The organism is Janthinobacterium sp. 67, from assembly GCF_002797895.1.
Classification (GTDB): Bacteria; Pseudomonadota; Gammaproteobacteria; order Burkholderiales; family Burkholderiaceae_D; genus Janthinobacterium.
Window position 1 is genome coordinate 1764413 of sequence record NZ_PGES01000001.1, and the last position, 56951, is coordinate 1821363.

The 56951-nt window shown below is 62.0% G+C and carries 55 protein-coding genes and 2 tRNA genes (2 of these 57 running past the window's edge); 21 read left to right on the forward strand and 36 right to left on the reverse strand.

Going from position 1 to position 56951, the window contains the following annotated elements:
* Nucleotides 1–1502, reverse strand: the 5' portion of a protein-coding gene (locus CLU90_RS07870; protein WP_100427630.1) for a hypothetical protein. The gene continues 823 nt to the left of window position 1, outside the view; only the first 1502 of its 2325 coding nucleotides appear in the window; the start codon lies at nt 1500–1502; the stop codon falls past the left edge of the window.
* A gap of 332 nt (nt 1503–1834) precedes the next feature.
* Between CLU90_RS07870 and CLU90_RS07875 the strand changes: the two genes are divergently transcribed.
* The 3 genes from CLU90_RS07875 to CLU90_RS07885 all read left to right on the forward strand — a co-directional run bounded on the left by CLU90_RS07875 (nt 1835) and on the right by CLU90_RS07885 (nt 4095).
* Nucleotides 1835–2071 carry a hypothetical protein gene (locus tag CLU90_RS07875; protein ID WP_100427631.1) on the forward strand — a complete coding sequence of 79 codons (237 nt, stop codon included), beginning with the start codon at nt 1835–1837 and terminating at the stop codon, nt 2069–2071.
* A gap of 189 nt (nt 2072–2260) precedes the next feature.
* Nucleotides 2261–2956 (forward strand): YXWGXW repeat-containing protein, encoded by a 696-nt coding sequence (locus CLU90_RS30175; protein ID WP_332870859.1) that lies wholly within the window; start codon nt 2261–2263, stop codon nt 2954–2956.
* Between the two features lie 107 nt (nt 2957–3063).
* Nucleotides 3064–4095, forward strand: coding sequence for a transporter (locus CLU90_RS07885; protein ID WP_198511170.1), 1032 nt, complete (start codon nt 3064–3066; stop codon nt 4093–4095).
* A 51-nt stretch (nt 4096–4146) separates the two neighbouring features.
* Here CLU90_RS07885 and rnk read toward each other — a convergent pair whose 3' ends face one another.
* Together rnk and CLU90_RS30110 are read right to left on the reverse strand one after the other, a co-directional pair.
* A complete protein-coding gene (gene rnk / locus CLU90_RS07890) occupies nt 4147–4554 on the reverse strand; it encodes a nucleoside diphosphate kinase regulator (RefSeq protein ID WP_198511171.1) in 408 nt (135 codons plus the stop codon).
* Nucleotides 4555–4564: 10 nt separating this feature from the next.
* A complete protein-coding gene (locus tag CLU90_RS30110) occupies nt 4565–4690 on the reverse strand; it encodes a hypothetical protein (protein ID WP_269799991.1) in 126 nt (41 codons plus the stop codon).
* Between the two features lie 453 nt (nt 4691–5143).
* Here CLU90_RS30110 and CLU90_RS07895 point away from each other — a divergent pair, with 453 nt between their 5' ends.
* On the forward strand, nt 5144–7036 hold the full coding sequence (locus CLU90_RS07895; protein ID WP_100427633.1) for a putative bifunctional diguanylate cyclase/phosphodiesterase: 1893 nt from the start codon (nt 5144–5146) through the stop codon (nt 7034–7036).
* A 66-nt stretch (nt 7037–7102) separates the two neighbouring features.
* Here the strand turns inward: CLU90_RS07895 and CLU90_RS07900 are convergent, their stop codons facing one another.
* The gene (locus CLU90_RS07900; RefSeq protein ID WP_092714743.1) at nt 7103–8779 is read right to left on the reverse strand and encodes a peptide chain release factor 3; all 1677 of its coding nucleotides are present in this window, start codon (nt 8777–8779) and stop codon (nt 7103–7105) included.
* A 174-nt stretch (nt 8780–8953) separates the two neighbouring features.
* On the opposite strand from CLU90_RS07900, the gene CLU90_RS07905 reads away from it, so the two are divergent.
* Together CLU90_RS07905 and CLU90_RS07910 are read left to right on the forward strand one after the other, a co-directional pair.
* On the forward strand, nt 8954–11011 hold the full coding sequence (locus CLU90_RS07905) for a methyl-accepting chemotaxis protein (RefSeq protein WP_100427634.1): 2058 nt from the start codon (nt 8954–8956) through the stop codon (nt 11009–11011).
* 225 nt (nt 11012–11236) lie between these two features.
* Nucleotides 11237–12046, forward strand: a complete 810-nt coding sequence (locus CLU90_RS07910) for a Crp/Fnr family transcriptional regulator (protein ID WP_076571666.1) — start codon at nt 11237–11239, stop codon at nt 12044–12046.
* Between the two features lie 64 nt (nt 12047–12110).
* Here CLU90_RS07910 and CLU90_RS07915 read toward each other — a convergent pair whose 3' ends face one another.
* The 12 genes from CLU90_RS07915 to CLU90_RS07970 form a co-directional block, all read right to left on the reverse strand.
* Entirely contained in the window at nt 12111–13526 is a 1416-nt protein-coding gene (locus CLU90_RS07915) for a sensor histidine kinase (protein WP_092714531.1), read from the reverse strand.
* 144 nt (nt 13527–13670) lie between these two features.
* The gene (locus CLU90_RS07920) at nt 13671–14303 is read right to left on the reverse strand and encodes a response regulator (protein ID WP_034783185.1); all 633 of its coding nucleotides are present in this window, start codon (nt 14301–14303) and stop codon (nt 13671–13673) included.
* Nucleotides 14304–14504: 201 nt separating this feature from the next.
* Nucleotides 14505–14909, reverse strand: a complete 405-nt coding sequence (locus tag CLU90_RS07925) for a MerR family transcriptional regulator (RefSeq protein ID WP_092714529.1) — start codon at nt 14907–14909, stop codon at nt 14505–14507.
* 10 nt (nt 14910–14919) lie between these two features.
* Entirely contained in the window at nt 14920–15267 is a 348-nt protein-coding gene (locus CLU90_RS07930) for an integration host factor subunit alpha (RefSeq protein ID WP_010399205.1), read from the reverse strand.
* A gap of 170 nt (nt 15268–15437) precedes the next feature.
* The gene (pheT, locus tag CLU90_RS07935) at nt 15438–17864 is read right to left on the reverse strand and encodes a phenylalanine--tRNA ligase subunit beta (RefSeq protein ID WP_100427635.1); all 2427 of its coding nucleotides are present in this window, start codon (nt 17862–17864) and stop codon (nt 15438–15440) included.
* Nucleotides 17865–17942: 78 nt separating this feature from the next.
* Nucleotides 17943–18959 (reverse strand): phenylalanine--tRNA ligase subunit alpha, encoded by a 1017-nt coding sequence (gene pheS / locus CLU90_RS07940; protein WP_034751917.1) that lies wholly within the window; start codon nt 18957–18959, stop codon nt 17943–17945.
* A gap of 147 nt (nt 18960–19106) precedes the next feature.
* A complete protein-coding gene (gene rplT, locus CLU90_RS07945; protein ID WP_010399214.1) occupies nt 19107–19466 on the reverse strand; it encodes a 50S ribosomal protein L20 in 360 nt (119 codons plus the stop codon).
* A gap of 26 nt (nt 19467–19492) precedes the next feature.
* Nucleotides 19493–19690 (reverse strand): 50S ribosomal protein L35, encoded by a 198-nt coding sequence (gene rpmI, locus CLU90_RS07950; protein WP_038493025.1) that lies wholly within the window; start codon nt 19688–19690, stop codon nt 19493–19495.
* A 227-nt stretch (nt 19691–19917) separates the two neighbouring features.
* Entirely contained in the window at nt 19918–20478 is a 561-nt protein-coding gene (gene infC, locus CLU90_RS07955) for a translation initiation factor IF-3 (RefSeq protein ID WP_205711303.1), read from the reverse strand.
* Nucleotides 20479–20490: 12 nt separating this feature from the next.
* Nucleotides 20491–22398, reverse strand: a complete 1908-nt coding sequence (gene thrS, locus CLU90_RS07960; protein WP_070280420.1) for a threonine--tRNA ligase — start codon at nt 22396–22398, stop codon at nt 20491–20493.
* A gap of 213 nt (nt 22399–22611) precedes the next feature.
* Nucleotides 22612–22688, reverse strand: a tRNA-Val gene (locus CLU90_RS07965).
* A 63-nt stretch (nt 22689–22751) separates the two neighbouring features.
* Nucleotides 22752–22828, reverse strand: a tRNA-Val gene (locus CLU90_RS07970).
* Nucleotides 22829–22964: 136 nt separating this feature from the next.
* Here CLU90_RS07970 and CLU90_RS07975 point away from each other — a divergent pair.
* Nucleotides 22965–23429, forward strand: coding sequence for a hypothetical protein (locus tag CLU90_RS07975; protein ID WP_100427636.1), 465 nt, complete (start codon nt 22965–22967; stop codon nt 23427–23429).
* 3 nt (nt 23430–23432) lie between these two features.
* Here CLU90_RS07975 and CLU90_RS07980 read toward each other — a convergent pair whose 3' ends face one another.
* Nucleotides 23433–24545 (reverse strand): acyltransferase family protein, encoded by a 1113-nt coding sequence (locus CLU90_RS07980; RefSeq protein ID WP_198511172.1) that lies wholly within the window; start codon nt 24543–24545, stop codon nt 23433–23435.
* A 139-nt stretch (nt 24546–24684) separates the two neighbouring features.
* Between CLU90_RS07980 and CLU90_RS07985 the strand changes: the two genes are divergently transcribed.
* Nucleotides 24685–25647, forward strand: a complete 963-nt coding sequence (locus tag CLU90_RS07985) for a succinylglutamate desuccinylase/aspartoacylase domain-containing protein (protein ID WP_100427637.1) — start codon at nt 24685–24687, stop codon at nt 25645–25647.
* Here the strand turns inward: CLU90_RS07985 and CLU90_RS07990 are convergent, their stop codons facing one another.
* Together CLU90_RS07990 and sugE are read right to left on the reverse strand one after the other, a co-directional pair.
* On the reverse strand, nt 25648–25977 hold the full coding sequence (locus tag CLU90_RS07990; protein WP_070217979.1) for an SMR family transporter: 330 nt from the start codon (nt 25975–25977) through the stop codon (nt 25648–25650).
* A gap of 23 nt (nt 25978–26000) precedes the next feature.
* Nucleotides 26001–26321 carry a quaternary ammonium compound efflux SMR transporter SugE gene (gene sugE, locus CLU90_RS07995; protein WP_046684095.1) on the reverse strand — a complete coding sequence of 107 codons (321 nt, stop codon included), beginning with the start codon at nt 26319–26321 and terminating at the stop codon, nt 26001–26003.
* Between the two features lie 212 nt (nt 26322–26533).
* On the opposite strand from sugE, the gene CLU90_RS08000 reads away from it, so the two are divergent.
* The 5 genes from CLU90_RS08000 to CLU90_RS08020 all read left to right on the forward strand — a co-directional run bounded on the left by CLU90_RS08000 (nt 26534) and on the right by CLU90_RS08020 (nt 30440).
* On the forward strand, nt 26534–26893 hold the full coding sequence (locus CLU90_RS08000) for a DUF1304 domain-containing protein (protein WP_100427638.1): 360 nt from the start codon (nt 26534–26536) through the stop codon (nt 26891–26893).
* A gap of 163 nt (nt 26894–27056) precedes the next feature.
* Nucleotides 27057–27638, forward strand: a complete 582-nt coding sequence (locus tag CLU90_RS29185) for a hypothetical protein (RefSeq protein ID WP_139178305.1) — start codon at nt 27057–27059, stop codon at nt 27636–27638.
* 72 nt (nt 27639–27710) lie between these two features.
* Complete coding sequence (locus CLU90_RS08010) at nt 27711–28883, forward strand: helix-turn-helix transcriptional regulator (RefSeq protein WP_100427640.1); 1173 nt, start codon at nt 27711–27713, stop codon at nt 28881–28883.
* A gap of 139 nt (nt 28884–29022) precedes the next feature.
* Nucleotides 29023–29319: an ArsR/SmtB family transcription factor gene (locus tag CLU90_RS08015; RefSeq protein ID WP_092714515.1), complete on the forward strand. Its 297-nt coding sequence runs from the start codon at nt 29023–29025 to the stop codon at nt 29317–29319.
* A 56-nt stretch (nt 29320–29375) separates the two neighbouring features.
* Nucleotides 29376–30440, forward strand: coding sequence for an alkene reductase (locus tag CLU90_RS08020; RefSeq protein WP_100427641.1), 1065 nt, complete (start codon nt 29376–29378; stop codon nt 30438–30440).
* A 107-nt stretch (nt 30441–30547) separates the two neighbouring features.
* Here CLU90_RS08020 and CLU90_RS08025 read toward each other — a convergent pair whose 3' ends face one another.
* A complete protein-coding gene (locus CLU90_RS08025) occupies nt 30548–30769 on the reverse strand; it encodes a hypothetical protein (protein ID WP_092714511.1) in 222 nt (73 codons plus the stop codon).
* 249 nt (nt 30770–31018) lie between these two features.
* On the opposite strand from CLU90_RS08025, the gene CLU90_RS08030 reads away from it, so the two are divergent.
* Complete coding sequence (locus CLU90_RS08030) at nt 31019–31630, forward strand: 1-acyl-sn-glycerol-3-phosphate acyltransferase (protein ID WP_092714509.1); 612 nt, start codon at nt 31019–31021, stop codon at nt 31628–31630.
* Here the strand turns inward: CLU90_RS08030 and CLU90_RS08035 are convergent.
* The 12 genes from CLU90_RS08035 to tssK form a co-directional block, all read right to left on the reverse strand.
* Nucleotides 31627–32187, reverse strand: a complete 561-nt coding sequence (locus tag CLU90_RS08035) for a HupE/UreJ family protein (protein ID WP_232731122.1) — start codon at nt 32185–32187, stop codon at nt 31627–31629. The genes CLU90_RS08030 and CLU90_RS08035 overlap by 4 nt on opposite strands.
* Nucleotides 32184–32822 (reverse strand): urease accessory protein UreG, encoded by a 639-nt coding sequence (gene ureG, locus CLU90_RS08040; protein ID WP_092714505.1) that lies wholly within the window; start codon nt 32820–32822, stop codon nt 32184–32186. The genes CLU90_RS08035 and ureG overlap by 4 nt, the downstream gene beginning before the upstream one ends.
* Nucleotides 32823–32845: 23 nt before the next feature.
* On the reverse strand, nt 32846–33526 hold the full coding sequence (locus CLU90_RS08045) for an urease accessory protein UreF (RefSeq protein WP_092714734.1): 681 nt from the start codon (nt 33524–33526) through the stop codon (nt 32846–32848).
* A complete protein-coding gene (gene ureE / locus CLU90_RS08050) occupies nt 33526–34050 on the reverse strand; it encodes an urease accessory protein UreE (RefSeq protein WP_092714503.1) in 525 nt (174 codons plus the stop codon). Before ureE ends, CLU90_RS08045 begins: the two co-directional genes overlap by 1 nt.
* A 13-nt stretch (nt 34051–34063) precedes the next feature.
* Entirely contained in the window at nt 34064–35764 is a 1701-nt protein-coding gene (ureC, locus tag CLU90_RS08055) for an urease subunit alpha (RefSeq protein WP_092714501.1), read from the reverse strand.
* Nucleotide 35765: 1 nt separating this feature from the next.
* Nucleotides 35766–36095: an urease subunit beta gene (locus CLU90_RS08060; RefSeq protein ID WP_034751935.1), complete on the reverse strand. Its 330-nt coding sequence runs from the start codon at nt 36093–36095 to the stop codon at nt 35766–35768.
* Nucleotides 36096–36116: 21 nt separating this feature from the next.
* Nucleotides 36117–36419, reverse strand: coding sequence for an urease subunit gamma (locus CLU90_RS08065; RefSeq protein ID WP_034751936.1), 303 nt, complete (start codon nt 36417–36419; stop codon nt 36117–36119).
* Nucleotides 36420–36445: 26 nt separating this feature from the next.
* Nucleotides 36446–37312, reverse strand: a complete 867-nt coding sequence (locus CLU90_RS08070; protein ID WP_092714499.1) for an urease accessory protein UreD — start codon at nt 37310–37312, stop codon at nt 36446–36448.
* Between the two features lie 130 nt (nt 37313–37442).
* Complete coding sequence (locus tag CLU90_RS08075; RefSeq protein WP_092714497.1) at nt 37443–39647, reverse strand: two-component system response regulator; 2205 nt, start codon at nt 39645–39647, stop codon at nt 37443–37445.
* A 175-nt stretch (nt 39648–39822) separates the two neighbouring features.
* Nucleotides 39823–41988, reverse strand: a complete 2166-nt coding sequence (locus CLU90_RS08080; protein WP_100427642.1) for a sensor histidine kinase — start codon at nt 41986–41988, stop codon at nt 39823–39825.
* Entirely contained in the window at nt 41985–45041 is a 3057-nt protein-coding gene (locus CLU90_RS08085; RefSeq protein ID WP_100427643.1) for a sensor histidine kinase, read from the reverse strand. The genes CLU90_RS08080 and CLU90_RS08085 overlap by 4 nt, the downstream gene beginning before the upstream one ends.
* 162 nt (nt 45042–45203) lie before the next feature.
* A complete protein-coding gene (tssK, locus tag CLU90_RS08090) occupies nt 45204–46580 on the reverse strand; it encodes a type VI secretion system baseplate subunit TssK (RefSeq protein WP_332870860.1) in 1377 nt (458 codons plus the stop codon).
* 143 nt (nt 46581–46723) lie between these two features.
* On the opposite strand from tssK, the gene tssF reads away from it, so the two are divergent.
* From tssF to CLU90_RS08125, 7 genes are all read left to right on the forward strand, one after another.
* Complete coding sequence (gene tssF, locus CLU90_RS08095) at nt 46724–48529, forward strand: type VI secretion system baseplate subunit TssF (RefSeq protein WP_092714490.1); 1806 nt, start codon at nt 46724–46726, stop codon at nt 48527–48529.
* Entirely contained in the window at nt 48493–49518 is a 1026-nt protein-coding gene (gene tssG / locus CLU90_RS08100) for a type VI secretion system baseplate subunit TssG (protein ID WP_100427644.1), read from the forward strand. The genes tssF and tssG overlap by 37 nt, the downstream gene beginning before the upstream one ends.
* Before the next feature lie 29 nt (nt 49519–49547).
* On the forward strand, nt 49548–49802 hold the full coding sequence (locus tag CLU90_RS08105; RefSeq protein WP_100427645.1) for a PAAR domain-containing protein: 255 nt from the start codon (nt 49548–49550) through the stop codon (nt 49800–49802).
* A gap of 12 nt (nt 49803–49814) precedes the next feature.
* Nucleotides 49815–52409 (forward strand): type VI secretion system Vgr family protein, encoded by a 2595-nt coding sequence (locus CLU90_RS08110; RefSeq protein WP_100427646.1) that lies wholly within the window; start codon nt 49815–49817, stop codon nt 52407–52409.
* Nucleotides 52406–54259 (forward strand): esterase/lipase family protein, encoded by a 1854-nt coding sequence (locus CLU90_RS08115; protein WP_100427647.1) that lies wholly within the window; start codon nt 52406–52408, stop codon nt 54257–54259. The genes CLU90_RS08110 and CLU90_RS08115 overlap by 4 nt, the downstream gene beginning before the upstream one ends.
* A gap of 3 nt (nt 54260–54262) precedes the next feature.
* Nucleotides 54263–55390, forward strand: a complete 1128-nt coding sequence (locus CLU90_RS29670) for a T6SS immunity protein Tli4 family protein (protein ID WP_232731123.1) — start codon at nt 54263–54265, stop codon at nt 55388–55390.
* A 72-nt stretch (nt 55391–55462) separates the two neighbouring features.
* On the forward strand, nt 55463–55942 hold the full coding sequence (locus CLU90_RS08125; protein WP_100427648.1) for a GNAT family N-acetyltransferase: 480 nt from the start codon (nt 55463–55465) through the stop codon (nt 55940–55942).
* A gap of 4 nt (nt 55943–55946) precedes the next feature.
* Here the strand turns inward: CLU90_RS08125 and CLU90_RS29190 are convergent, their stop codons facing one another.
* The 4 genes in view from CLU90_RS29190 to CLU90_RS08140 are tightly spaced (each overlapping or abutting the next) and all read right to left on the reverse strand, a layout consistent with a single transcriptional unit that may run on beyond the window.
* Entirely contained in the window at nt 55947–56120 is a 174-nt protein-coding gene (locus CLU90_RS29190; RefSeq protein WP_157808776.1) for a hypothetical protein, read from the reverse strand.
* Nucleotides 56113–56490: a DUF2750 domain-containing protein gene (locus tag CLU90_RS08130; RefSeq protein ID WP_100427649.1), complete on the reverse strand. Its 378-nt coding sequence runs from the start codon at nt 56488–56490 to the stop codon at nt 56113–56115. Before CLU90_RS08130 ends, CLU90_RS29190 begins: the two co-directional genes overlap by 8 nt.
* Nucleotides 56480–56752, reverse strand: coding sequence for a hypothetical protein (locus tag CLU90_RS08135; protein WP_092714475.1), 273 nt, complete (start codon nt 56750–56752; stop codon nt 56480–56482). Before CLU90_RS08135 ends, CLU90_RS08130 begins: the two co-directional genes overlap by 11 nt.
* Nucleotides 56752–56951, reverse strand: partial view of an Imm1 family immunity protein gene (locus tag CLU90_RS08140; protein ID WP_092714473.1) — the 3' portion only. Its footprint extends 190 nt past the window's final position; only the last 200 of its 390 coding nucleotides appear in the window; the start codon falls outside the window, past its right edge — the gene reads right to left on this strand; the stop codon is at nt 56752–56754. The genes CLU90_RS08135 and CLU90_RS08140 overlap by 1 nt, the downstream gene beginning before the upstream one ends.

The following is a 56951-nucleotide window of genomic DNA, read 5'->3' on the forward strand; positions in this document are numbered from 1 at the left end:
TCCTTGTGCGCTTCGGCGCGCAGCAGTTCGCGCTGGCGCGCCAGCTGCATCTGGTCTTCCCACTCCTGCACCCGCTCCGCTTCGCGCTTGCGCGCCGCATTCGCCAGCATCAGGCCCTGCCACGCGGCCTGGTGCTGCTCCGCCTCCAGCTGCGCCTCGCGCCGGGCCGCCTCCGCTTCCGCCTGGCGCAGGCGCGCCAGCTGGGTGCGGCGGCCCGTCTCGTCGTCGATCAGCAGCGCGCTTTCCACCTGCTGCGCAATCGACTGCAAGTGCACCTGGTGCGTAAAGCGCTGCTGCGCCAGCTGGATCTGTTCGCGCCCGTGCAGCTGCGACAGTTCCAGCTCGCTGCGCATCTTGATGGCGGCCAGCGCCCGCACGTGTTCCCAGTTGGCCGCTTCGTCGGCCCGCTGCGCCCCTTTTTGCGCCAGTTCCTGTTCCAGCTCGCCCAGCGCCAGCGCGGCGCCATGGTCGAGCGCCTGGCGCCGCGATTTCGCTTCCAGGATGCGGCCATACAGGTCGATCTGGCGCCCGCGCAGCGCTTGCAGGCGCTCCGCTTCCTGGTGGTTCAGTTCCGCCTTTTCCAGCGTCGCATCCTGTTGCAATTCCGCGCGGCGGTGCGCGTGGCGCGCCGCCAGTTCCTCGCGGCGGATGCGCTGCCACTCTTCCTCGTTATACAGCTGGTCGAGCTGTTTCATGCGCTCCAGGCTGTGCTGCTCGAGTTCCTGCGCCGGCAAGCCGCCCAGCCACAGGGTGCCGATGGCCGCATCGCCGTCGCCCGCGCGCTTGTCGTGCCGCAGGCTCAGCGTTTCCACGCGCGCCACGGCCAGGCCGCTGGGCGCCAGGCGCTGCGTCAGGGCCGATTGCAGGCGTTCGTTCAATTCGGGCCGCAAGTCGGCATTCGCGTCCATCTCGCGCAGCGCGCGGCTGCCGATGAATTCCAGCGCGATCTGGCGGACGGACGGCAGCAGCAAGGCGTGCAGGTGGGCGCGCGTGACGGCGCCCGGCGCGCGCATGAACTGGCGCGCGAACGCATCGGGCTGGCCCAGCGCGATGTCCACGCGCAGCGACGCGGCCACGTCCAGCAGCTCCGTGCTGGCCAGGCCGGGCAAGTCGAAGTCCAGGCTGACGGCGTCGGCGCGCGCGATCAGCACTTCGGCCGGGCGCGCCGGCAGTAGCGCGGGCAGTCGCGCGAAGAAGGCGGCGCTGTCGTAGTCGCCAGCCGGTATCAAGGTGAAAGCGTCCGATTGCACGATCCAGGCGCGCGACGCGGCCGGCACCTGCAGGCGCCGCGCGGCGCTGCCGAACAGCGAGGACAGTTCGCGCACGCCAAAGAACAGGGCCAGTTGCCCATCAGCAAGATGCCATTGATTGGCATGCAGCACCGCGTCGCTGTCGGGTGCTCCCAGCGACAAGCCGCATTGCGCGCAATAGCCGGCGGCGGCGCCGTTCTTGTGCTCGCAGCGCGGGCAGCGGGCGCCGCCAAAACCAAACAATTGGAACATGTGTGACTCCTGATGAGAATAATGGTGTGCGCAACACGGCTGCCATGCCGATTCTAGCAGGATAGCCGGGCCTCACTTGCCGCGCACGGCATGGGCATGGCAGTGCGCAGCGTCAGATAATGCCATAGAGCAATTGCATTCATATGCGCGGATACAGGGCTAATTAGGCCTCAATTCAAGCGGTCGCCCGCCAGCGTCGCGCGCAGGCATTTCAGCGCCGTTTTTTTGCAGGCCATCCCGCCAAAACCACGGCTGGTCGCATGCGCATGGCGCGCCGGCCCGCGCATGGCTACAGTGCATGCATACCCACCCGCCACCCGAAAGGAACCATCATGAAAGCCTTGAAAAACATGGAAGCCATCTTCACCATCGCCGTCGCCATCGCCTGCGGCGCCAGCTATGCCAGCTTCATGCAGCCATCGGCGGTCAGGACGGCCGACGTGGTGCAAGCGAACGCCATCCCCGTCGTGGTGGTCAGTGCCAAGCGCCTGACGGAACAGGAAAAGAAAATCTCGCTGATCGAGGAACGGCAAGCCTTGCTGGGCAACGCCACCGCCAGCACCTTGTGAGCCTGCGATGCTGATCCCACGCCGCCTGGCGCGCGTTTGAATCCCGCCGCGCCAGGCCGCCATTTGTATCGGCCACGGATACACGGCCACACAGCATTGTGTCAATTGTAATAAGTTGAATCAAAGGCGATCTGCCCGCCTGCAAGCGCCTATAGTCCATTTCAAGCAATCACCGAAATGGAGCACATCATGAAACCCATCACACTCTACGCAGCAGCCATGCTTGCCATCAGCACCGCGGCTTTCCTGCCTGCGCAAGCGATGGCCCAAGGCCAGGTCGGCGTCAGCATTGTCATCGGCAACGCCCCGCCTCCGCCACGGTTTGAAAGCGTGCCCGCGCCGCGCGCCGGCTATGTCTGGGCGCCAGGCTACTGGAACTGGGATGGCCAGCGCCACGTCTGGACCGACGGCGAATGGCTGCGCGAACGGGGCGGCAACCAGTACCGCCGCGCCGCATGGATACAGGAGAACAACCGCTGGCGCCTGGACCGTGGCGGCTGGGTCGAGGCACAGGTGCTGCCCGTGCGCTATGACGACATCCGCATCGCCCCGCCGCCGCCGCGCCGGGAAGCCATCCCGCGCGCGCGCCACGGCTACGTCTGGGCGCCCGGCCACTGGGAATGGCGCAGCCAGCGCTACGCGTGGACGCCAGGCGTATGGATCGCCGAACGCCCGGGCTACGTGTATGCGCCGCCCGCCTGGAACCAGCGCGACGGCCGCTGGCAGATGGAGCAAGGCCGCTGGTCGCGCGGTCCGAACGGCGACCGTGACCACGACGGCATCCCCAACCGCTATGACCGCGACAATGGCAACCGCCACGACCGCGACGGCGACGGAGTTCCGAACCGCGACGACCGCAGGCCCGACAACCCTCGCCGCTACTAAGTAGCGAACAGCAAGGCTACCCTTCGCGGTGGCCTTGTCATTTTCCCGACACATCCGTGTATTAAAATCGCGCGACGATCAATTACACTGCGCGAGAAAGATTCACGATGGCGATGGAAACTGCCGGTTTTACCTACGGTTCGGATACTTCGGGCCTGGTCTGGGGCTTCCTGTTTGGCCGCGAGGCGCAGCCGCTGGCCCTCGACTCGACGGCCGCGCTGGCCTGGCTGGCCGATGGCGCGGCCAGGCCGGCGCAGGAATTCGTCTGGCTGCATTTCAATCTGTCGCATGCGGCCAGCGAAAAATGGCTGATGGCGCACACGCAGCTGGCCGACGAATTCTATGAAACCCTGCACCAGGGTTCCCGTTCCACGCGCATCGAACAGGCGGAAAACACCCTGATCGCCGTGGTCAACGATGTGGTGCACAATTTCTCGTTCGAGGCGTCCGACATTTCCACCATGTGGGCCAGCGTGGCGCAAGACCTCGTCATCACGGCGCGCCGCGCGCCGCTGCAGTCGATCGAGCGCCTGCGCCAGGCCGTCATCAAGAACCACGAGCCGATCCGCTCATCGGTGGAGCTGCTGATTCATCTGCTGCGCGACCAGGCCGACGTGCTGGTCAACATCGTGCGCGACGCCGTGGCGCGGGTCGACGATATCGAAGACCACTTGCTGGCCGGGCGCCTGGTGCCGAAACGCGAAGACCTGGGCGCCATGCGGCGCGTGCTGGTGCGGCTGCAGCGCCTGCTGGCGCCGGAACCGGCCGCCCTGTTCCGACTGCTGCAACGCCCGCCCGCGTGGGTATCGGAGCTCGACAGCCTGGAATTGCGCCAGTCGACGGAAGAGTTTTCCGTCGTGCTCAGCGACATGTCCTCGCTACAGGAACGCATCAAATTGCTGCAGGAGGAGATCGCCGCCAGCGTCAACGAGGAAAACAGCCGCAGCCTGTTCGTGCTGACCATCGTCACCGTGCTGGCCTTGCCGATCAATATCATCGCCGGCATGCTGGGCATGAACGTGGGGGGGATTCCGCTGGCCCAGCATCCGCAGGGCTTCTGGATCATCGTCGCCATCATCGTCACGTTTACGGTCGTGGCGGGATGGCTGGTGGTGCGCGTGCAACGCAATAGTTCTTAAGCGAAAGCACGGCCTGGCAGGCGAACGGCGGGCGCCGTCCGCCGTGACTGCTTATCGGTGGTATTCGCCAGCCCGTTCAGGCTGGTAAACGATTTCCTCGATCTTGACCTTGACCACGCCGCCGGGCATGGGCCAGGCCATGCTGTCGCCCACGGACAGGCCCAGCAGCGCGCTGCCGACGGGCGCCAGCACGGAAATGCGGTCGGCCGGGCCTTCCACGTCCTTCGGATACACGAGCGTCAGGCAGAATTCCTCCTTGTTTTCCACCGTGAAGCGCACGGTGGAATTCATCGTCACGACGGTCGGCGGGATCTCTTGCGGCTCGAGCACCTCGGCGCGGCCCAGCTCGTCGAGCAAGGCGGCCTTGTCCGGCGACAAGTTGTTACCCAAGGCATACAACAACGCTTCCAGTCGTTCCAGGTCTTGTGACGACAAAATAATTTTTGGTTTTTTTTCCAAGATATCCTCACTATTGATCATCAGGGCGACGTCCGGTTTTGCCGGCGGCTGCTGACTTGGCCGCGGCAGACAAAACAAACAGCATCAGGACGTCCATCATCAGCGGATTATGGACGAACTCGCGGAGCAAGGCCATAGCGTTCTCGCATTCTTCCTTAAAATTTATTAAAATCAATGACTTGCAATGGTCGATATAGACAAAAAGTTAATCTGCACCGCGATAGCCAGCGGCATTGAAGTTATTCTTGCTGGATTTTGTTTACTGTCAGCATTGTTTTAAGAGAAAAAAAACGGCGAGCAAAAAAAGGATTAAAATTCAGCATGAATTATTATTAGAAAGACACGCCCGCCTTTTTCATCTGTCTCGTCGCCCTGCCAGCTGCCACCGGTGCGCGGCATGGGCACTAAATTGCCGCGCGCCCTGTACTTTCACGCTGCAAAATGACAATATGTCGGCCTTAGCAACACTTGGCAACACGTTGAGAGTTCCGGCTCACTTCGGTTTTCATCAGACTGGAACGTAAAGTATGGCAGGGCGAGGCGGCATCACACGGGGCGGCGGCAAGCGGGGCCGGCAGGAGAATGCGTCATGATGGCGCCATTGATGCTGCCCTCGGCGCAATTGCGCGGCGACCGGATAGCCCGGCTGAATTTGCTGGCCGCGGCGGCCATGCTGGCCATGGCCAGCCTGCTGCTGATCCTCTTCCAATTATTTTCCCTCCAGTCATCCTTCCAGCGCAACCTGCACATCCAGGCCGACATGCTGGCGCCCGCCGCCGCCGAGGCCCTGCGCCAGGGCAACCATCTTGCAGCACAACAACTTCTTGCTTCCCTCGCCGCCGCCCCGCACGTCCGACAAGCGCTGCTCTACAACCCGTACGGCGCGCCCTTTGCCCGCTACGCGCGCAGCAGCACCGACGCCGCGCCCGCCGCGCCGCGCAACGGCCTGCACCTTGATTACCTGGACGGCGGCGCCACGATATTGAAAGCCTTGCCCGGCGGCGGTGCGCTGTACCTGCACGCCAGCCTGGCGCCGCTGTACGCCAGCCTGGCCCAATTTGCCGCCTTCACCCTGCTCGTCTGCCTGTGCGCGTTCGGCCTGACGTTCCTGATGGTGCGCCGCACGCGCACCGCCGCCCAGCAGGCGGAAAACCATTTGCATTACCTGGCCCACGTCGACTCCGTCACGCAGCTGCCGAACCGACATGAATTCAACGACGCCCTGGCCTACGCGCTGGCGCGCGCCGACCGCCAGGACAGCAGCGTGGGCCTGCTGCTGCTGGACCTGGACAACTTCAAGGTGGTCAACGATACCCTGGGCCACCACTGCGGCGACCAGCTGCTCAAGCTCGTGTCCGAGCGCCTGGTGGCCATCCTGCGCGGCACCGACATCATCTGCCGCATCGGCGGCGACGAATTCGTCGTCATCGTCGAACCGGCCGACGACAGCTCGGAAATGGCCAGCGTGGCGCGCAAGATCCTCGCCGTGCTGGCCGAACCGTTCGACCTCGAAGGCCACCAGCTGTACGTCAGCGCCAGCATCGGCGTGAGCCTGTATCCGTTCGACGCCCATGACGTGGCCACCCTGACGCGCAATGCCGATACGGCCATGTACCATGCCAAGCACCAGGGCAAGAACCGCTACGCCGTGTTCAAGGCCGAAATGGAATTGCGCGCCCAGCGCCGCCTGCGCATGGAAGCGAACCTGCGCCGCGCGCTGCAAAACGAGGAACTGTATCTGCACTACCAGCCGCAGATCGATTTGCGCAGCGGGCGCATCGTCGGCGTGGAAGCGCTGATACGCTGGAACTGCCGCGAAATGGGCCAGCTGAGCCCAGCCGAATTCATTCCCGTGGCCGAGGAAAGCGGCATCATCGTCGACCTGGGACGCTGGGTGCTGCAAAGCGCCTGCCGCCAGGCGGCCGCCTGGTACAAGGCGGGCCTGCTCGATTCGCTGGAACACGTGGCCGTCAACCTGTCGGCCTGCCAGGCGCGCGACCCGGGCCTGATGGACGATATCCACGCCATCCTGCACGAAACGCAGCTGCCGCATGGCTTGCTGGAGCTGGAAATCACGGAAGGGGTCCTGATGGACAATATCCACGCCAATGTGGAACTGATGCGGCGCCTGCAGGAAGCGGGCATCCACCTGTCGGTCGACGACTTCGGCACCGGCTATTCCTCGATGTCCTACCTGAAGCGCCTGCCGATCGATCAATTGAAGATAGACCGCAGCTTCGTGCGCGACCTGCCCGGCGAGGGCGAAGCCATCGTCACGGCCATCATCGCCATGGCGCACAGCCTGCATCTGAAAGTGGTGGCCGAAGGGGTGGAAACCTTGCGGCAGGTGGAGTTTTTGAGAACGGCGGGCTGCGACAACGTGCAGGGCTTCTTCTTCGCGCGTCCGATGACGGCGGCGCAGCTGACGGCCTTGCTGCTGGAGCGGCGCGACTGGAGTACGCGCACGATTTTGCCGGTGTAGGTCAACTACGCCCCAAGCAAAGGCTGGGGTCAGACCCGGCGGGTCTGACCCCGGTACTTCACCACATCAAGCCAGCTTGGCCGAATGCTCGCGCGTCGCGTGGAACTTCAGCTTCGGCCAGCGCTCTTCCGTCAGGCGCAGGTTCACGCCCGACGTGGCCAGGTAGGCCATGTTGCCGGCCGCATCGTAGGCCACGTTGTGGCCGAGCGCGTTTTCGAAATCCTGCAGGATGCGCTTGTCGTCGCAGCTGACCCAGCGGGCGCTGCTGATGCTCGTGCCTTCGAACACGGCGTCGACGCCATACTCGTTGAGCAGGCGGCTGGCCACCACTTCGAACTGCAGCACGCCGACGGCGCCCAGTACCAGTTCGCCGCCCTGCACCGGCTTGAACACTTGCACCGCGCCCTCTTCGCCCAGCTGCTGCAAGCCCTTGTGCAACTGCTTGATCTTCAGCGGATTACGGATGCGCACGGAGCGGAAGAAGTCCGGCGCGAAGTACGGGATGCCCGTAAACGTCAGCATCTCGCCTTCAGAAAAACTGTCGCCGATCTGCATGTTGCCGTGGTTCGGCAAGCCGATGATGTCGCCCGCGTACGCCTCTTCCACCTGTTCGCGCGACGATGCCATGAACGTCACCACGTTCGACACCTTGATCTCGCGGCCCAGGCGCAAGTGCTTGACCTTCATGCCGCGCTCGAAACGTCCCGAGCACACGCGCAAAAACGCGATGCGGTCGCGGTGGGCCGGGTCCATGTTCGCCTGGATCTTGAAGACGAAACCGGTAAATGGCTGCTCGGTCGGATCGACGGAACGCACAGTGGCGTCGCGCGGGCGCGGCGCCGGGGCCCAGTCGACCAGCGCGGACAGAATCTCGCGCACGCCGAAGTTGTTGATGGCCGAACCGAAGAACACGGGCGTCTGCACGCCGGAGAGGAATTCTTCCAGGTTGAACGGGTTCGATGCGCCATGCACCAGTTCCACTTCCATGCGCAGCTGGTCCATCTCGAGCGGGAACATCTCCTGCAGGCGCGGGTTGTCGATGCCCTTGATGATTTCAAAGGCGCCGTCGGCCTTCTCTTCACCGGCCTTGAACAGCATGATCTCATCGTTCAGCAGGTGGTACACGCCGCGGAAGTTCTTGCCCATGCCGATAGGCCAGGTGACGGGCGCGCACTGGATCTTCAGCACCGATTCAAGTTCGTCGAGCAGGTCCAGCGGATCGCGCGTCTCGCGGTCCATCTTGTTCATGAAGGTGACGATCGGCGTATTGCGCATGCGGCACACGGCCAGCAGCTTGATCGTCTGCGCTTCCACGCCCTTGGCCGCATCGATCACCATCAGCGCCGAGTCGACCGCCGTCAGCACGCGGTAGGTATCTTCCGAGAAGTCCTGGTGGCCCGGGGTGTCGAGCAGGTTGACGACGTGGTCGCGGAATTCGAACTGCATCACCGAGGAAGCGACGGAAATGCCGCGCTGCTTCTCGATCTCCATCCAGTCCGACGTCGCGTGGCGGCCCGATTTGCGCGCCTTGACGGTACCGGCCATCTGGATCGCGCCCGAGAACAGCAGCAGTTTTTCCGTCAGGGTGGTCTTGCCCGCATCCGGGTGGGAAATGATGCCGAAGGTGCGGCGGCGCTGCACTTCGCGCGCGATCACGGCCGGCGCCTTGCTGCTCGCCGGCGCTGCTGCGCTGTCCGCGCTGTCGCTGGAATCGGGGGTGTTGATGTCGTTCTCGTTGGCCATATTGGTGACCATAATATGGCCCTCGCAAAAAACCCTCGATTTTACAGAAGGATCGGCCTTCCGTGTGAACTGCTTCACTCTGGCGAACGGCAAAATTGGCCACTTCATCAAGGGGTCACAATCCACAGGCAACATTGCACTGCAGAAATGTTGCCACTCTTCCCTGGAAACCCGATGAAAATCCTCCTCACTCCCGCCATCCGACTCATGCAGCGTTTGCGCCTGCTGCCCAAATTCATGCTTGTCAGCCTGGTCTTCCTGCTGCCTTTGGCGCTGGCGACCACCCTGCTGATCTCGGAGCTGGGCAAATCGCTGGCCCAGGCGCAGGACGCGCAGCGTGGCGTGGCCTATGTGCGCCAGTTGCAGCAAGGCACGCGCCTGCTGCAGCAGCGGCGCGGCCTCGAACATTTGCGCCTGAGCGGCAAGGCGGGCATGGACAATACGGCCCTGAACGCGCGCATCACGGCCGCGCTGGCGGCCCTGGCGCGCCTGCCGGCGGGCGCCGGCCTGCCGCAGGCGGTGGCGCTGAACAAGCAGTGGCAAGCCCTGCTGGGCCGCCAGGCCGGCGTCGCGGCGCGCGACAGTTACGCGGCGCACACGGCGCTGCTGCGCCAGGCGGCCAAACTGGGCCAGCTGGTGGCCGACCGCTCGCACCTGAGCCTGGACCCGGACGCGGGCGCCAACCACCTGAGCGCCGCCTTCACGGCCACCCTGCCCGACCTGGCCGAAAGCCTGTCGGACATCGCCGGGCGCGGCGCCGCCTACATCGACACGGGCCTGTTCGAAGCGAATGAAGATCAACTGGTCAACGCCAACGCCCTGATCGCGCGCCACGAACTGGAACGCCTGCCGGCCCGCTTCGACGAAATCCTCGCCGCCAGGCCGGAGCTGCGCGCCAGCGTGCAGCCGGCCCTGAAAGCCGTGCCGGTCGCGCTGGCCTTTCTCGAACGCACGAAAAACGAAGTGACGAATTCCTACGACCAGACGTCGGGTGCGCAATTCCACGCGGCCGGCATGCAGGCGATCGACGCCCTGCACGCGCTCTCCGGCGCTTCCGCCAGCGCCCTGGACGATTTGCTGGCGCAACGCATCGCCCGCGACGAGGCGCGCCGCGGCCTGATCCTGGCGGCCATGCTGCTGGTGCTGCTGGCCGCCGCCTACCTGTGCGCGGGCTTCTATGCCGCATTCGCGCGCGACGTGACGCAATTGCGCGTGGCAGTCGGCGCGGCGGCGGCGGGCGACCTGTCGCAGCGCATCACCTCGCAGGCGCACGACGAGATCGGCGACCTGGTGCGCGACTTCGGCGCCATGACGCACGGCCTGGCCACCCTGGTACAGGAAATCCGCGGCGGCGCGGCCGTCATCGCGGCGGCCGGCGCCGATATCGCCCAGGGCAACGCCGCCCTGTCCGGCCACACGGCCACGCAGGCCGATGCGCTGGGCGCCACCGTGGACTCGATGCGCGAGCTGACGGCCACCGTCGGCCGCAACGAAGCCCACGTAGGACAGGGACGCACGCTGGTGGCGACAGCGGCCGACGTAGCCCTGCGCGGCGGCCAGACCGTGGGCGCCGTCGTCGACACCATGGCCTCGATCAAGGCCAGCTCGCACAAGATCGTCGACATCATCGGCGTCATCAACGGCATCGCCTTCCAGACGAATATCCTGGCCCTGAACGCGGCCGTCGAAGCGGCCAGGGCCGGCGAGCAAGGGCGCGGCTTTGCCGTCGTCGCATCGGAAGTGCGCAGCCTGGCGCAGCGCTCGAACGAGGCGGCGCTGGAAATCAAGCGCCTGATCGGCGATTCCGTCGCCACCGTGGATGCGGGCGGCGACCTCGTCAATGCCGCCGGCAGCACCATGCGCCAGGTCGTCGACGCCGTGCAGCAGGTGGCCGTGGTGATCGGACGCATCAGCAGCGCCGGCGCCGAGCAGAATGGCGAGATCGCCCGCATCAACCAGGCGCTGGCGCAAATCGACGACATGACGCGCCAGAACGCGGGCCTCGTCGATGAAGCGCGCGCCGGTTCGCAGCGCCTGCACCAGGAAGGCGAGGCGCTGACGCAGGCCGTCAGCCGCTTCCGCCTGGGGGAACACGAGGCGCCTGCCACGCGCCCGGCATCGGCCGCGACCGTGCGCGACGGCTTGCCCAGCGTGCGGCCGGCAGGCCTGTGGAGCGCCAATAAACCGCGCGTCATATCACAAAATCGCGCGGAACGGCGCAAGGCTAGCTAGTCAAAAGTGTGAACGTAGGACAAGGACTACAAATCCGCCTCAAAATAGACTACAAAGTGGCGACTGCTAATCTTATGTTCGCCACTTACATAAGCTTTTAAAGTAGCTACATCGCGATCTGCACCGCGCGGTCGAAAAAAAGCCGTGACCACATGGATATGGCAACTTTTTTTGACCAGCAACGCGGCAGTCGCACTCCGATGTAAAAAGCCTGTGAGGAATACTATGAACCATACTCAACTTAGCACCCCGGTCCAGAAGAATCAGTTGCTGCCGCGCGCCATGCCGGCGGCCGGACGGGAAATCAAGCTTGCGTCGCGGGTTAGCCTCAGCAGTGCCCAACAAAATGAATTGCTGGCCGCCCTGCCGCGCGCCGCGCTCGAATCGCTGTTCGAAGACCTGGAACTGGTGGAACTGCCTTTCGGCAAGGAACTGTACGCCTACGGCAACAACCTCGAATACAGCTACTTCCCTACCACCGCCATCATTTCGCTGCTGTACGTGATGGAAGATGGCGCCACGACGGAAATCGCCGTCGTCGGCCATGAAGGCGTGGCCGGTGCCTCGCTGCTGGCAGGCGAGCGCGCCATGTGCACGGCTGTCGTGCAAAGCGCCGGCTACGGTTACCGCCTGAAAACGCAAAGCTTGCGCGACGCCTTCAATCAGGGCGGCGCCCTGCCCCAGCTGCTGATGCGCTACACCAACGCCCTGTTTGCGCAAATGGCGCAGAACGCCGTCGGCGGCCGCCACAGCTCGATCGAGCAAAAGCTGTGCCGCTGGCTGCTGGATCGCCTGGACCGTTCGCCATCGAACGAATTGAAAGTCACGCAAGAGCTGATCTCGATCATGCTGGGCGTGCGCCGCGAAAGCATCACGGCCGCCGCTGGCAAGCTGCAGGAAGAAGGCTTGATCCACTATCGCCGCGGCAATATCACGGTGCTGGACCGCGCCGGCCTGGAATGCTATGCGGGCGAATGCTACAAGGTCGCCAAGACGGAATATGACCGCTTGCTGCGCGACGTCTCACGCTGCTGATCCGCAAGATACATAAAAAAATGGCCAGGCTGCATGCCTGGCCATTTTTTTGCGTCAACTTACCTTACGCCTCGGCATCCGCATCGATGTCTTCCGGTTCCGGCGTCAGCGGCAAAGGAATCACGGCTTCCACGCATGTCCCCTTGCCTTCCGGTCCCGCGCGCACGGTAAGGGTGCCGCCCAGCAGCAAGGCCCGCTCGCGCATGCCCAGCAAGCCGTGCGACATCGGTTTTTGCAGCGCAGCTTCCGTGATGCCGATGCCGTCGTCGATCACGCGCAGCACCAGGCCTTGTTCATTGCGTTTCAAGGTCACGCTGACCATGCCGGCGCGCGCATATTTCATGATATTCGTCAGCGATTCCTGCACGATACGGAACAGGGCAATCGTCAGGGTTGCTTCGCGGTTATCGATATTGATGGCCACGTCCGTTTCGCAGCGAACCGAGCTCATGCGCGCAAAATCCTCGCAATAGCTTTCGATGGCGGCGCACAGGCCCAGGTTGTCCAGCAGGCTGGGGCGCAAATCCTCGACGATGCGGCGCTTGAGTTCCACCGTTTCCAGCAAGGTGGCCTTGGCGCGGCGCAATTGCGCGGCCAGTTCCGGCTGCGTGTGCGCCAGTTGCTGCGTGACGGCGCCCAGGTCCATGCTGATCGACGTCAGGTTGGCGCCCAGCTCATCGTGCAACTCGCGCGCCAGGCGCGCTTTTTCCACTTCGTTGACGCTGATCAAATGGCGCGACAGCACGGATAGCTGCTCGGTACGCTTGCTGACCGTCGATTCCAGGGTGTCATTGGCATTTTGCAAGGCATACTCGACGGCCGCGCGGTTCTGGAAGCTGCGCCGCACCAGCTGGTAAAACATGATCAGCACAAGGATGGCCAGGGCATTGATGCCGATGCCGAGCAGCACGGCTTTCTGGTACTCGTGGTAAAAGGCGGCGCTGCCGGTCGACAGCGCTTCATTCTGTTCGCGCGTCATGATTACCACCTGCAGGCGGATCTCGTCCATGGTGGCGCGGTCATCGGTGACGCGGGAAATGTTGACGATCTCGGCCAACCCGCCCTGCTTGTAGACGTCGATCGATTGTTGCAACATCGACATCTTGCGACGGATCAGGCTTTTCAGCTGGCCCAGGTTTTTCAGCTGGGTGGGACTGCCCGCAAGCAAGGTTTGCAGCTCGTTGAATTCGTTCTCGATTTCCGTGGTGGCCGTCTTCGAGGGTCCCAGGTAGGTTTCGGAGCCGGAAATGAAATAGCCGCGCAAGCTGCTTTCCGCATCGAGCACGAGCACGTTCAAGTACTGCAGGCGGTCGGCCACGCGGGCGCTCTGGCTGAGCAAGGCATTCGTGCCCTTCAGCGACTGCAGGTTATGATAAAGACTGAAACCATTGAGTACAAGCAGCAAGGCGCACGTCACGCACAGGATCGTCTTGTAGAGGGGCAGGCGGTGATTCGGGGCCGGTTCAGCGGTGAAATACATCCTGGTGTGCATCCTTAGCAAGGTTCGGCGCGGGAGAGAGCGCCGGCGCCGGCCAATTATAGTCCTCGCCACAAACTGCTGCACTGCACAAGTCGTGCTGGCTAGCGGGCTGAGCGATCATGGTTCCATGATCGCACCGCAGCGCTAGTCAAGCAAATTGTTTTTCATTGCGTAATAGGTCAAGTCGCTGTTGGATTGCAAGCCCATTTTTTCCATGATGCGCGTACGGTAAGTACTGACCGTCTTGATGCTCAGCGACAGAGCCACGCCGATATCGGACACGGTAGCGCCGCGCGCCAGGCGCAGGAAGACCTGGAACTCGCGGTCCGACAATTCCGTATGCAGGGCGGCATTCGTGTCGCGGTCGAAGGACTGCGCCAGCAACTCGCCCACGGTGGAGCTGACATAGCGACGCCCCTGGAACACGGTGCGCACGGCCGTCATCAGCTCGTCCGCTTCGCATTCCTTGTTCAGATAGCCGTTCGCGCCCATCTTGAACAAATTCAGCGCATATTGCTGCGCGGGATAGCCGCTGAGGATCAGCACGGGCAATTCCGGCTGTCCCTGGCGGATCGTGCGCAAGGTATCGATGCCGCTCTGATCGGGCATGGCGATATCGAGCAAGAGCACATCGCAAATTTCGCGGCGGGCGATATCGAGCGCTTCACGCCCCGTACCGGCTTCCGCCACCACACTGAAATCGCTTGACGACGAAAAAATCTGTTTGAATCCAGCTCGTACTATTTGGTGATCATCACAAATGGCAACGCGTATCATTGTTTCCCCTTAAATTTTCCTGGCCTGGGAAAGACTACCGGAACCTGAACGCTGTTCCGGTTCAGCGTCACTAACAAAAACGCAACATTAACATTATATTCAAAATATGGCGCGCCGTACGGTAGCGTCGGCGCCAACGTGGAGCGCCCATGCAGTATAGTCAACCGGTACCGGACAACTCCACCTATATTGGTACAAATCTTATTTTAGCAAGTTTAAAATTGCGATTAATTCATTGCGTATCCATACGCGGTCCAGCGGTGCTTCCTGCGGCACGACAGGCATGGCCGGCAGTACTGGCAGCTCGTCGGCATTGGCATGCGATGCGCCACGGCTGTCGAGCTTGTTGCGCGCGCCGCTGATGGTAAAACCCTGCTCGTACAGCAATTCGCGGATGCGGCGTATCAGCAGCACTTCATGGTGCTGATAATAACGGCGGTTACCACGTCGTTTGACCGGCTTGAGCTGGGAAAACTCCTGCTCCCAGTAGCGCAATACATGCGGTTTGACGCCGCACAACTCGCTCACCTCGCCGATCGTGAAATAGCGTTTCGCCGGAATGGGCGGCAAGGCGATCAACTCGGTTTTACTGATGCGCTCGTTCATCGCCACTCACTCAGGCAGCACGTGCCAGCGGACTGGTCTCTTCGACCATGCTTTTCAGCTTCTGGCTCGCATGGAAGGTCACGACACGGCGCGCCGTGATCGGTATCTCTTCGCCCGTCTTCGGATTGCGGCCCGGCCGTTGCGGCTTGTCGCGCAACTGGAAATTGCCGAAACCGGACAGCTTGACGGCTTCGCCACGCTCGAGCGCGTTGCGGATCTCGTCAAAGAAGGTCTCGACCATATCCTTCGCTTCGCGCTTGTTCAGGCCCACTTGCTCGAACAACAGTTCGGCCAGTTCCGCCTTGGTCAAGGTGGGTAAATCTTTTTCCGCTTCCTGGCGCACTTTGGCAACCAGCATGGCCCGATGCAAATCGGCGGCCAGTGCGGATTGCAGTACGGCGGAATCAACGTCGCTGTTATTAATTTTCCTGCCCTGCCTTTTCTGTGCGCCCGAGCCCGCCACATGGCAAGCTCGTCTACGATTAACGACGGAAAGGCCGTCACGCAAGGCGACGGCCGGTCCGGTAATTACGAACGCAGTTTCGCGTCGTGGCCCTGCTTGGCGGCATCGATCAGAACAGCCATCAGGCCATCGACGACATCGTCTTGCAGGGTGTTTTGAGTATCTTGCAAGCTAATCCGGAAAGCAAGGCTTTTTTCATCCGTTTCCAGCCCTTTTCCACGATATTCATCAAATAAAACAATGGCTTGCACGATACGTGCCGCCGGGCTCGCCTTGGCGGCGGCATGGAAGCTGTCGAGCAGATCCTGCACGGCCACCGATTGCTTGACGACCACGGCCAGGTCGCGGCTGGCGCCAGGGAATTTCGAGATTTCCTGGTACACGGGCACGACTCTTTGCGTCAAGGCAGCGGCGTCGACTTCGAACAGCACGGGCGCCAGCGGCAAGTCGTACTTTTGCATCCAGCGCGGGTGCAATTCACCGATGAAACCGATGACCTTGCCATCGAGCTCCACGTTGGCCGAACGGCCAGGATGCAGGGCCGGATGTTCCGCCTTGGTGAAACGCAAGACCAGCGGCGCGAACAGCGCTTCCAGGTCCGCCTTCACGTCGAAGAAGTCGACCGTGCGCGAGGCCTGGCCCCACTGCTCGTCGGCCACCGCGCCGTAGGCCATGGCGGCCACGCGCTTCGGCTGGGCGTAGCCAGCCACCGACAACGGGCCGTTTTCCACGCTGTCGTCGCGCTGGTAGATGGCGCCCACTTCGAAGATGCGCACGCGGTTCGTCTTGCGGTTCAGGTTGTAGCGTACGTTCGCGATCAGGCTGCCGATCAGCGAGGAACGCATCACGCTCATCTGGCTGGCGATCGGGTTCTGCAATTTGATCGGATTCGTGTTGCCCGAGAAATCGCGCTCCCATGCCGTATCGACAAAGCTCATGTTAACCACTTCCTGGAAGCCCAGGTCGGCCAGCTCATGACGTACCGCAAACAAGGAGCGGGTATTTTCCGGTGCAATCTGCATCACGTTCGCGGCCACGGGCGGCAAGGTCGGGATGTTTTCAAAGCCGTACACGCGCGCCACTTCCTCGATCAGGTCTTCCTCGATCTCGATGTCGAAACGGTAGCTGGGCGAGGTCACGGAAAACACGCCGTCGGCCAGAGTAAATGGCAGGGCCAGGCGCGTGAAGATGTCGGCGATCAGCTCGTCATTGAGCGGCACGCCGATGACTTTTTGCGCGCGCGCCGTGCGCATCGTCACAGGCTGGCGTTGCGGCAAGTTCACCACGTGGTCGTCGACGGGACCGACGGTGGTCGCTGGCGTGCCGCAGATTTCCACGATCAGCGCGGTAATGCGCTCGATGTGCTCGACGGTGGTGGCGAAATCAACGCCGCGCTCGAAGCGGTGCGCCGCATCGGTCGAGAAATTCAGACGGCGTGCGCGGCCTTGAATGGCGTTCGGCCACCAGAATCCCGCTTCCAGGTAAATGCTGTCCGTATCGTCCGACACGGAGCTGGCGTCGCCGCCCATGATGCCGGCCAGCGATTCGATTTCCTGATCGTCGGCAATAACACCGACCCACTCGTCGACGGCAATGGTAGTGCCATTCAACAGCTTGACGGATTCGCCCGCCTTGCCCCAACGCACGTCGAGGCTGCCGTGGATCTTCGCCAGGTCGAATACATGGCTGGGACGGCCCAGTTCCAGCATGACATAGTTGGAAATGTCGACCAGGGCCGACAGCGGACGCTGGCCGCTGCGCTCGAGGCGCTGCTTCATCCAGTCCGGCGTGACTGCCTTGGCGTTCAAGCCGCGGATGACACGGCCCGTGAAACGGCCGCACAGGTCCGGCGCGCTCACTTTCACGGGCAGGATTTCATCGCTGGAAACAGGCACGGTGCGGAACTGCGGCGCATGCAGGGGCACGCCCGTCAAGGCCGACACTTCGCGCGCCACGCCCAGCACGGACAGACAGTCCGCCTTGTTTGGCGTCAACTTGATGGTGAATTTCAAGTCGTTGAGCGCAAAGTAATCGCGGAAATTCTGGCCGATCGGCGCGTCGTCCGGCAATTCCATCAAGCCGGCGTTTTCTTCCGACAATTTCAATTCGCGCGCGGAACACAGCATGCCTTGCGACTCGACGCCGCGCAGCTGGCCCACCTTGATTTCAAACGGCTTGCCATCGGCGCCAGGCGGCAGCACGGCGCCGGCCATCGCGCAGACGACTTTCAAGCCCGGGCGCACGTTCGGCGCGCCGCAGACGATGTTGAGCATGGTGCCCGTGCCGACATCGACCTGGCATACATTCAGGCGGTCCGCATTCGGATGTTTTTCCATCTCCAGGACCAGGCCCACCACCACGTTCGAGAACGGCGGGGCGACAGGATCGACGTCCTCGACTTCGAGACCGGACATGGTCAGCAGATGGGCCAGTTCGTCCGAAGTCATCTTCGGATCGACCATGGTACGGAGCCAGTTTTCGGAAAATTGCATAATCAAGCCTTCAAAGGGTCAAAGCTCACAGCGCGAGCGCACAGGCGCTCAAGCGCCATGAATCAAACGGAACAACGTTTAGTTGAATTGCTTCAAGAAACGCAAGTCGCCTTCGTAGAACAGGCGCAGGTCGTTGATGCCGTAACGCAGCATCGTCAAGCGTTCCAGGCCGGAACCGAAAGCGAAACCGATGAATTTCTCGGGATCGAGGCCGAAGTTCTTCACGACGGTCGGATGCACCTGGCCGGCGCCCGACACTTCCAGCCAGCGGCCCTTCAATGGACCGGAGCCAAAGGCGATGTCGATCTCGGCCGACGGTTCCGTGAACGGGAAGTACGACGGGCGGAAGCGCACCTGCAGGTCGTCCGTCTCGAAGAAGGCCTTGACGAAGTTCAGGTACACGCCCTTCAAGTCGGCAAAGCTGATGTCTTCGGCGATCCACAGGCCTTCGACCTGGTGGAACATGGGCGAATGGGTGGCGTCGCTGTCGACGCGGTAGGTGCGGCCCGGCGCGATGACCTTGATCGGTGGCGTATGCGTGCGCGCATAGCGCACCTGCATCGGGCTCGTGTGCGTGCGCAGCAGCAAGGGCTTGCCATCGGTGTCGTTGCCATCGATGTAGAACGTATCTTGCATGGAACGGGCTGGATGGTTTTCCGGGCTGTTGAGCGCCGTGAAGTTGGTCCAGTCGTTTTCGATTTCAGGGCCGTCGGCCACGTCGAAACCGATGGAGCGGAAGATTTCCTCGACCCGCTCCCACGTGCGCATCACGGGATGGATGCCGCCTGGCATGCGGCCACGGCCTGGCAGGGTCACGTCGATCGCTTCGGCGTTCAAACGGCCTTGCATCTGCGCATCGGCCAATGCATCACGGCGCGCCGTCAGCGCGTCTTCGATCTGCACTTTGACGGCGTTGATCAGGGCGCCCTGCGCCTTGCGCGCGTCCGGGTCCAGCTTGCCCAGGCCCTTCATCATTTCGGTAATCTGGCCAGTCTTGCCCAGGTAGCGGGCTTTGGCGTTCTCAAGTGCGGCAGCGTCTGCGGCGGCGATAAAGTCAGCCTGGGCCGAGACGACGAGTTCTTCTAGGGAGTTCATGCGGCATTTCCTGTTTTGGACATCAATTCTGGACCCGATTATCAAAAGTCCAACAATCAAAAACGGAAACGGGGCATAAGGTGTTAAAACCCCTGCCCCGCTCTTTATGACGTCACCCTACGGATGACGTTGTGCAATAACCGATGCTTACGCAGCGATTTTTGCTTTAACTGCGTTGACAATCGCAGCGAATGCTGGCTTGTCCATCACAGCCATATCGGCCAGGACTTTACGGTCCAGTTCGATATTTGCTTTTTTCAAGCCGTTCATGAATACGCTGTACGTTACGCCATGCTCACGGGAAGCGGCGTTGATACGGGCGATCCACAGGCGGCGGAAAACGCGCTTCTTGTTGCGGCGATCGCGGTAAGCGTATTGGCCAGCGCGCATAACTGCTTGCTTGGCAACACGGTATACACGGCTGCGGCGACCACGGTAGCCTTTAGCTTGAACAAGAATCTTCTTATGACGGGCACGAGCTGTAACCCCACGTTTTACTCTAGGCATAGTAACTCCTTAAATTGAGTGTGAGATTAAGCAGTCGGCATCATGCGCATGACGGATGTGACATCCGATGCGTTGATGTTACGGGTACCGCGCAACTGACGTTTGTTTTTGGTGGTTTTCTTGGTCAGGATGTGGCGTTTGAACGCGTGACCCGACTTGACTGTTCCACCTGGACGCACGCGAAAACGTTTTTTCGCGGAGCTTTTGGTCTTCATTTTAGGCATAGCAATCTGTCCTCTTACGGACAGCTCCATTTATAACAGGATTGCAGGTGGCAACACGACGCTGCGCTTAGATGCCTGCTTTCACATGTTGTGCAGCGGATGCGAGTCCACTACAGTTCGCGCGGCCCGGGCATTGCTGACCGGGCCGCGCAAATTCTGCCTGGGGTGTGACACCGCGCCAATGCCGGCGCGAGCAGTTTCCACCCACAGTAAAACGCTATTGTATCTTACTTCTTCTTCTTAGGCGAAAGAACCATGATCATTTGGCGGCCTTCCATCTTCGGGAACTGCTCGACCTGGCCATACGGCTCCAGATCGGCTTTCAGACGTTCCAGCATGCGGAAGCCAATATCCTGATGCGCCATCTCACGACCGCGGAAACGCAAGGTAATCTTGGTTTTATCGCCATCTTCAAGGAACTTGATGAGATTACGCAACTTGATATTGTAGTCACCATCATCAGTCCCCGGGCGGAATTTGACTTCCTTCACGAGGATGATCTTTTGCTTCAATTTGGCTTCGTGAGCTTTCTTTTGCTCCGAATACTTAAATTTGCCGTAGTCCATCAAACGGCACACCGGTGGCTGCGCGGTAGGCGCAATTTCCACCAGGTCGACGTTTGCCTCTTCCGCCAGGCGGAAGGCTTCAGCCAAACTTACGATACCGAGTGGCTCGTTATCGACCCCGCTTAAACGCATTTCAGGGGCAGTGATTTCGCCATTGATGCGATGTGACTTGTCAGTAGCTATTGTAATTTCCTTTAAAAATCTTGTAAGACGGTCGTGCAGCGAGTTTCCTCGTCAGGCCTTGGTGTCGACTTCATGTTTGAGTCGCTCTATCAGGGCATCGACGGACATGACGCCCAGATCGACATTGCCCCGCGCCCGCACGGCCACTGTATTCGCATCCCGCTCTTTGTCGCCAATCACTAAGATGTAAGGCAATTTTTGTACGGAATGTTCACGTATTTTATAGGTAATCTTCTCGTTACGCAAATCAGCCTGTACGCGCAGCCCCGCTTTGCGCAGTTTTGTTGTTACTTCTTGTACATAATCAGCTTGAGCGTCGGAAATATTCAACACCGACACTTGTACCGGCGACAACCACAGCGGCATGGCACCCGCATAGTGTTCGATCAGGATGCCGATGAAACGTTCCAGCGAACCGACGATCGCGCGGTGCAGCATGATCGGCACCTGGCGCGTGTTGTCCACTGCCACGTATTCCGCACCCAGGCGGCCCGGCATCGACGGATCGATCTGCACCGTGCCCACTTGCCATGCGCGGCCCAGACTATCCTTCAGATGGTACTCGATCTTCGGACCATAGAACGCGCCCTCGCCCGGCAACTCCGTCCATTCCACGCCGCAGGCGCGCAAGGCCGAACGCAGGGATTCCTCGGCAAAATCCCACGACTCTTCCGTGCCGATGCGATTGTCCGGACGCAAGGCCAGTTTCACATCGATATTCGTGAAGCCGAAAGCCGTGTACACATCCATCGCCTGCTGGTGGAACGCCGTCACTTCGCCGGCGATCTGCTCTTCCAGGCAGAAGATGTGGCCGTCATCCTGCGTAAAGCCGCGCACGCGCATCATGCCGTGCAAGGCGCCCGACGGCTCGTTGCGGTGGCATTGACCGAATTCGCCGTAGCGCAATGGCAGGTCGCGGTAGCTGCGCATGCCATTGTTGAAAATCTGGATATGGCCAGGGCAATTCATTGGCTTCAGCGCATAGGCGCGGTTTTCCGATTCCGTGATGAACATGTTTTCACGGTAATTGTCCCAGTGACCGGTTTTTTCCCACAGGCCGCGGTCGAGAATTTGCGGCGCCTTGACTTCCTGATAGCCATTGACCTGGTACACATTGCGCATGTATTGCTCGACTTGCTGCCAGATCGACCAGCCTTTCGGGTGCCAGAAGATCAGACCCGGCGCCTCTTCCTGGAAATGGAAGAAATCGAGCTGCTTGCCCAGCTTGCGGTGGTCGCGCTTTTCCGCCTCTTCCAGGTTGTGCAGATACAGTTCCTGGTCTTCCTTCTTGGCCCAGGCCGTGCCATAGATACGCTGCAGCATCTCGTTTTTCGAGTCGCCGCGCCAGTAGGCGCCGGCCAGTTTCATCAGCTTGAACACTTTCAGCTTGCCCGTCGATGGCACGTGCGGGCCGCGGCACAAGTCCGTGAACTTGCCTTCAGAATACAGCGACACTTCCTGGTCGGCCGGGATCGAGCCGATCAATTCGGCCTTGTACGCTTCGCCGATGCCCTTGAAGTACTCGATGGCTTCGTCGCGCGCGACAACCTTGCGCGTGACTTGCTCATCCTTCTTGGCCAGCTCGGCCATCTTCTTTTCGATCGCCGTCAGATCTTCGGGCGTGAACGGACGCTTGTAGGCGAAGTCATAGTAAAAGCCATTGTCGATCACGGGACCGATGGTCACTTGTGCATCGGGGAACAATTCCTTGACGGCATACGCCAGCAAGTGGGCCGTCGAGTGGCGGATCACTTCCAGGCCATCGGCGTCCTTGTCCGTCACGATCGCCAGTTCCGCGTCCTGCTCGATCAGATAGGAGGTATCGACCAGCTTGCCATCGACCTTGCCGGCCAGGGCAGCCTTGGCCAGGCCGGTACCAATATTGGCCGCAACCTGGGCCACGGTGACCGGGCCGTCGAATTGACGGGCGGAACCATCGGGAAGTCGGATTGTAAGCATATTGATCTCCATATCGGCGCTGGCGCCAGGTAAAACTGCAATGTGGTGTGAACTGAAAAACTGAAAGGAAAACGCGGACGCAAAAAAACGCGGACTAGCCGCGTTTTTCACTTTCTTGAGACAAAGGAAACCCGTTCGACTAGCGTCACTCCCAAAGCTTGGTAGTAGTTCGCGGTGTCATAACCGGTTTACCCTTTCTCTTTAACTGCATTCTGGTGGGCGGTGAGGAATTCGAATCCCCGACCCCTTGGATGTCGACCAAGTATTCTAACCAGCTGAACTAACCGCCCGTAAAACTTTTTTATCGATTACTGCATCAGCAACCGTCTTTAAAACCATCTACTGCCAAATTCTGGTGGGCGGTGAGGAATTCGAATCCCCGACCCCTTGGATGTCGACCAAGTATTCTAACCAGCTGAACTAACCGCCCCGAAGACCAGCATTATAGAGAGGCTTTCCCAGAATGACAAGGGCTGTTTTACAGGAAACTTTAATCATTCTCCGGGCGTCAGCCTCCTTTATATGGAGGGGGCCCGCAGCGCCTTGAATGCCGCTAGAATCGGGGCATGAATTCCACCATACTAACTTGGCTGAAAACCCTGAGCCGCATTTGCGGTTTTGAAACGGCCGACTCCTTCCCGCCCCATCATCCGTATGCGCGCACGCGCTGGGACGCCGCGTATTTCGATATCGCTTCCGACGTGAAACCCGACGAGATCGAACGGCGCATCTGCGCAGCCATCGCCAACACGCCGAGCGTCTTCGCCTACATCACCAATCCCACGCCGCGCATGCAGCGCGCGCTGCTGAACGTGATCCACGACCGGCTGCGGCGCCAGCCCGGCGCGGGCGCCACGGACCTGGTCTTGTTATTGATCAACGCCTACGCCAGCGACCACATCACGGAAGCCGTGCCCGGCCTGCGCGCCCTGATCGTCAACACGGAACATGAAGACACGAACCTGCGCGTGCATGCCATCCTGGAATTGCTGGTGGGCACGCCGCGCGGGCTGGACGTCATCGACATGTAGTCGTCATGCATGATTGGCGGGCACATAACGCGCCCGCAAGCGCATGAACGGCGTTTCCACCAATGCATATAAAAGCCAGCCCGTGGCGATACTGACAGCAATACTGACCAGTATCGCCGTGAGGCTATCGGCGCCATGGCCAAAGTCTTGCAAATAGGGCCGCAATAAAATGCACAGCTGCTTGTGCAGCAGATAAATCGCATACGACCACAGGGCCAGGCTGGCCGCGCCCGGCACGCGCAGTTTATACAGGGCACTGGCGGGACTCAACGCCGCGATCAGCAGCAGGGTAAAACTGGCGGCCAGGGCAGGATAGCCGAACACCGTCACCCAGTAGCCATAGTGATCGTTCAGGAATACATAAAACATCAGCGCCGTGCCCGCGATTCCCGCGAGCAAGCTGCGGTTGCCATGGGATGTCAGGCGCGTCCAGGCGGCCGGATGGTAATTTCTCAGCAGCGCCAGCGCCACACCCGCCACCAGCTCGTCGAAGCGGCACCACGACGCGTAATAAATATACTTGTAATAGCCAAGGCCGCCGCGCGGCGCTTGCACATACTCATCCCACAAATAGGCGCGCACCAGCATGCCCACGATAAAGCTGGCGGCCACGGCCACCCACGCCCACAGCAGGGACTTGCGGCAGGCGGCGATCAACAGCGCCACGGCCGGCAGCAGCACGTAGAACTGCTCTTCCACGCACAGCGACCAGGCATGCGAAAACGCCGTACCCGGCGTCAGATTGATGTTTTGCGTAAAGGTCAGGAATTTCCACAGCGGCAATAACACACTATCGCCGCGAAACGCGGGCCACAAATAATAGAGGGCCAGCACGGCGTAGAAACTGGGCAAGGTGCGCAGGAAGCGCCGCGCATAGAAACGGGGCAAGGAAAAACCGTGCTCGCTGCGCAAGGCCGCAAAAATCTGGTTGCCGATCAGATAGCCACTGAGGGCAAAGAACAGGTCCACGCCCGTCCAGCCGATTTCGCCCCAGAAACCAAACGCCCCGCCCTCGCTGACGAACAGCAAATAATGGTTCATGAAGACGAGCACGATGGCTGCCGCGCGCAGGGTATCGAGGCCAGACAGGCGCGAAGAAGATGAGGAAGACGACATGGATCTCGGCAAGGAAAAACAACGGTGGCGCCGATCATGCCATGCCGAGCCCGGCCACGCGCACATTTTTACGGGAGCCTGTGGCGAATCCCGCTAAAATATGCCGACCCCGCTTTCCCTTTCCGCAACAGCATAGGATATGTCCAGCATGAGCAGCGCACTCCACTTCAAGTCCATCAACTACACGGGCCAGGGCAGCGGCCCGCGCCTGATCGTCACCGGCGCCGTACACGGCAATGAAACCTGCGGCACCAAGGGCATACACCGCGTGATGGCTGAACTCGACAGCGGCGCCCTCTCCATCGCGGCCGGCAGCGTCACGTTCGTGCCCATCACCAACCCGCTCGCTTACGCCAAGGGCGTGCGCAGCGGCGACCGCAACCTGAACCGCAACCTCTTCCCGAACGACAATCCGCAGGATTTCGAAGACCGCATCGCCAACTGGCTGTGCCCGCTGCTGGGCCAGCACGACGTGCTGCTGGACTTGCATTCGTTCAACGCCGACAGCCAGCCTTTCGTGATGGTGGGGCCGCGCAACAACGATGGCCCGCTGCAACCGTTCAAGCACGAAGACAAGGAACGCGCGCTGGCGCGCCGCCTGGGCGTGCGCCGCTTCGTCGACGGCTGGCTGCAAACGTATGGTGCCGGCGTACAGCGCCGCCTGGGCAGCAGCGACCAGGTGGGCATGGTCTTGCGCTACGGCGTGGGCACGACGGAATACATGCGCTCGACGGGCGGTTATGCGCTGACCCTGGAATGCGGCCAGCACGCGGACCCGGCCGCGCCGGATGTGGCCTACCGCGCCATCATGAATACGCTCGCCTTCCTCGGCTTCATCGACGCGCCGCAGCCGGAACCGATCGCCGATGCCGACATGGAAGCGCTGAACATGGTTGTCGTGCACGACAAGCTCGATGCGGGCGACCGCTTCATCAAGACCTGGTCCAGCTTTGACAAGGTGCAACAGGGCGAGCAGATCGGCGTGCGCGCGGACGGCACGCCCGTGACGGCCGAGTTCGACGCCTACATCCTGTTCCCGGACGTCAACGCGCAAGCCAATGCCGAGTGGTATTACCTGGCGCGGGTTGCCGCCAGTTTCTGATTAGTGACCGACGGACTTGGAAAACAAGTTAATCACGAGCACGCCGGCAATGATCAGCCCCAGGCCGATCAAGGCCGGCGTATCGAGGCTTTGCTTGAACCAGAACCAGCCGACGGCGGAAATGAGCACAATGCCCACGCCCGACCAGATCGCATAGACGATGCCGGTAGGAATGACCTTCAAGGTCAGGGACAGGCACCAGAAGGCGATGCTGTAGCCGACCACGGTGATGACACTGGGCCACAAGCGGCTGAAGCCCTCGGAGGCCTTCAAGGCGCTGGTGGCGATCACTTCGGCGATGATGGCGATGGCCAGGTAGAAATACGTCATGGCGAGGCTCATGCTGGCTTCCTTTATTGTGGGCTGAGCAGTTTTAAGCCCAGGATGCCGGACACGATCAGGGCGATGCAGGCGATGCGCGCGGCGCTGGCCGGTTCGCCCAGCACCATGATGCCGAAGATGGCCGTGCCAACGGTGCCGATGCCCGTCCAGATGGCGTACGCCGTGCCCAGCGGCAAGGTGCGCAAGGCCAGGCCCAGCATCACCACGCTGCCCACCATGGAAACAGCCGTCAGCACGGAAGGCACGAGGCGCGTAAAGCCGGCACTGTATTTGAGGCCGATGGCCCAGCCGATTTCCAGCAAACCCGCCAATACCAGAATGATCCACGCCATGTTTTTCTCCCGAGGCGGCAGGGTCGTCCCCGCCATACAGCCCCCACATCGAGCGGGGTCGTCCCCACAGGAGCAAAGGGAAAAGTATACCATTGGGTGAAAAATCTTGCCCCAAGCACACTATCGCTAGTGCGGCCGCTCTAATCGAAAGTTGCCAAAAAACATGCACTTGGCGGCATAATTGCCGCATCCATTCACTTTCGGGAACAACGATGCTGCTACTGGCCAAAATCCTTACCGCCCTCATCCTGCTGCTGCACGTGTATATCGTGCTGCTGGAAACCGTGCTGTTCGATGCGCGCGGACGCAAGGTGTTTGGCCTGTCCAAGGAAAAGGCGGAGATCGTGCGGCCCGCCATGTCGAACCAGGGCTGCTACAACGGCTTTCTGGTCGCCGCGCTGGCGCTGGGCTTTTTTCACCCGGACGCGGCCATCGCTTATGCATTCACCGTGTTCGGCCTGGCCTGCATCGCCGTGGCCGGCGTGTGGGGCGCGGCCACCGTCATGACGCGCATCCTCTACCTGCAAACCGTGCCTGCCGTCATCGCCTTGCTGCTGTTCCACTTCGCCTGATCCCTGCCGGGCGGCCAGCCGGCCGCTCTTCCACGCTCCGTGCCGCCTGCGCATACCCCATATGGGTGATGTTTCCAAAAAACATGCCCGATACAATTCCTTGTAGCAATAAAAAAGATACCACCAGATACATGGTGGCACGTCACAGTCCACAGGGGAAATCATGCAAGCACATCCAACCACCTTTGCCGTCACCTTGCTCGGCTGCCTCATGCTGTCCGCCTGCGGTGGCGGCGGCAGCGACGACACCAGCTCGGGCAGCGGCTCCACCAGCGCCGGCGGCACCAGCGGCACCTCGGCAAACTGCCAGTACAGCAATCTGATCAGCGACGCGGAACGCAAGCAGGCCAGCGCCTGCGGCATCCAGGTATCGGGCAACTACGCGCAGGCGGACTCGGGCTACGACAGCGTCGTTGCCGCCTGCAAGCAGGGGCAGAAAAGCGTTGCCGACACGTACTACAGCGGCACGTACCAGAAAATGGTCGACTATGCGCGCAGCGTGAGCAAGGAACTGGGCTGCGGGCAAAACAATGGCACCACCTTGCCCAACAACACCACGGCAAGCAACTACAATTTCTGTGTCAAAAGCACCACCGTCAATGGTAAGCTCAGCTATGAAGGCGCTTGCTACGGCCCCGTCAAATCGGGCGAAGGCGGCTGCGGCAGCGGCTATAACTACGTGAGCCAGTACAGCAGCCTCAGCACGTGCACGTCCGGCGGCAAAAGCTGGCTGGAATCGCGCTAAGAAAGCCGGGTGGCCAAAGCAAAGGCCGCCCTTGTCTGTCTTGCCCACCGCTTGCCGCCATGAGGATCGCCAATGACGCCATCGCTCGCCGTTGCCAGCCAGGCACTGATTACCCTGATCTACGAAGCGGCCACGCGGCATGGCGCCTGGTCGCAATTCTTGGCCGCCCTGGCGCAACAGCTGAAGTCGCACGCTGGCCTGATCTGGGCCAATGATTTCAGCAACCGCTCGGTCGATGTCCAGCTGCCTGGCAGCGGCCTGGCCGCCACCTATGGCTTCGCATCGGACGCCATGGCCAGCTTTGCCAGCTATTACGGTGCGCGCAACGTCTGGCTGGAAGACGCTTCCCTGCACCGCGAAGGCGCCGTCGTCACCGGCTCCATGCTGTTTCCCGACCATTGCCTGAAGAAAACCGAATACTGGACGGACTGGCTGCGTCCGCAAGACATCTTTTATACGGCGGCGGCCATCGTCGAACTGCGCGCCGAGCGCTCCACCAACGTCACCGTGGTGCGCCGCGAACAGGCGGGCGCCTACGACGCGGGCGAGCTGGCGCTGATCCGCAAGCTGATGCCGCATTTGCAAACGGCGTTTGCCCTGCAGCGCAAGCTGCGCCGGCTGGAAGTGCTGTCCCAGAGTTCCACCCAGGTGCTGGAATTACTGCCGTTTGGCGTGCTGTTGCTCGACGCCACGTCGCAACTGCTGTACGCCAACGAACGCGCGCTGGCCATGACGGCTTCGGCACGGCTGCTGCAGCTGCGCGAAGGCGCGCCCCTGTATTGCCCGCGCGAAGCGGACAACGGCGCGCTGCGGCGCATGCTGCATGAGGCCGCGCAAACCGGCACGACGGCGGCAGGCGGCCCCGGCGGCGTGCTCAATCTGAACGGACTGACGGGCGAACAGCTGCGCCTGCGCGTCACGCCCCTGCCCTCCTGGCACAGCCCGTTCGGCTCGGCCAGCGCCATCGCCGTCTTCCTCAGCGACAGCAGCGACCTGATCACCTCGCTGGCGGCCACCCTGCGCAATTTCTATGGCATGACGGTGGCCGAGGCGCGCCTGACGGAAGCGCTCGTCAACGGCTATTCCCTGCAGGAATACGCCGAACGCCAGCGCATCTCCATCCACACGGCGCGCACGCAGATCAAGAGCGCCACCGCCAAGGCCGGCGCCCAGCGCCAGGTGGACCTGGTGCGCATCGTGCTGACAGGTCCGGCCGTGCTGCAGCGCAATCCCCTTCCCGCCTGAATCCTTCAAAAATGCGTGCCGCCAGCACGCTTTTCATTTATATCGTAAGATAGCCATATCGTAAAACAGCGATATTAGAATTGAACAATCACGATATATACATCGCTGGAAAGCGAATTGTATGTTCAGGAGAAACAATATGGATATCGACGCCATCCACAAGGCGCTGGCCAATCCGGTACGCCGGCAGATTTTGCAATGGCTGAAGGAGCCGGAACAGCATTTCCAGGAGCAGGATCACCCGCTGCACCTGGGCGTGTGCGCCGGCCTGATCGACCGGCGCCTGAACCTGTCGCAATCGACGGTGTCGGCGCACCTGGCCAGCTTGCAGAAGGCGGGCCTGATTTCGGCCACCAAGGTGGGCCAATGGAGTTTCTTCAGCCGCAATGAAGCGACCATCCAGGCCTTTCTCGATCACATGCAGCAAGGTTTGTAACAGCAACCCCATCCACATCGCCGCACGCGGCACTCTCGACAGGAAAGACAACCACCATGGCAACTTTATTCGATCCCATCACCATTGGCAGCCTGCAACTGAAAAACCGCATCATCATGGCGCCGCTGACGCGTTCGCGCGCCGGCAATCCGGGCCGCGTGCCCAACGCCCTGATGGCCGAGTACTACACGCAGCGCGCTTCGGCCGGCATGATCATCTCGGAAGCGACGGCCGTCACGCCGCAGGGCGTGGGCTATGCCGACACCCCGGGCATCTGGTCCGAGGAACAGGTGGAAGGCTGGAAACACATCACCAAGGCCGTGCATGACGCGGGTGGCCTGATCGTGCTGCAACTGTGGCACGTGGGCCGCATTTCCGCGCCGCTCTTCCTCGACGGCGACCTGCCCGTGGCGCCCAGCGCCGTCAAGCCGGCCGGCCATGTAAGCCTGGTGCGCCCGCAACAGGAATTCGTCACGCCGCGCGCACTCGATACGGAAGAGATTCCCGGCATCGTGGCGGCCTACCGCCTTGGCGCGGAAAATGCGAAAAAAGCGGGCTTCGACGGCGTGGAAATCCACGGCGCCAATGGTTATTTGCTCGACCAGTTCCTGCAAGACAGCACCAACCTGCGCACCGACAACTATGGCGGCTCAATTGAAAACCGTGCCCGTTTGATGCTGGAAGTGACGGACGCGTGCATCGAAGTATGGGGCGCGGACAAGGTCGGCATGCATCTGGCGCCGCGCCGCGATGCGCACGACATGGGAGACTCCGACCCGCACGCCACCTTCGGCTATGTGGCACGCGAACTGGGCAAGCGCGGCATCGCCTTCATCTGCGCGCGCGAAGCGCTGGGCGACGACCGCCTGGGCCCTTACCTGAAGCAGGAATTCGGCGGCGTGTACATCGCCAACGAGAAAATGGACAAGGCGGCGGCCGAAGCCCTGCTGGCCAAGGGTGAAGCCGATGCCATCGCCTTTGGCCTGTGGTTCATCGCCAACCCCGACCTGCCCATCCGCCTGCACAGCGACGCACCGTTGAACCCGCTGAACCCGGCTACCCTGTACGCGCCGGACGCGACCGGCTACACGGACTATCCGGCGCTGGCGGCCCACGGCTGAACGGCACCCTGAGCAGCAACCAGCGGCTTCCCCCCGGCGGCGGGCGCAACGATACGAACGCAAAGGACTGCGTGACGATCGCGGCGCCCGCCGTTTTTGTCTGTCCTTCAGCGCCATCGGCGCCGTGCCGGCCGGGCCGGACGGCGCGCCTGCACGCTGCTGAAGACACGGCGTATCACCTCGGCCGGCACCGCGTGCTCGCGCAGGTAGGCCGTCGCCACCGTTCGTCCCAGCGCATGATGGAACGCCACGCCGCGCTCGACGAGCTCGGCCATCACTTTGTCCGTTCGGGCATGCTGCCCAGGTACATCATCGATACTGTTTTTCATGCCATGGCTCCTATCGGGTGGATCGACCTTGCATCAAGTTTTGACCACATTGTGCCCATTTAGTGCCCGACACCGTGGCAAAGCATCGTTAAAATAGAGCCCGCAACGGCCCCGACACCGCATGAATAGCGGCCTCGGCTGCTTGTCGCCACCGCCAGCCCCGTATAGAATGCCTGCGCAGAATTTTTGCTTCAAGGAAAATGGCCACCAGCGCCATCCCATTAAGAATAGTGTCACTGAAGGGTATCAATGGACGATTTATTTGTACAAGCGGGCGACTTGCCGACCTGGCACCAGCGCTGCGCGCTGCGCGTGCTGCAGCTGTTTGGCTGGCGCATGCGCTTTCGCCCCTTGCCGGGGCCGCGCGGCATCGCCGTCGTCTACCCGCACACGTCCAACTGGGATTTCATGGTGGGCCTGTTCGGCAAATGGGCGCTGTCGCTGCCCTTCCGCTGGCTGGCCAAGGATTCGCTGTTCCGCGGCCCGATGGGCAAGGTGCTGCGCTACCTGGGTGGCGAACCGGTCGACCGCAGCACCACCAGCGGCACGATACAGCGCCAGGCCGAACGCATGCTGGCCGCCGACTGGTACTGGCTGGCCATCACGCCGGAAGCGACGCGCAGCTACCGTCCGAACTGGAAAAGCGGCTTTTATCACCTGGCCGTGGCGGCCAAGGTGCCTTTGCTGCTGGTCTACATCGACTATCCGAACAAGGTGCTGGGCGTCGTCGACCATTTGTATTTGACGGGCGACAAGGACGCCGACATGGCCGCCATTGCCGCCGTGTATGCGGGCCACCAGGGCTTGCATCCGGAAAAGGCGGCGCCCATCGTGCTGTCGGAACGCCGCCCTGGGGCCTAAGCAACTCCCATCAGCACCACGCCGGCGGCCGTCAAGGCGACGCCGGCCACGCGCAGCATGCGCTCGGCCAGCACCTGGCCGGTGAAACGTCCCGCACCCAGCAGCACAGCCGAGGCCAGCATGAAGCCGCAGGCGGCCGAGGCGGCCGGCAATTCCTGACCATGCGCATTGCCATGCGCCAAGGCGAACAGGCCCACCAACCCCATGCCGAGCCAGTTCGGCAAGGCCAGCGCCAGCGCGATGGCCAGGCCTACCAGCGCCACCGTGGCGGCGATGCCCGTTTCCAGCCCGGGCACCGTCAAGCCCGCCATGCCGGCCAGCGCGCCGAGCAGCATCATGCCGAGAAATGTGGCGGGCTGGGCCAGGCCGCGGCGCTGCTGGCCGCCCCAGATACCCACGCCCAGCATGGCCAGCAAATGGTCGATGCCCGTGAACGGATGGGCGAAACCGGCCAGAAATCCCGCGCTTTCGCCGTGGCCGGGATGGGCCATGGCGGGCATGGCCAGCAGACACAGGGCAGCCACGGCGGCCGTTCTCTTCATCAGTGTTGCAGTCATTGCAGCTCCTTGCCTGGTTGATCGAGCAAACCTTGCTCGCGGATAAAGTCGATGACCACCTGCACGCCGTCGCCGCTGCGCAGGTTGGTGAACACGAAGGGGCGCTCGCCGCGCATGCGCTTGGCGTCCTGCGCCATCACGTCGAGATTGGCGCCCACGTACGGCGCCAGGTCCGTCTTGTTGATGATCAGCAAATCGGAACGGGTGATGCCGGGCCCGCCCTTGCGCGGGATTTTTTCGCCGCCGGCCACGTCGATCACGTAAATGGTGAGGTCCGACAGTTCCGGGCTGAAAGTGGCGGCCAGATTGTCTCCGCCCGATTCGACGAGGATCAAATCGAGGTTGGGGAAATCCGCCTGCATGCGCGCAATGGCTTCCAGGTTGATCGACGCGTCTTCGCGGATGGCCGTGTGCGGGCAACCGCCCGTCTCCACCCCCATCAGGCGCTCGGCCGGCAAGGCGTCCGCGCGCAGCAGGATTTCCATGTCTTCCTTGGTGTAGATGTCGTTCGTGATGACGGCCATGTCGTAGCGCTCGCGCATGCCCTTGCACAGCATTTCGCACAGGGCCGTCTTGCCCGAGCCGACGGGCCCGCCGATGCCCACGCGCAGCGGATTGGAGGTGATCGAAGTCATGGTATGGTCTCTCGTTGTAGTGTTCAGGAACGGTACAGGCGGCTGTACTGCACTTCATGGCGCATCGACAGCAGCGACAGGCCCGGCGCCCAGTTGCCCATCTCGTCGTCTTGCAAGGTTTGCGCCGTGATGGCCGCCGCTTCCAGGTCCGGCCGCAGCGACAGCAGCAAACGCTGCCCCGCCACCTGCCCCAGCGGCACGGATTTCACGCAGACGAGCACCTGGTTTTCAGCCCACGCAAACAGCATGGCCAGCAGCGCCTCTTCGCGGGGAATGGCCAGCGCCGCCACGGCGCAGGCATAGGCCGTCGGCAGGGCCACTTCCGCCTGTCCCTGCAGCATGTCGATCAGGACGCCGTCGGCCACGCCCAGTTCGGCCAGCAATTTGGTCAGGGAATAGCCCATCTGGATGGTTTCGGCGCGAAATTCCGCCGTGTCGCGCGACGCGATGAAGCGCTCGCTCCAGCGCTGCACGGCGCGCAAATCCTGTTCTTCAAACGCCTGCATCAGCCGCCAGCACAGGGGCGCTTCCCAGCGCGCCACCACCTGCGCCAGATGCTCGGCGATCCAGTTGCGCGCCGTGGCCGCGTCGTGCACCAGGCTAGACTCGAGCGCCGCTTCCAGCCCCTGCGAATAGCTGTAGGCGCCGATCGGCAAGGCCGGGCTGGCGAACTGCAGCAAGTGCAGCAGGGCCGACGCCTGCATCATGCGGCGCCCGGCGCATCACTGGGACGGTGGATCTTCTGCCGCAGCGGCACGGGCGCCAGCAAGTGCTGGCCGTGGCCGTCGTGGTGGCCATGGCCGCCGCCGTACGCGCCCGCCTCGGGCTCGAACGGCGCGCTTTCTTCCGTCACCATCGCCTGCAAGCCTTCCAGCATCTCCTTCAGCACGACGTCCTTGCGGATGCGCAAAAAGCCGTCGCCCACCTGCGCCTGCGTGTGGCGGTTGCCCAGGTGGAAAGCGCAGCGCAGCAGGGTATGCGCATCGGCGCACCGCACCAGGTAGGTCGGCTCGCGCGCGGCGACGATCTGCACCACCTGCCCGCCTGGCCCCGTCATGCGCTCGCCGTCGCGCAGCACCGTGCCGCGCACGGTGAACACGGCCACGTCGCCGCCATTCGACAGCACGGCGCGCAGCCGGCATTTTTCGCGCTGGTCGTAGGGCAGAACCAGTTGCGCGGTGGGTGCCCGCTCATCGTCGGGACCTAATTTGGTATGCAAAGTCAGCATGCTTGTCTCCTGCTTAAAATAGAAAATAGCGCTGCGCCATCGGCAGCACGGCGGCCGCCTCGCACACGAGCAGCTGGCCGTCGGCGCGCACGGCATAGGTTTCCGGGTCCACTTCCATGTGCGGCGTGGCGCCGTTGTGGATCATGTCGTGCTTGCGCAAGCCGCGCATGTTCTTCACGGCGATGACGGATTTGTTCAGTTTCAGCTGGTGGCCGATATCGAGGTCGTAGGCCGCCTGCGACACAAACGTAAACGACTTTTTCAGGCCGCCGCCGAAGGCGCCGAACATCATGCGGTAGTGCACGGGCTGCGGCGTGGGGATCGACGCGTTCGGGTCGCCCATCTGCGCGGCCGCGATCATGCCGCCCTTTAAAATCATCGACGGCTTGACGCCGAAAAAGGCCGGCTTCCACAGCACGATATCGGCGATCTTGCCCGCCTCGATCGAGCCCACCACGTGCGCAATCCCGTGCGTGATGGCCGGGTTGATCGTGTACTTGGCGATGTAGCGCTTGGCGCGGAAATTGTCGCTGCGGGCCGTGTCGGGCGCCAAGGCACCGCGCTGCACCTTCATCTTGTGCGCCGTCTGCCAGGTGCGCATGATCACTTCGCCGACTCGCCCCATCGCTTGCGAGTCGGACGACATCATCGAGATGGCGCCGATGTCGTGCAGGATGTCTTCCGCGGCGATGGTTTCGCGGCGGATGCGCGACTCGGCAAAGGCCACGTCTTCGGCGATGGCCGGGTCCAGGTGGTGGCACACCATCAGCATGTCCAGGTGCTCGTCGAGCGTGTTGACGGTAAATGGGCGCGTCGGGTTGGTCGACGAGGGCAGCACGTTGGCTTGCCCCACGGCGGCGATGATGTCGGGCGCATGGCCGCCGCCCGCCCCTTCCGTGTGGAACGTGTGGATGGTGCGGTCCTTGAAGGCGGCCAGCGTATGCTCGAGAAAACCGCCTTCGTTCAGGGTATCGCTGTGCAGCGCCACCTGGATATCCATGCGGTCCGCGACGGACAGGCAGTTGTCGATGGCGGCCGGCGTGCTGCCCCAGTCTTCGTGCAGTTTCAGGCCGACGGCGCCCGCGCGCACCTGTTCTTCCAGCGGCAGCGGCAAACTCACATTGCCTTTGCCCATGAAGCCCAGGTTCATCGGGAAGGCGTCGGCGGCCGCCAGCATGGCGTGCAAGTGCCACGGCCCCGGCGTGCAGGTGGTGGCGGCCGTACCCACGGCCGGCCCCGTGCCGCCACCCAGCATGGTCGTCACGCCGCTCATCAGCGCTTCCTCGATCTGCTGCGGGCAGATGAAGTGGATGTGCGTGTCGACGCCGCCGGCCGTGACGATCATGCCTTCGCCGGCGATGATCTCGGTGGCGCCGCCAATGGGCAAGGTCACGCCAGGCTGGATGTCGGGGTTGCCCGCCTTGCCGATGCCGAAGATCAGGCCATTTTTCAAGCCGATATCGGCCTTCACGATGCCCCAGTGGTCGAGGATGACGGCATTCGTGATGACGGTATCCATCACCTCGGCCGCGCAGCGCTGCGACTGGCCCATGCCGTCGCGGATCACCTTGCCGCCGCCGAATTTCACCTCTTCGCCGTAGATCGCATAGTCATGCTCGATCTCGATGAACAGTTCCGTGTCGGCCAGGCGGATGCGGTCGCCCTTGGTGGGGCCGAACATTTCGGCATACGCGCTGCGGGGAATACTGGCCATCTCAATCCTTTCCCGGTGGAGTGTCTTGCAGTTCGCCCATCACTTCGCCATTGAAGCCGTACACCTTGCGCTCGCCAGCCAGCGCCACCAGTTCCACGGTGCGCTGCTGGCCCGGTTCGAAGCGCACGGCGGTGCCGGCCGTGATGTTCAGGCGCATGCCGTAGGCGCGCCAGCGCTCGAACGCCAGCGCCGGGTTGACTTCAAAAAAGTGGAAGTGCGAGCCGACCTGGATCGGCCGGTCGCCCCGGTTGGCCACCACCACGGTGGCCGTGGCGCGCCCGGCATTCAAGCTGATTTCGCCTTCTTCCAATTGGTATTCGCCTGGGGTCATGAGGGGCTCCTTCTCAAAAAACTACGGTATCGGGTGGTGCACGGTCACCAGCTTGCTACCATCGGGGAAGGTCGCTTCCACCTGGATGTCGGGGATCATCTCGGCGATGCCGTCCATGACGTCGGCGCGCGAGAGTATCTTCGTGCCGTCCGACATCAGCTGCGCCACCGACTTGCCATCGCGCGCGCCTTCCATGATGGCCGCGCTGATCAGGGCCACCGCTTCCGGATAATTCAACTTCAAGCCGCGCGCCAGGCGCCGTTCGGCCAGCAGCGCGGCCGTAAAAATGAGCAGCTTGTCTTTTTCGCGGGGAGTCAGGTCCATGTTTTTCCTTGTGATTCCTTGCTTGTTCAAGTGTTCCAGATGCGGGGCACGACGGCGTCGCGTCCCAGCATGGCGGGGCGCAGCAGCTGCCAGGCGGCCAGCATGACGCGGCGCGCCGCCTCGCTGTCGCCGCACAGCAGGCGCACCACCACCAGCGATTTCATGTGCGTGGCGCCAAACGCGGCGCCGGCCGGCACGCCGATCCCGCGCACGGCCGCCAGCACGGCGGGCGTAACTTGCGTGCCGACGGCGATCAGGGTGGCGCACACCGTGTGGCCCGCCAATCCCAGCGGGCTGGCCATCAGCGCGCCGCCGGCCGCCAGCACGCCCTGTTCCCACCACAGCAGCTTGCCGCCGCGGCGGATCTGCACCTGCTGATCGATGCTGCCCGTGTTGAAAACTTCACCCGAGGCGCTGCGCCCCAGGCAGACGATGTCGCAGCCGATGTAGCTGGCGTCGGGCGCCAGTTCCACCTCGTGGCGCAGGCGCACGCAGGCCTGGTCGAAGAAAATGCTTTCCTGCGGCAGCCACTCGATGGCCGCGCCGCTACCGGCGCGCAGCACGACGTGCTGGCCCGAGACATGCCCGTTGGCGCGGTACCATTTGGCCGCGCCCGGCGACGTGAGCAAGGCGCGCGCGCCCTCGCCCACTGTGGCGTCGACGGCCAGCTGGTCGCCGCCCACCACGCCGCCGGGCGGGTGGATGATGATGGCGTGGCAGACGGCGTCGCCTTCCGGGTACAGGGGCTTTTGCACGCGCAGGGGGCCGCTGTGCGTGCGCTCGACGAGGCGGCTGACGCCATCGTGAAGCGCAAAACCCAGGCGCAGCTGCGCCTGCCAGGCGCTATGCGTGCTGGCTGGTGAAGGCGTGGCTGGATGGGGTCTGTCTGGCATGCGTGGCAATCGCGTAAATAAGCGATTACCTAAGCAGGATATGTGCCAGCGTCAGGGGAAGGAAACGTGAGAATCGCGCACCGCGCTGCAGCGGACGCACCGGCATGGTGCATCGGCCGCACCGCGGTATTTAGGTCGCGGCCAGGGTGCGCCGTTCGCGCAGCAAGGCCGTGAAGGCATCCGCGGCCAGCGGACGGCTGAAATAATATCCCTGCATTTCATCGCAGCCGTGTTCCGTCAGGAAGTCGACCTGTTCGCGCGTTTCCACGCCTTCGGCGATGACGCGCATGTCCAGGTTGTGCGCCAGCGAGATGACGGAGCGGGCGATGGCCGCGTCGCTGCTGCTGGTGGTGACGTCGTCGACGAAGGATTTGTCGATTTTGAGCACGTCGATGGGAAAGCGTTTCAGGTAACCGAGGCTGGAATAGCCGGTGCCGAAGTCGTCGAGCGAAATGCCCACGCCGATATCCTTCAGGCGCGTGAGGGCCGCCACGGCCTTGTCCGGGTCGCCCATCACCGTGCTTTCCGTGATCTCGATGCCCAGGCAAGCGGGCGCGATGCCGTATTTGCGCAAGGCCGCCTCGACGAAGGGCACCGTGCGGTCCTGCGCGAACTGCTTGCCGGACAGGTTGACGGCCACCTTGATGCTGCCCAGGCCCGCGTCGTGCCAGGCGCGGATTTGCGCGCACACGCTTTCGAGCACCCATTCACCGATGGCCGTGATCAAACCGTATTCCTCGGCCAGCGCGATGAAGAGGCTGGGCGGCACCTTGCCCAGCACGGGGTTATCCCAGCGCAGCAGGGCTTCCGCACCCAGCAAGGCGCCCGTGCGCAAGCACATCTGCGGCTGGTAGTGCACGTCGAATTCATCGCGGCCGATGGCGCCGCGCAGCTGCTGCTGCATGGCCAGGCGGGCGCGGATATCGCTGCCCATGCGCTCCGTGAAGAAGGCGTAATGGTCGCGTCCCATTTCCTTGGCGCGCACGAGGGCCGTGTCGGCGTGGCGCAGCACGTCGTCGAGACTGTCGCCATCGGCCGGGCACATGGCGATGCCGATGCTGGTCGTCAGGGCCAGGCGTTCGCCATCGACGCTCAATTCTTCGCGCAAGCCGGCCAGGATGGTTTGCGCCAGCCCCAGGGTGCGTCCCAGCAGGGCATCGTCCTGCAGCAGGATCTGGAATTCGTCGCCGCCCTGGCGCACCACCGTGTCGCCCTCGCGCACGCAGCCGGACAGGAAACGCGCCACCACTTGCAGCGCCTTGTCGCCGACGGCCTGTCCATGCGAATCGTTGATGTTCTTGAAGCGGTCCAGGTCCAGGCACATCAGCACCACCTGCTGGCCGTCGCGCACGGCGTTCGCGCGCGCCTGTTCGAAGCGCTCGCGCAGCAGCACGCGGTTCGGCAAGCCCGTCAGCGCATCGTGGTAGGAGAGGAAGTCGATCAGGTGCTGCTCGGCCTTGCGCTCGCTGATGTCGAGGAAGACGCCGATGTAGTTGACGACGGCGCCATCGGGGCCGTGCACGGTGGAGGCGCTGAGCAGGCAGGGATAGGTGTCGCCGCTCTTGCGCCGCGTCTGCACCTCACCCGACCAGCAGCCGCTGCTGCGCAAGCCCTGGCGCATGGCCTGCAGCACCGCTTCGCCCGTGTGTTCGGCGTGCAGGCGCAGGATGTCCGTACCCACCACTTCCGGCGCCGCGTAACCGGTGATGCGTGTAAAAGCGGGATTGGCCGTGACGATGACGCCCGATGCATCCGTGATCAGGATGGCGTCCTGCGTCGCTTCGAAGACCTGGCCCGACAGGCGCAGCAACTCTTCATTGGCGCGGCGGATCTGCACTTCGCGCGCCAGGGTGCTGGCCACCTGTTCCAGTTCGGCCGTGCGTTCGGCCACCCTCCGCTCAAGGTTGGCGCGCTCCTGCGCCAGCTGCAGCTGCGCACGCGCCAGGCGCACATGGGCGTCCGTGCGGGCCAGGATTTCCTCGGCCTGGAAGGGCTTGGCGATGAAGTCGACGGCGCCCAGCGCAAAGCCGCGCACCTTGTCGTCCGTGTCGTACTGCGCCGACAGGAAGATCACCGGCACCTGGCGCAGGGACGGTATCTCCTTCAGGCGGCGGCATACTTCAAAGCCGTCGAGGCCGGGCATGCGCACGTCGAGCAGGATCAGCTCCGGCGGGCGCGCCTGGGCCGTCCACAGGGCCAGCTCACCGTTCGGCGCCTGGCGCACGGCATAGCCGGCGCCGCCCAGCAAATCGCTCAACAGCTTCAGCGAAGCCGGCGTATCTTCAACGATCAGTACTTCGCCCTTCGAGTTCACTTCCGAAAAATCGCGGTGCATGTAGCAGTTCTCTCAGCTTTGGATGAGGCGCGGCGCTCGTTTGCCGCGCTGGACAAGACATTTCTTTGCGATGAACTACATACCATCATCATAATCTTTATTGCAATTTAGCACCATCCATCAGCGGCACTTGGGACGTCTTTTCAGCCAATCCGATGTTGTCAGCCCACACTTTTCAGGCATCGGCCAGCACGCCTTCCTGCTCCAGCAAGTCGCACAGCTGACGGTACTGATGCTGGTCGAGCATGGCCTGCAGGGGCGCCAGCAAGGGAGCAGCCGCCGCGGGCAAGGCCGCCAGCAGCTGCGCCACCCTGGCCAGGTTCAATTCGCGCAGCGCCACCAGCAAGGCGGCGCGCTCGTCCCCTGCCAGCAGTTGCAAGTCTTGCGCCCGCAGCGCCGGACGCGCCTCGGGCGCCGGTGCCGCCGGCGGCGGCACGGGCGCCTGTGGCGGCGCTTCGGCCGCCTGCGCGGGTATGCTGAAACGGAAAGTGGCGCCCTGCCCCGGCGTCGATTCCACCGTCAGCTCGCCCTTCATCAGCTGCACGAATTCGCGCGAGATGGCCAGACCCAGTCCCGTGCCATCCTTTGGCCCCGCGCTGTCGGCCTGCACGAAGGGCTCGAAAATGCGCTGCTGGTCTTCCGGGGCGATGCCGATGCCCGTGTCGCAGACGGCGAACGACAGCATCCATTGATCGCCACCGCGCCGTTCGCCGCGCACGCGCAGGGTGACCTCGCCGCCGCCGGCGAACTTGACGGCGTTCGACATCAGGTTCAGCAGCACCTGGCGCAAGCGCGTCGCGTCGAGCAGCACGGCCGGCGGCAGGGCCACGCAATCGAGGCGCAGCGTCATGCCCTGCTGCTCGGCGCGCATGCCCAGCATGTCCATCACTTCCTGCAGCAGGGGCGCCAGCGCCACCACGGCCGTCTGCGCCTGCAGGCGGCCCGCCTCGCCCTTCGACAGTTCGAGGATTTCATTGATCAGGGTAAGCAGATGATTGCCCGAGCGGTGGATGATGGCCAGGTTGCGCTTTTCATCGTCGTGCATGTGGGGCGAGGCGGCCATCAGGCGCGAAAAGCCGATCACGGAATTCAAGGGCGTGCGCAGTTCATGGCTCATGTTCGCCAGGAAGGTGCTCTTCGCGCGGTTCGCCGCCTGCGCCTGGCTGACGGCCACCGACAGGGCGCTCGTGCGCTCGGCCACCAGTTCTTCCAGGTGATGGCGGTGGCGCAGCAGTTCCAGTTCGGCCTCGCGGTGCGCCGTGATGTCGTAGTTCGAGCCCACCAGGCGCATGGGCAGGCCCTGCCCGTCGCGGAAGATCACGGCATCGACCTTGATGTAGCGGATGGCGCCATCGGGCCACAGGATGCGGTATTCGTGCGTAAACGCCTGGCCGGCGCCCAAGGCGGCGCGCAGGGCCTCCTTGGCGGCCGGCACATCGTCGGGCATCAGCGCCGCGCGCCAGATCGCCGCCGGCGCCATGCCGCAGTCCGCATCGGCCTTGAATTGCGCGTACATCTGCTCATCCCACTGCAAGGCGCCGCTGCTGACGCTCCAGTCCCAGATGCCGATGCTGGCCGCGCCCGTGGCCATCTGCACGCGCTCCTCGCTGCGCTGCAAGGCGCGGTAGCGGCTGTCGAGCAGCGCCACCATGTCGCGGATGGAGCGGTACAAGGTCCGCAGCTCGCCCAGGAACCACGCTTTCGGCGGCGTGCCGAATGCTTCGCCCTGCCCTGCCTGGATGCCGGCCGCATATTGGCCGATCGCCTTCAGGGGCTTGAGCATCAGGCACCACATGAGCAGCCAGATGCTGGCCACGAGGATCACGTCGAGCGCCACGATCATGGCGCCGATGCCCAGCGCGCGCTGCCGCAGCTGCGCGTGCAGCAGGGCCGGCGTCGCGTACACGGCCACGCTGCCGATGACTTGTCCGCCCATCGTCACGGGGCGCCGCTGCACCAGCCAGTCGGGCTGCGCGGACAGCGAGGAAAAGCTGCCGATGGCGCCGTCCGCCGTGCGGCGCAAGACCAGCGCCTCCTTGCCGACGCCCGGCGTCAGCGAGCTGGCCACCAGGTCGCGCTTGCCCAGCATGCTGCGCATGATGGCCTGCATCTGCTTTTCATCGAGATTCCACAGGGGCAGTTCGATGGCGACGGCCAGCTGGTCCGCGCTCACGGACAGGCTGCGCTGCAGCTGCTGCCAGCGCTGCTCGCGTTCGGACTGGTAAAACAGCACGGCAAACACGAGCAGCAGCGCGGTGACGACAAAGGTCAGCGCCACGCTGACGGCCAGCACGATGGACACGCCGCCCAGGCGCGCGCCCTTGGATGGGTGAAGCGTCATGCGTCTTCGCCCTGCGGCTCGCTGGCCAGCTGCGCCAGCAAGGCGCACAGCGGCTGGTATTGATGCTGTTCCAGCATGGCGGCGACGTGCGCGGCCAGCTGCGGCAGGCTGGTCGCCACGCCGGCCAGCACGATGGCGCTGCGCCGCAAATCGAGGGCTTGCACGGATTCGAGCAGCGCCTGCCGCTCGGCCGCGCCCAGCTGTCCCAGCGCCTGCCGCAAGTCGAAGGCGGCGGCCGGCACGCGCGGCGGCATGGCGCCGGTGCGCTGGAAGCGCACGCCCAGCTGCTGCTCCAGCATGGCGAACAGGTGTTCCTGCTCGATCGGCTTGCGCAGGAAGCCGTCGGCGCCGGCGGCCAGCGCCTCCTGCTTTTCTTCCTCGAAGGCGGAAGCGGTCATGATCACCAGGCGCGGCTGCGCCAGCGCCGGCTGCGCGCGCAGCCAGCGCGTCAGCGCCAGGCCGTCCATGTCCGGCATGCGCCAGTCGCTGAGCACGATGTCGTAGCGCTGCGCGGCCAGCATGGCTTGCGCCTGCGCGCCGCCCGCCGCCTCGTCCAGCTGGAAACCCAGCGGCGCCAGCAAGCCGGTCAGCAGCTTGCGGCAGTTGTCGTCATCGTCGACCAGCAGCACCGTGCGACCGCGCTGGGCCGCCGGCAGGCGCGCCACGCGACCCGGCGCCGGCGGCGCGGCGGCAGGGCACTGCACGCAGGGCGCGCGCAAGTCGAAGTGGAACATGGAGCCGGTCCCCAGGACCGATTCGACGCGCAGCTCGCCGCCCATCAGGCGCACGAATTCGCGCGAAATGGTCAGTCCCAGTCCCGTGCCGGCCTGCGCCACGGCGCTGTCGGCCTGCACGAACGGTTCAAAGATACGTTCCAGGTCGTCTTCCGCGATGCCGCTGCCCGTATCGCGCACGGCAAAGGCCAGCGCCACCTGCCCATCGCTCTCCGCCTGGCAGGCCAGCGACAGGGTCACGCTGCCCTGCTCGATGAACTTGAGCGCGTTCGACAGCAAATTGAGCAGCACCTGGCGCAGCTTGGCGCCATCGAGGCGCACCAGCGGCGGCACGCCGGAACGCTCGAGCCGCAGCGCGATGCCCTGGTCGCCGGAGCGCATGCGCACCATCTCGAGCACCTCGTCGAGCAAGCCGTTCAAGTCGACGGGTCCCGCTTGCAGCTGCATGCGGCCCGCCTCGATTTTCGACAATTCCAGGATATCGTTGATCAGGGTGAGCAAATGATGGCCGGCGCGGTTGATGATGGCCAGGTTATGTTTTTCTTCCTCGAACATGCTGCTCGAATCGGCCATCATCTGCGAAAAGCCGATCACGGAATTCAAGGGCGTGCGCAATTCGTGGCTCATGTTGGCGAGAAAGACGCTTTTTGCGCGGTTCGCCGATTCGGCCTCGGTGACGGCCACCGACAGGGCCGCGGTGCGCTGCTGCACCAGTTCTTCCAGGTGGTCGCGGTAGCCGAGCAATTCCTGCTCGCTTTGCTTGCGCTCGGAAATGTCGACGATGCCGCTGCGCACCAGGCGCCGCCCTTCCATCGGCAGGCGCACCAGCCGCACTTCGCAAGGGAAGATGCTGCCGTCGGCGCGCCGCACATTGCGCTCGACCAGGATGGGTTCACCGAGCATGGCGCGGCGCAGATGTTCTTCCATCATCAGTCCCAGCGGCAGGCCGTCGGGCTGCTCACCCGTGTACAGGTCGAACGGCCCGCGCGCCAGCAGCGCTTCGCGCGACATCCCCAGCATGCGCTGCGCGCTGCTGTTGGCATCGATGAAGCGGTCCTGGTCCAGGTCATACACGACGATGGCTTCGGGCGCATGCTCGACGAGGATGCGGAAGCGCTGCTCGCTTTCGCGCGCATCGCTCTCGGCGCGGCGCAAACGGCGGCGCTGCAGCAGCAAGGCGCTCAGCATGCACGCCATGGCGAGAAACACGGCGCCAGCCGACAGCACGGCGGCGCGGTGTTCATGCCACAGCTGGGGCGGGCGGTTGAAGAACAGGGTATCCGGCGGCAGCCGGCTGAGGTCGGCATCCCAGCGCTGCAGCTGTTCCCAGTCATACATGGGCACGGGACGCACCGGCGGCAGCAAGGCACCCGGCGCGGCTGGCGCCTTGCCGGCCAATACGGCCAGCGACATCTGCGCCACCTGCTGCGCGGCCCCTTCGATGTGCAGGATGGAGCCGCCCAGGATGCCCTTGCCCACGTTCGTGTTGTACATGCCGAAGGCAGGCACGTTCGCCAGCCGCGCCAGTTCCCCCGCAAATTGCACGGGGGTGGCGATATTGCCGTCCACGTCGCGGTTGACATTGCCCGTCACCAGCAGCGTATCGGCGGGCAGGTGCGCCACCTTCGCGCGCATCTGCGCCAGGGTCAGGCCGTCGAGATACTCCATGAAAAAGATACCCTGCCACGCCTGCGCCGCCTGCTGCATGTTGCGCTTCAAGGCCTGGTCGGCCTCGCTGGCGCCGACGGCCATGACGATGTTTTTGGTTTCAGGGAACAGGGCCATCGCCTGCGCCAGGGTGCCGGAAAAATCGACGTTCGCCTTTTGCTGCCAGATGGCCAGAGGGCTGCCGGCCGGCAAGGCCTTGCCCGAGGTGTTAATCGCCAGCACGGGCACGCCGCGCGCCAGCGGCGCCAGGTCCGACAGCAAAAAATCGAGCGCCGGCTGCTGCATGGCGATGATCAGGTCGGCCTTGCGGCCCATCATCTGGGTGTATCTTAAAAGCAACAAATCACGCATCTCGTTGCGCAGCGCGGGATCACCCTGGGTATTCAGATTCAGGTGCTCGACCATGATGTCTTCGCTGGACAGTCCCGCAGCGGCCAGGGCGGCCACATAGGTGCGCGTGTACGATTCCACGCCGGCGCGGCCGTAATCGTAGGCATTAAGGACCAGCACGCGCTGCCCCCGGTGCGGCGGCGCGGCGCTTGCAGCCAGCGCCGGCGCGGCCGCAGCGGCGCACAGGATCAGCAGCAATGCGCGGCCACAGCGGATCACCGCTGCCCTGCCCATCCCGCCGCCAGGCACATCACGCATCATTCGCCATGCCCATGCTCACTCCCGCCTGTCACCATGTTTCAACTATGCGCCGACTGCTCAGCCACCGACACTTACAAAAACATGATAACGTCAACTGCAGGGGCAAGTCTATTGCTTAGGGCAATCATTTCACAATACCCCCGCTCGCAACGCTGGTCATCGTTACGCGGCGGTGCCGCTGATGCCGAACAATTCCAGCTTCAGCCCTTTTATGCCAGACGGCACATAAATCGCAATCGCCTGTGCCTTGATCATGCTGTCATAGATACTGCCCTTGTTGTCGATCGAAAAATAATACGTATTGGGTCGTACCGGCACTTCAGCGGGAACCTGGGCCATATGGCGCAATTCTGCACCAGGCAGCGCCCGGCCCAGTAACAGTTCGATATTGTCAGGAGAGGATATCTTGAACTGCAACGGCACCGTGGCGACCAATTCCAGTGCCGGCATATCGGCGTTGACCGCAAGACAGAGTTCGGTCTGACGGTCAATCCGCGCAGCATCGAGCAAACCGTGATAGTGGGTGTTTTGTTGCGTGTCGTTGGACAGCGCAATGGGGAAGTAGCGCGACAGGAGCACCGTATCGATCAGGTCGCGAATGATGCCATCGAGCTTGCCGAAACCGGGAGCCGCGTCATCATGACAATACGCCGGCAAGTCGCTCAGCGTGTATTTTTTCGAAAACGTCATCAAGCCACCGGCCAGTGCCATCAATTTTTCAAACAGATACACGGGATGATGGTGCCGGTAACTGGCGCAATGACCGAGCGTGGCGCTGGCCGTGCTCAAGGTATTGAGCATCCAGAACGAGGAGACATCTCCGCCGTGAAACTCAACCGTATTCTTACCGGGCTGACGGTGGCGACTGTACAGCGCCTCAATTTTCGCGCCCAAGCGGTCGATCAGCGAATCGAGCATGTTCTGCAGCGAAGACTCGGCGCTGATGGTCAGGCCAGGCGGAATGAAGGAGGCATCGATTTCAAAGCTGCCATTGCCAGCGCGGTACAAACGGATCACCGGGATGGCAAGATAATCATGGAGCGGATCCAGTTGCGACAGCAGATACACGCGCTTCTTCAGGTAAGCCACATCGATGCTGACTGCCTCGCTGTACAGATCCGGGGTTTCGATATCCGCCTGGGCATAGCGCGCGCCTGCAGAGCTCACATTCCCGCCATGCGCCTGCAGCACCGGCAGCGCGGCATAAAAAGTAAAACTATGTTCGCTGGAAGGCAGTTTGGACAGGTCTACAGCACTGGGCAATACATCGCCAAGCGGCGCTTCGAAGAGCTCTCCATCCTGGAAGACGAGCGACATGGCGTCCGCCCGCAGGCTATTGTTGGCTAGTGCGTCCGCATTCCAGCGGATGCCATGCACACCCCATAAATGCGGATTGATGAGTGAGGCCAGACGTTGCAGGCGCGCTTCATGGTAGCGGTCCAGCTGCTGGAATTGCTGGGGACCGATGGCCAGCCCCTCGGACCACAGTAATTTGGATGGCAATGTCATTGCATTCTCCATGTTGATCGTTGGAATCATGCTGCCTTGCCAGTGTGAGGTTGCCAGTTTGAAAGTTCTTGATGTTGCGCAGCAACCCTGCGCAATTGTTGCGCAAACGCAATTTACCTCTGAGCAAACGCTCGGATACTGGCCATTCCGCGTGAAGACACAGGAAAAGAGAGATGGAGGACTTGCTGCCGTATTTCGAACGCGAGCTGGTGATGCTGCGGCGACATTGCCGTGAGTTTGCCGAACGCTACCCGAGAATCGCCGGCAAATTGCACATGTCGGGCGAGTCTTGCGAGGATCCGCACGTCGAACACTTGATCGAATCGGTGGCCATGCTGGCGGCACGCATCTCGAAACGGCTCGACGACGACTATCCGCAATTTACCGAAGCCCTGTTCGAAGCCCTGTTCCCGCATTATCTGCGTCCCTTTCCATCGTGTACCATCGTGCATCAGCCCGCCCCAGCGGCTGGAGCGGGTGTATTGCACCTGCCTGCGGGCAGTGAAATGGACGCCACGCCGGTGCGCGGCGTGCGCTGCCGCTTCAAGACTGCCTACGGCATCACGACGGGAGCATCGGTACTGGAAAGTGCGGTGTTCGATGCGATGATCAAGCCGCCGGCAGGCGTACGTCTGCCGGCATCCGCCAGTTCCTCGCTGAACATCGGCATCCGGCATCTCGACACAGCGCCCGCGTCACTGCGCGTTTTCATCGATGGCGAAGCTTCTTTTTCCGCCGCCTTGCGCGATGCCCTGTTCATGCATGCGGTCTGCGCTTTTGTGTCCATCGACGCGGTGCAATGGATGACCTTGCCCGTCGTGCCGTTGATGCCCGTCGGCTTCGGCGACACGGATGCCTTGATACCTTTCGGTGCCCGTTCGCAGCCGGCCTACCGCATCCTGAGCGAGTATTTTGCATATCCGGAAAAATTCAATTTCTTCGACATCGATATCGCGGCGCTGAGTGCCGCGCTGCCGCCTGCTTGCCAGCGCTTTACCCTGCATCTGTGCATGGCCGGTTTGCGACCCGATTCCGCTGCGGCGCGCATGTTGTCCAGCATTTCCAGCGACAACTTAAGGCTGGGCTGCAGTCCGGCGGTCAATCTTTTCCGCCAGGAAGGCGTACCGATCGCCGTCACACGGCAGAAAACCGACTATTCCGTGCTGGCCCATGCTACCCATGCCCATGGTTACGAAGTCGTCACTGTCGACGCGGCGCGCTTATTGCGCCAACGCGGAGGGGAAAGCACGCTGACCGAATTTCGCCCGCTGTACAGCCTGCGCCATGGCGAAGGTGCGGCGCAACAAGGCCACTACTGGGTCGTGCGCCACGATACGGATTTAGCCATGAAAAGTCCCGGCCATGAAAAGAAAATCACGCTGGTCGATAGCGACTTCAATCCCCTTATCCACGAAAAAGCCAGCTTGTCGCTGTCGCTGACATGCAGTAACCGCGATCTTCCCCTGGCGCTCAAATACGGTCAGCCGCAAGGAGACTTGCAACCGTGCGGCGGCGGACCCGCACTGCACATGCTGCGACGACCCAGCCAGCCGCGACGCTTTTCGCCGGGCGCGGGCCTGCACTGGCGCCTGATTTCGCACCTGACATTGAATCATCACGCGCTGGTCCAGGAAGGCCTGCCGGCGCTGCGTGAACTGCTGACACTGTATGACTTGTCTCAATCGGCAAGCTCGCAACGCCAGATCCACGGTATCGTCGCGCTCGCGCACTCGCCGACCACGGCATGGCTGCGGCACAAGCGCGGTACCTCGATGGCGCATGGCGTGGAAGTGCGCATCACGCTGGACGAAGAAGCGTTCGTCGGCACCAGCATGCACCTGTTTGTGCAGGTGATCGATCACTTCCTTGGGCTGTATGTGCAAATCAACAGTTTCATCGAGCTGGTGGTGCTGTCAGGGCAAAGCGGAGAGGAGCTGATCCGATGCAAACCAAGAAGCGGCCTGCAGAATCTGGTGTAGTACAACACTTGCTGGCCGAGCCGTACCGCTACCAGTTCGTGCAGGCGGTGCGTATTCTGCTGTGCTGGCTACGCCAGCAGAACGTGTCCCATGCGAAAGCCTTAGGCCAGGTGTTGCGCTTCAAGAATAGCCTGTCCTTGAGTTTTCCTGCCAGTGAAATCGAACAGCTCTCGCTCGACGACAATGAACAGCTGACCTTGACACCCACGTTCATGCGTTTTCTGGGCGTCGGCGGCACCTTGCCCCTGCACCACTCGGAACGCATCGCCGCCTACCGCTTTTCGAGCAAAGACGCTGGCGTCTCGGCCTTTCTCGATATCTTTTCGCACCGCATGGTCGCACTGTATTACCAGGCTTGGGAAAAGTATCGACTGGAAGCCACGCTCCAGACCCAGGCAAGGGATGCGCAACTGCCATTGCTGATGGCACTGGCCGGCGTGCGGCGCAATGCGCTGCAGCCGAGCGGAGAAACTGATGCCGTGACGCAGCACGTCGCGGCCTGGTACGCGGGTCTGCTGCGCTGCCGCCCCGTCTCCGCGCAAGCGATCGGCCCCGCGCTGGCCGAGTACTGCGGCGTCCCCGTCACCGTGCAGCAATTTGTCGGTGGCTGGGACTATCTGGAAAAAAACCGGCGCAGCCTGTTGGGCAGTGTCAACTTTACCCTGGCGCGCGGTGCAACGCTTGGCCTGCGGCTGTGGCGCCAGGACATGCGCGTCTGCCTGCATATCGGCCCGCTGGATCCCGCTGGCCTGCAACGCTTCCTGCCGCGCAGCACGGGCGCGGCGGCACTGGCAAAGATGCTGATGCTGTTTGGCGTACCGGACTTGCAATATGAAGTACGACTGATATTGAGTCCGCCATGTATTACCCCCCTGCTCCTGAGTTCCAACCCTTCAGAAAGACGGTGCCTGGGATGGACGACGTTCTTGCAGACAGCACAAGGCAAGGTACGCGGCGCCGAAGTGCGTTATTTGCTGCCACTGGCTTGAGCAGTTCCTATCAGGAAAGCGAGGCAAACATGAAACATGCGGGACGCGGCGTCATCCGGCTCGGAGACGCAACCGATCACGGCGGCAAGGTCACCAGCGCCTCATCCGGCAGCACCGTGATGGGCAAGACAGCGGCACTGGCCGATGACACCACATTCTGCCCCAAGTGCAAGGGCAATTTTCCGATCACGCCGGATGGCGCCGGCGCAAGACACATGGGCAAGCCGTACGCCTATGACGGCGACGCCACCGCCTGCGGCGCCCGCCTGATCACATCTTTGTAACGGAGGCAGGCCATGCATGCAAACATCCAGGCGGCACTGTCAGCCTTCGGCCTCGCCGCACAAGAACGGCGCCTGCTGAAGATCGGCTTCCCCCATGAAGATGGGCCAGCCGGCGCCATCCTGCTGGTCAATTCGCTGACGGCCAGGGAGGAGGTGTCGCGCGACTTCCGTTTCGAGGCCGAACTGCTGTCCGATGACGCGCATATTGCGCTCAAGGCCATGATGGGCCGCATGGTGACCATTTCCATGGTGCGCGACGATGGCACGCTGCGCCACTTCAATGGCTATGTGGGCGAGTTTTGCCTGCTGCGCGCCGACGGCGGCTTTGCGTGGTACCGCATGGTGCTGCAACCATGGCTGGCCTTCGCCCGGCTGCGCCAGGACAATGTGTCCTTTCATGGCCAAAGCGTGATGCAGCTGACCGAAACGACCTTTGCCCACTACGAACAGCGCGACTGGAAAACCAGCATCCATGGCGACGATCCGCAAATCACCTGCGCCAACCAGCACAACGAAACCGACTACAACCACCTGCACCGGCGCTGGGAAGCGCTGGGCTGGCATTACTGGTACGAGCATCGCGCCGATGGCCATACGTTGTGGCTCGCGGACAATACCACCTTGGCTGACATGATCGCCACGGCGGCCGGCGACGGCGCCATGCGCTTTCACTCCGAGTCGGGTTCCATGGAAGACGATGGCTTGCGACAGTGGCAAGCCGTGCGCCGGATCGGCTCCGGACAGCTGACCTTGGCCAGTTTCGACTATAAAAATCCGCAACCACGCCTTGCCAGCGGCTATTCCCTGAATCGCCAGGGCGATGTATTTGCCCACGAACTGTACGAAAATACGGGCGCCTATGGCTATCAGGATGTCGATGCCGGGGACGCACTGGCACAACGCCGCATGGAGGAAAGCGACCACCTGCGCCAGTATTTCGAGGCGGCCGGCAATCACCGTGGCGCACAGCCCGGCCTTTGCTTCCGGCTCGATGGCCATTTCAGCACCGAGGAAAAACGCTGTCAACCTGGTGAAGAGCGCCCGGACAGTATCGCCGGACGCGAATACCTGATCCTGTCCGTCGAGCATCGCGCCAGCAATAATTATCAGGTCGGCCCGAACGCCCCCTCCCACTACGTCAACAATATGCTGTGCGTGCGCCGGGACATCCGTTGGCGGCCGGGCCGTGGCTACAACAGCACGCCGTGCGTGGTTGCCGGTGTACAGACGGCGCTGGTCGTCGGGCCGGCCGGGGAGGAAATCCATACCGATGCGCTGGGACGCATCCGCCTGCAATTTCACTGGGACCGCCTGGGGACATTCGATGAGCGCAGCTCGCCATGGATACGGGTCATGATGCCGATGGCAGGCCCGCAAATGGGGCAAATCGCCCTGCCGCGCGTGGGCCAGGAAGTCGTCGTGCAATTCCAGGACGGCAATATCGACCATCCCATCGTCATCGGCGTGGTCTACAACAGCGCCAATCCGCCGCCGTGGCAGCTGCCGCAGCAACGCGCGCTGTCCGGCTTGCGCAGCCGCGAACTGGGCGCCCGCAGCGCCAACCATCTCGTGCTCGACGATACCAAGGGGGCGATTCAGGCACAGCTGCGCAGCGAGCACCACGATAGCCGGCTTTCGTTGGGCAACATCACCCGCATCGACGACCATGCCGGCCGCAAGGAAGCACGCGGTGTAGGCTTTGAATTGGCCAGCAACGCCTGGGGCGCCCTGCGCGCAGCCAAAGGCATGCTGATTACCACCGAAACGCCGGCAGGCAGCGGCTCCGTCAAGCAACTCCACGAAACACAGGCCCGCCTGGCGCAGGCACGCCAGCTGCAACAAGACTTGGCCAGCATGGCCGTTGATGCGGGGGCGCAAGACAGCGCAACACAACAGGGCGCTGTCGCCGAGTCCATCCAGCGGCAAAACGCCGCCATCAAGGGCGCCGGCGGCGATTTCCCGGAGCTGTCCGAAGCGCATCTGCTGCTGGCCAGTCCGGCCGGCATCGAGTTGAGCACGGCCCAGTCCATGCACCTGGCCGCCAGCGAGCATGTGGCGCTCACCAGCAGCAAGCATATTTCACTCGCCAGCGGCGACAGCATGTTTGCCAGCATCGCCAAAACCTTCAGCCTGTTCGTGCACAAGGCCGGCATGAAACTGATCGCGGCCAGCGGCAAGGTGTCCATCCAGGCCCACAGCGACGAGGTGGAAATCCTCGCCCAGAAAGTCTTGTCGCTGATCAGCGAAGCGGACTGGGTCAACATCAAGGGCAAGAAAGGCATACGCCTGCACGGCGCCAACCACATGCTGGAAATCAGCGACAAGGTGCAGTTCTTCACCTCCTCCCCCGTGCTCTTCAACGGCAACCTGGAAACCGTGGCGCCGAAGAGCGTGTCGCAGGAATTTAATGAACGGCCACACAGCAGTTTTGATCAGGAAGTGTTGCTGGTGAATGCCGACGATACGCCAGCCGTTGGCGTTGCTTTTGAACTCCTGCGCGATGACGGCAACATGGCCGGCAAAAGCGCGGAAGACTGTTCCACGCAATTACAAAAATCCACCGGCATGGATAGTTACGTCATTCGCTATAAGGGAGAACTGCCATGAGCAAATGTGATGACTTGAATAACCGCGGCAATCATCCTGCGAAGTTTGGTCAAGGCGTGGGAGGCTGGGCGGAACTCGCCGTTTCGATGACGGAAACAAAAGATACTGCCCGACATGACGTCACCCTACCACCAGGCAAGGTAATTCCTGTCATTTTCCTGCCAGGCGTGATGGGCAGCAATCTAAGGATGAGCAAGGTTCGCCAGGAAGAATTGCGCCGTCCAGACAATCGGGCCTGGCGACCAGACGATATGATGGGTGCGGGTGGCAAGGCCGCTGTCCTCACAAGCAATGGCCTGGGTGGCTGGTTCAAAAATGCGTCGCCACGGCAGCGTCAATTGGTGTTTGATCCCACAGAAACCGAAGTCGAGTATTACCACTATACCGAGAGCAATAGCCGCTTCGATCCAGATGGTGCGGAAACCAAAGCTGCAGATGCACGGCATCAAAATGTGCCAGATAGTCTTTTCCCCATCCCACCCTTGATTGGATCCTTTGGGATATCTCCAGGAACGGGACCATTGCAAGCTCAAGCACGCGCCCGTCAAAGTCCCGCCCAAATAGCACGCTGGCGCGGGTGGAGTGAAGTGCTTTTCGACGGCGCATACGGAACCATGTTGCGCACCACAGAGCAGCATCTAAACAATATGATTTCCAACGGAGAAGTACATCCGTTCTGGCACAGGACAAGTGGCCTTGGTGCCATGCTAATGCAAGACCCAACAACTTTTGGTGCGTCATCTGGCAAGGCCATTAATGTCAACGACTTGAAGAAAATTTCGCCCTGTTGGTATCCAGTGCACGCGATGGGCTACAACTTCATAAAGAGCAATGGTGAATCTGCTATCACCATTGCAGAGAGACTACGAGGTCTAGTCAAAGGCTACAAAAAACGCGGATTCAAATGTAGTGAAGTCATTCTCGTCACGCACAGCATGGGTGGTTTGCTGGCCAGGGCGTTGATACACCCCTGCTATGGAAATATGCTTGGCGATAAGGATGTAAAAATCCTCGGCATTTATCACAACGTGATGCCAACCATTGGCGCCGCAGGAGCTTATAAACGCATGCGTTTTGGCTTTCAGGAAAGAGAAGGTTCTATAGCAGAAATAGAAGCCAAAATTCTGGGCATCGACGGTATGCATGCTACCGCCATTCTGGCTAACGCACCAGCGCCACTGGAAATGTTGCCAGGTGCGGCATATGGCCAGAATTGGCTGAAAATTGTGGATGCACAGGATAAAATTTTATGGAGCTGGCCTCGCGATAAGGCCACTGCACTGGAAAGCATTTACCTTCAACCCGCCAATGCATGGTGGAGGCTAATCAACCCAAAATGGGTAAACCCCGCCGACCTCCCTCGTGAAAAAGGTGGAGGTATAGAAGAAACAATGAAGCGCTTAAGAAAATCCTCAGAATTTTTATCATCCATAGAGAAAACGTTTCACCCAAACACTTATGCAAGCTATTGCGCATCGAGGAATTTTTTAAGTTATGGCGATGTCGTATTTAAATTAATTGACGGCCTTCACAGCGGCTCCAACGATCCATGGAATAAATTTGAACCGCTACCTGAAAAATGGAAGTTACTTGAAGATGATAGCAAGGGGCAACTCCTCGTCCAGGCCGGAGGAAAAAACTTAAAATTAAAGCTACAGTCAGCCAGTGCACGCGGTGATGGGACGGTACCGTCAGACCGTTCTGCAAGGCACATCACAGGCACACTTTTCGTACATGGCATGGCGGAAGCGAACGGTTATGACCATCAGAACAGTTATGCCGATACAAATGTAATGGCATCCATGCTGTATTCCATCGTACAAATTGCCAAGACGGCAAAATGGGATTAAGCCATGAATAATAAGATAAAGAAAACAATTTTTCTCACGATTACATTTATTGCGATGGTATTTCTATCCGCCTACGCGAAAAAAAATTCAGCCAAGGAGATCATCATGCCTGAAAATTTCAAGCTCAGCAAACGCTTGGATGCGCTATTTTTAAAAACAAAAATTGTATGCTTCGGACGCTATGCCCTAGAGGTTCCGCAAGAAGCACAACTCATATCAGGAGGGACAACAATTCTTTCAGAAATTAAAACCATACCAGGCGGAACAACAGAAAAAAACGAACGCATAGCAGAAGAAATTGAAAAAATAAAAAAAAATGACCCAACCTCTGAAATTATATATGATGGAAAAGGGCCTATAGAAAATAGCTGGCAACTTCAATATTACGATGGGAAATTTTCCAAGGAAGATGGCGATCTATTCTTCAAGACCTACGCCATAAAAGGACACCACATATTTATTCTTGACGGATCAAAAAGAAAAGATGAAACAATAGCAGACTCCAAACGAAATCAAATGGTCCGCGCCAATAACTTACGTCTGCGCGATGAAAATGAAGTTCCCAAGGAACCTGGCTATTGCGTAAAAAATGGTTTCATGAGCGACGACAATTATGACAATCAAGAAATGGCGGACGCAGGTCTATATTTTCCCAGCCTGCCAGACGTGACATTTTCCATCACTGCGAACAAAGACGCCTACGGTGATTATCCTCCTGCTGAATATGACGCAAAAGTACGCGGGAAATTATCATTGCTTGCTCGTATCCAGGAAGCAAAAGACCAGCAAGGCAAGAACTACCCTCCTCGCACACTGCTACGCGAAGGCAAGCGTGACGTGCAGCACTGGCATGGCGAGGAATCGTTGATACGGCGTACCGATGGCGTGCATGATTTTGAATGGACGCTGGTGGGTACGCCGCGCGATATCGCCTATCCAGCGGTATTGGAAGCATCCATGTACACCAAAGTCGCCCACAACATGGTCGGCGCCGCCGAAGCCGCGTCGCTGACGGACGAAGAGGCCATCGCCTTGTGGGACAAGCTGCTGTCGGGCTTGAAGTTCCGGGTGAAAGTGCCGGGTGCGCCGCCGGGCTCGTACTACATCGATCCGGACAAGCCGGCGCAGTGACGGCTGGATAAGCTCAGGCTGGCGCCATGCCAGCCATTGCGCTAGCATGCTCCTTTTGCCTGGAAAGCTTCCATGCCCATCACCCTGCGCCCCGCCCTGCCAGCCGACATCGACGCCCTGTGGGCCTTGCGCACGGTAGCCGTGCGCGTCGGTTGCGCAACGCATTATGCACCGGAGCAAATTGCTGTGTGGACGGCCTCGCCCGTGCCGGACGCATATGCCGCCATGCTGGTTGCGGGTAGCGGCATCGTGGCGATGCAGGACGAGGCCATTGCCGGCTACGCCATGCTGGATGTAGATAAACATGAAGTAGACGCTGTCTTTGTCGATCCCGCGCGCGCGGGACTCGGCATCGGCAAGCGCCTGCTGGCGGCGCTGGAAGACCTGGCGCGCGGGCGCGGCATTGCTCGCCTGCACCTGTCCGCGTCGCTGAACGCCGTGCCGTTTTACGCGTCGGCCGGCTTTACGGCCTTGCGCGAGGAAGCGTATGCACACCCCAGCGGCATCAGCCTGGCCAGCGTGGCGATGGAAAAGGCGCTGGAGGCCGCCTGAGCCGTCAATCGTCTGCCGCAGCCGCTTCGGACTCGGCCAGGCATTGCTGCAGCTTCGCGATCAGGGCACGCACTTCGTCGTCGCCCAGGTCCAGCGGGTCGCCCTGCGCGCCCACGGCGATCAGGCAGATGGCCGAGCCGTCGTACCAGGCGTCCAGGCGTTCCTTATCCTCATTCATATTGCTCTGACTCATGTTGCAAATCTCTCAGTAAATCAGCAGGCACCGCGATGCTGGCGCTGCCTTGCGGCACGGGAAACACGGAAGCCAGCTGGTCAATACTCATCATGCCAGGCAGCCATTTATGCAAAAAATCGCCGAGCGCGATGGCGCACGGCTGGAAATCCGCCCAGTCGCCGCTGGCGCACGCTTGCGCGTATGCGGCTTCCGGCCAGAACGGGATGGCGACGTGGCCATGGGCTTGCGCCGTAGCCCAGCCAGCATGGTACAAGCCCCACACTTCTTGTGTATCGGTGACCTTGCGCACGCAATAGTCGTAGCGCTGCTGCGCCGGCAACTGCATCACCTGTTTGATTTTTTCAGGATGCACGGTTTCCCCCTACCCCGTCCCAGACCCGTAACTCCGGCCCGCACCAGCCCGTCACCATGTCGAGGGCGTCCAGTATCGCGTCTTCCAGCGGCCCCTCTTGTGTGGCGAGACGCAGTTCCTGCAGCAAACTGGCCACTTGCGCCGCCGTCACGCCGCTGGCGTGGTAGCGCAGCAGGATGGTGCGCAGCGTCAATAAACCTGCCCTGGCGTCCAGCGCGGCCAGCAAATCCCTGTCGATGTCGGCAATGATGGTTTGCAGCATCAATCCGCCTCCCACGCGATGGCGTCCGGCCGCGCGCCGCCTGTCCTGAAAAACGCGAGGAAGGCACGCTGGCATTGTTCCACCTCCACGCACCACGCTTCCGGATACACGTCCACCTGGCCATTGGCCAGCAGGTAGCTGCATTCGCCCGTTTCCTCTTCGTCTCCCAAGGAGTGAAAACTCAGGTCGTCCTGTCCCG

Bases quoted from the DNA above. Each gene is read 5' to 3' on its own strand.
- CLU90_RS07895 (WP_100427633.1), top strand. From the start codon at position 5,144: ATGATGGCGCCATTGATGCTGCCCTCGGCGCAATTGCGCGGCGACCGG.
- pheS (WP_034751917.1), bottom strand. From the start codon at position 18,959: ATGAACTCCCTAGAAGAACTCGTCGTCTCGGCCCAGGCTGACTTTATC.
- CLU90_RS08045 (WP_092714734.1), bottom strand. From the start codon at position 33,526: ATGCAGGCGTCGGCCCTGCTGCACTTGCTGCAGTTCGCCAGCCCGGCC.
- CLU90_RS07920 (WP_034783185.1), bottom strand. From the start codon at position 14,303: ATGATACGCGTTGCCATTTGTGATGATCACCAAATAGTACGAGCTGGA.
- CLU90_RS08060 (WP_034751935.1), bottom strand. From the start codon at position 36,095: ATGACCCCAGGCGAATACCAATTGGAAGAAGGCGAAATCAGCTTGAAT.
- rpmI (WP_038493025.1), bottom strand. From the start codon at position 19,690: ATGCCTAAAATGAAGACCAAAAGCTCCGCGAAAAAACGTTTTCGCGTG.
- CLU90_RS08080 (WP_100427642.1), bottom strand. From the start codon at position 41,988: ATGACGCTTCACCCATCCAAGGGCGCGCGCCTGGGCGGCGTGTCCATC.
- CLU90_RS29670 (WP_232731123.1), top strand. From the start codon at position 54,263: ATGAATAATAAGATAAAGAAAACAATTTTTCTCACGATTACATTTATT.
- pheT (WP_100427635.1), bottom strand. From the start codon at position 17,864: ATGCAATTTTCCGAAAACTGGCTCCGTACCATGGTCGATCCGAAGATG.
- CLU90_RS08030 (WP_092714509.1), top strand. From the start codon at position 31,019: ATGGACGATTTATTTGTACAAGCGGGCGACTTGCCGACCTGGCACCAG.
- CLU90_RS07885 (WP_198511170.1), top strand. From the start codon at position 3,064: ATGGCGATGGAAACTGCCGGTTTTACCTACGGTTCGGATACTTCGGGC.
- CLU90_RS08105 (WP_100427645.1), top strand. From the start codon at position 49,548: ATGAAACATGCGGGACGCGGCGTCATCCGGCTCGGAGACGCAACCGAT.
- thrS (WP_070280420.1), bottom strand. From the start codon at position 22,398: ATGCTTACAATCCGACTTCCCGATGGTTCCGCCCGTCAATTCGACGGC.
- CLU90_RS08135 (WP_092714475.1), bottom strand. From the start codon at position 56,752: ATGCTGCAAACCATCATTGCCGACATCGACAGGGATTTGCTGGCCGCG.
- ureE (WP_092714503.1), bottom strand. From the start codon at position 34,050: ATGCTGACTTTGCATACCAAATTAGGTCCCGACGATGAGCGGGCACCC.
- CLU90_RS29190 (WP_157808776.1), bottom strand. From the start codon at position 56,120: ATGAATGAGGATAAGGAACGCCTGGACGCCTGGTACGACGGCTCGGCC.
- CLU90_RS30175 (WP_332870859.1), top strand. From the start codon at position 2,261: ATGAAACCCATCACACTCTACGCAGCAGCCATGCTTGCCATCAGCACC.
- CLU90_RS08075 (WP_092714497.1), bottom strand. From the start codon at position 39,647: ATGCACCGCGATTTTTCGGAAGTGAACTCGAAGGGCGAAGTACTGATC.
- CLU90_RS08070 (WP_092714499.1), bottom strand. From the start codon at position 37,312: ATGCCAGACAGACCCCATCCAGCCACGCCTTCACCAGCCAGCACGCAT.
- CLU90_RS08035 (WP_232731122.1), bottom strand. From the start codon at position 32,187: ATGACTGCAACACTGATGAAGAGAACGGCCGCCGTGGCTGCCCTGTGT.
- CLU90_RS08125 (WP_100427648.1), top strand. From the start codon at position 55,463: ATGCCCATCACCCTGCGCCCCGCCCTGCCAGCCGACATCGACGCCCTG.
- CLU90_RS07875 (WP_100427631.1), top strand. From the start codon at position 1,835: ATGAAAGCCTTGAAAAACATGGAAGCCATCTTCACCATCGCCGTCGCC.
- tssG (WP_100427644.1), top strand. From the start codon at position 48,493: ATGCAAACCAAGAAGCGGCCTGCAGAATCTGGTGTAGTACAACACTTG.
- CLU90_RS07900 (WP_092714743.1), bottom strand. From the start codon at position 8,779: ATGGCCAACGAGAACGACATCAACACCCCCGATTCCAGCGACAGCGCG.
- ureG (WP_092714505.1), bottom strand. From the start codon at position 32,822: ATGACTTCGATCACCTCCAATCCGCTGCGCGTGGGCATCGGCGGGCCC.
- CLU90_RS29185 (WP_139178305.1), top strand. From the start codon at position 27,057: ATGCAAGCACATCCAACCACCTTTGCCGTCACCTTGCTCGGCTGCCTC.
- CLU90_RS07910 (WP_076571666.1), top strand. From the start codon at position 11,237: ATGAACCATACTCAACTTAGCACCCCGGTCCAGAAGAATCAGTTGCTG.
- tssF (WP_092714490.1), top strand. From the start codon at position 46,724: ATGGAGGACTTGCTGCCGTATTTCGAACGCGAGCTGGTGATGCTGCGG.
- CLU90_RS08025 (WP_092714511.1), bottom strand. From the start codon at position 30,769: ATGAAAAACAGTATCGATGATGTACCTGGGCAGCATGCCCGAACGGAC.
- CLU90_RS08000 (WP_100427638.1), top strand. From the start codon at position 26,534: ATGCTGCTACTGGCCAAAATCCTTACCGCCCTCATCCTGCTGCTGCAC.
- CLU90_RS08015 (WP_092714515.1), top strand. From the start codon at position 29,023: ATGGATATCGACGCCATCCACAAGGCGCTGGCCAATCCGGTACGCCGG.
- CLU90_RS08065 (WP_034751936.1), bottom strand. From the start codon at position 36,419: ATGGACCTGACTCCCCGCGAAAAAGACAAGCTGCTCATTTTTACGGCC.
- CLU90_RS07915 (WP_092714531.1), bottom strand. From the start codon at position 13,526: ATGTATTTCACCGCTGAACCGGCCCCGAATCACCGCCTGCCCCTCTAC.
- CLU90_RS30110 (WP_269799991.1), bottom strand. From the start codon at position 4,690: ATGGCCTTGCTCCGCGAGTTCGTCCATAATCCGCTGATGATGGACGTC.
- CLU90_RS08085 (WP_100427643.1), bottom strand. From the start codon at position 45,041: ATGATGCGTGATGTGCCTGGCGGCGGGATGGGCAGGGCAGCGGTGATC.
- sugE (WP_046684095.1), bottom strand. From the start codon at position 26,321: ATGGCGTGGATCATTCTGGTATTGGCGGGTTTGCTGGAAATCGGCTGG.
- CLU90_RS07905 (WP_100427634.1), top strand. From the start codon at position 8,954: ATGAAAATCCTCCTCACTCCCGCCATCCGACTCATGCAGCGTTTGCGC.
- ureC (WP_092714501.1), bottom strand. From the start codon at position 35,764: ATGGCCAGTATTCCCCGCAGCGCGTATGCCGAAATGTTCGGCCCCACC.
- CLU90_RS07985 (WP_100427637.1), top strand. From the start codon at position 24,685: ATGTCCAGCATGAGCAGCGCACTCCACTTCAAGTCCATCAACTACACG.
- tssK (WP_332870860.1), bottom strand. From the start codon at position 46,580: ATGATTCCAACGATCAACATGGAGAATGCAATGACATTGCCATCCAAA.
- CLU90_RS08020 (WP_100427641.1), top strand. From the start codon at position 29,376: ATGGCAACTTTATTCGATCCCATCACCATTGGCAGCCTGCAACTGAAA.
- CLU90_RS07990 (WP_070217979.1), bottom strand. From the start codon at position 25,977: ATGACGTATTTCTACCTGGCCATCGCCATCATCGCCGAAGTGATCGCC.
- CLU90_RS07975 (WP_100427636.1), top strand. From the start codon at position 22,965: ATGAATTCCACCATACTAACTTGGCTGAAAACCCTGAGCCGCATTTGC.
- CLU90_RS08010 (WP_100427640.1), top strand. From the start codon at position 27,711: ATGACGCCATCGCTCGCCGTTGCCAGCCAGGCACTGATTACCCTGATC.
- CLU90_RS07925 (WP_092714529.1), bottom strand. From the start codon at position 14,909: ATGAACGAGCGCATCAGTAAAACCGAGTTGATCGCCTTGCCGCCCATT.
- rplT (WP_010399214.1), bottom strand. From the start codon at position 19,466: ATGCCTAGAGTAAAACGTGGGGTTACAGCTCGTGCCCGTCATAAGAAG.
- CLU90_RS08115 (WP_100427647.1), top strand. From the start codon at position 52,406: ATGAGCAAATGTGATGACTTGAATAACCGCGGCAATCATCCTGCGAAG.
- CLU90_RS07980 (WP_198511172.1), bottom strand. From the start codon at position 24,545: ATGTCGTCTTCCTCATCTTCTTCGCGCCTGTCTGGCCTCGATACCCTG.
- CLU90_RS07930 (WP_010399205.1), bottom strand. From the start codon at position 15,267: ATGCTGGTTGCCAAAGTGCGCCAGGAAGCGGAAAAAGATTTACCCACC.
- CLU90_RS08110 (WP_100427646.1), top strand. From the start codon at position 49,815: ATGCATGCAAACATCCAGGCGGCACTGTCAGCCTTCGGCCTCGCCGCA.